This window comes from Variovorax sp. YR750, assembly GCF_900109805.1.
GTDB lineage: Bacteria > Pseudomonadota > Gammaproteobacteria > Burkholderiales > Burkholderiaceae_C > Variovorax > Variovorax gossypii.
Genome location: NZ_FOBJ01000007.1, coordinates 318,680 through 364,612, shown reverse-complemented (window position 1 = coordinate 364,612; position 45,933 = coordinate 318,680). Strand labels below are relative to the sequence as shown.

Sequence of the window (45,933 nt, the reverse complement as noted above, 5' to 3'; positions counted from 1 at the left end):
TACGGCGACCATGGCGGCGCCATCGGCTATCTCGTGGGCCAGGAGAACCGCGGCCTCGAGTACATGTTCATCATGATGAACTCGGCCCGCTACGCCGTGGGCATGCAGGGCATCGCGATCGCCGAGCGTGCCTACCAGCACGCTGTGGCCTACGCCAAGGAGCGTGTGCAGAGCCGCCCGGTGGACGGCTCCATCAACACCAGCGCGCCGATCGTTCATCACCCCGACGTCAAGCGCATGCTGATGACGATGCGCGCCTACACCGAAGGCTGCCGCGCGATGTCCAGCGTGGCCGCGGCCGCCTACGACGCCGCGCACCATCATCCCGATGCGGACGCGCGCAAGCAGAACCAGGCCTTCTACGAGTTCATGGTGCCGCTGGTGAAGGGCTACAGCACCGAGATGAGCCTGGAAGTGGCTTCGCTCGGCGTGCAGGTGCACGGCGGCATGGGCTTCATCGAGGAGACCGGCGCGGCGCAGTACTACCGCGATGCCAAGATCCTGACGATCTACGAAGGCACCACCGCCATCCAGGCCAACGACCTCGTGGGCCGCAAGACAGCGCGCGACGGTGGACAGACCGCGAAGGCGATCGCCGCGCAGATCGAGAAGACCGAGGCCGAGCTGGGCAAGAGCGACAACCCCGCCGCAGCCGCTGTGCTCAAGCGCTTGAAGGCCGCACGCGTCGCCTTCGTCGAAGTGGTTGATTTCGTGGCTGGCCAGACCAAGGCCTCCCCCAACGCCGTGTTCGCGGGCAGCGTGCCCTACCTGATGCTCGCGGGCAATCTCGTGGCCGGCTGGCAGCTGGCGCGCTCGCTGATCATTGCGCAGGACCTCGCCTCGCGCAGCTTCGACACCGACTTCATGCTGGCCAAGATCGCCACCGCGCGCTTCTATGCCGAGCACATCCTCAACAAGGTGCCGGGCATCCGCGACAGCATCGTCGACGGCGCGGAGAGCGTGACCGCGCTGGCGCTCGACGCGTTCTGATCGGCTGCTGAAGCACCGCCGCTGTCGCCCATCTGACGGGCGATGGCGGCCTCTCTCTCTTACTCTTACAAGACCGAATTCATTCCCGGAGACGACATGTCCAAGCTGCCCCCCGTCCTCGCGAACCTGCCGCTGCCGATCATCGGCTCGCCGCTGTTCATCATCAGCAACCCCAAGCTCGTGATTGCGCAATGCAAGGCGGGCGTGGTCGGCTCGATGCCGGCGCTCAACGCGCGCCCCGCCGCGCAGCTCGAGGACTGGCTCGCCGAGATCACCGAGGAACTCGCGGCCTACAACAAGGCCAACCCCGACAAGCCCGCGGCACCGTTTGCCATCAACCAGATCGTGCACAAGAGCAATGACCGGCTCGAGCACGACATGGAGATGGTCGTGAAGTACAAGGTGCCGATCGTCATAACCTCGCTGGGCGCGCGCACCGACGTGAACGACGCCGTGCACAGCTACGGCGGCGTGACGCTGCACGACATCATCAACAACAAGTTCGCGCAGAAGGCGATCGAGAAGGGCGCCGACGGCATCATCGCCGTGGCGGCCGGTGCTGGCGGCCATGCGGGCACGAAGAGCCCGTTCGCGCTGGTGCAGGAAATCCGCCAGTGGTTCGACGGCCCGATCGCGCTGTCGGGTTCCATCGCCACCGGCGGCGCGGTGCTGGCTGCGCAGGCCATGGGCGCCGACTTCGCCTACATCGGCACCGCCTTCATCGCGACCGAGGAAGCGCGCGCGAGCGACGACTACAAGCAGGCCATCGTCGACGGCACCTCCGACGACATCGTCTATTCGAGCCTCTTCACCGGCGTGCACGGCAACTACCTGGCACCCAGCATCGTCAAGGCCGGCATGGACCCGAACAACCTGCCCGAAGGCGACGTGAAGACCATGAACTTCGGCGGCGGCGAAGGCAGCAAGGCCAAGGCCTGGAAAGACATCTGGGGCTCGGGCCAGGGCATCGGCGCCGTGACCGAAGTGGCCACCGCCGGCGCCTTCATCGAGAAGCTCAAGCGCGAATACCAGGAGGCTAGGCAGCGGCTCGCGCTTTGACTGCCTTGACCAACGGCGCCGCGCCCGCTGCAGGCGTGCCGCCGTCATCTTCTGTGGGGCGCATGCCGCTGCTCGATGCGGCGAAGGGCATCGCCTGCGCGGTGATCGTCGGACACCATCTCTCGCGCTACGGCCCGATGCCGGCCGGCGCGTATGCGCTCGCGCCCGATCTCTTCGCCTGGTTGGCCGATGAGGGCCGGCTGGCGGTGCAGGTGTTCCTGGTGATCGCCGGTTTCCTGGCGGCCGCCAGCCTTGCGCCCGACGGCACGCTGCGTGTGGAGCGACCGGTGGCGCGCATCCTGCAGCGCTATGGGCGGCTGATCATGCCGTACCTCGCCGCGCTCACGGTGTGCGTGCTGGTCGCGGCGGTGGTGCGGCCGTGGCTCGACGAAGAGGTGGTGCCGGCGTCGCCGACCTTCGGTCAACTGGTTGCCCACGGCTTGCTGCTGCAGGACCTGTTGGGCTACGAGTCGCTTTCCACGGGCGTCTGGTATGTGGCCATCGACTTCCAGCTGTTCGCACTGGCGTTGCTGCTGGTGGGGCTGCCTTCGATGCTGCAGCGTGCCGGCGGTTCGGCGCCTCAGGGAGCCGGGGCGCGCTGGCTGCCGGTGGCGCTGGTGTCGGGGCTGGCGGTGACTTCGCTCGCGCTCTTCAATCGCAATGCCGGGCTGGACGACACCGCCTTCTACTTCTTCGGCACTTACGGCCTGGGCATGCTGGTGTTCTGGATCGGGCGCGCGACCCGGCCCAGCACGTGGCAGAGCGCGATCGCGCTGGTGGCGCTGGTGGGGGCGGGCGTGCTGGCCATCGACTGGCGCAGCCGCATCGCCACGGCGCTGGTCACGGCGCTGCTGATCGCCGTCGCCCAACGGCGGAACTGGCTTTCGCCGAAGCATTGGCCCGCGGTGGCGATGCCGCTTGTTCGGCTGGGGCGCATGTCGTACTCGCTGTTCCTGATCCACTTCCCAGTGCTGCTGGCCATGAATGCGGCGGTCGCGAATGCAGGGCCGCACGGGTCGTGGTTCGATGCATGCGGCCTGATCGCGACCTTCGGCCTTTCGGTGGTCGCGGCGGCGCTGCTCTATCGCTGGGTGGAAGCGCGCCCGGCCTCCTGGCGCGCGGTGTTCACGCTGTTCGCCGCGCTGCTGGTCAGCGGAATAGTCGTTTCTCATTAAGGGACGGGCGCGCCGGCGCAGGCGCACCGCCCAAATCTTCCTGAATCGGTTGCGTTCGAGCGCCGCAGCGTGCAGTCTGCTGGCTCGTCAGTTGCTCCCATCTCCGGTATGATTGTGGAAATTTCAGTAAATACTGAAAATTCACGAAACTAAGGAATGACCAAGCACTCGCCATCCCGATCGCCGCTGCGGGCTTTCGCGTCGCCTGACGTCGGCGGGGTGGTGCAGGGCGCCGCCGCGCTGGTCTGGCTGCCGCAGGCGGCGTTGCTGGCGATGGCGGTGCAGGGCCTGGCCTCGGGCCGCGGCTTCGAGGCCGTGATCTGGCCTGCCGGCGCGATCCTGTTGCTCGGGCTGCTTCGGGCGGGTTGCGAGGCCTGGGGAGCTCGGCGTACCTTCGCTCGCGCCCGGGCGCAGCTCACCGCGTTGCGTGCGCAAACGGCAGCGGCGCTGGCCGGCGGCTCTCCGCTCGACCGCGGCCGCGCGCCCTCCGGGCTTGCTGCCAGCGTGCTCGCCGAACAGGCCGAGGCGCTGGTCCCGTACCTCGTGCGCTATCAGCCGGCGCGCTGGCGTGCGACGGTGGTGCCCATCTTCATTCTCTGCGCAGTGGCAGCCTTCTCGTGGGTGGCTGCGCTGGTGCTGCTGGTGGCCGCTCCGCTCATTCCGCTCTTCATGGCCATCGTCGGCTGGCGCGCCAGGGCTGCGAGCGAGGCGCAGATGGTGGAGCTCGGCGGCATGAACGCCTTCCTGCTCGACCGGCTTCGCGGACTGGCGACGCTGCGCGCGCTCGGCGCGGTGGAGATCACCGCGCGCCGCCTGGGCGATGCGGCCCAGTCCCTGCGCCGCAGGACGATGGCCGTGCTGCGCATCGCCTTTCTCTCTTCTGCCGTGCTGGAGCTCTTCTCGGCACTCGGCGTGGCGCTTGTCGCCGTCTACGTCGGCTTCCACCTGCTGGGCTCGATCGGCTTCGGTGCCTGGGGGCGCACGCTGAGCCTGGGCGAGGGCCTGTTCGTGCTGCTGCTGGCACCGGCTTTCTTCGAGCCGCTGCGCGAGCTGTCCGCGGTCTGGCACGACCGGGCCGCTGGCGAAGCCGCACTGGAAGCACTCGACCGCCTGCAGTGCAACGAATTGCCCCTGCCCGGCGCAGGCGCCTCGCTGACGCGCGCCGCGACGGGCGTCCACGGCGGCCCGCCGGCAGTCGCCATTTACAACCTTCATTTCTCCTGGCCCGGCGAGCAGCATGAAGTGTTCGACGGCGGAGAGCTTCGCATCGCCCCCGGTGAGCACATCGCGCTGATGGGCCCGAGCGGCAGCGGCAAGACCGCCTTGCTGTCCCTGCTCGCGGGCCTGGTGCCCGCGACGCGCGGCGAGATCTCCATCGGCGGCGTGGCGCTCACCGAACATACGGTGGCGGCACTGCGCCAGCGCATGGGATGGATGGGGCAGGCTCCGCATGTCTTCGCGGGTTCGGTCGAATCCAACGTGGCGCTGGGACGCGCGGGCGTGAACACCCCGCAGGTCAACGAGGCAGTGCACTTCGCATCGCTCGAGGCCGTGGCCCAGGCACATCCTTCCACGTCGCTAGGCGAAGGGGGAGGCGGGCTGTCCGGCGGAGAAGCCGTGCGCCTCGCGCTTGCACGCATCGCGGTGCATCCGCAAGCCGACCTGCTGCTGGTGGACGAACCCACAGCTCACCTCGACACCGAAACCGCCGAGCGGGTCGCAGACGCGCTCGTGAAGCTCGCACATGGCAAGACCCTCATCGTCGCGACGCATGACCCCGTCCTTGCCTCGCGCATGGACCGCACCGTGAGCCTCGGCCGCACCGACGCGATGGAGAAGGCCGCATGAGCAGGACACGAGCCCCACGCGCCGCCACGAACTGGCGCGACCTGCGCCTCGTCCTGCGCCCATTCCTCGCCGAGCAACCGCGCCCGCTGCTGCTTGGCGGCCTGCTCGCCGCCATCACGGTGCTGGCGGGAATGGCGCTGCTGGGCCTCTCCGGCTGGTTCATCACGGCGACCGCGCTGGCCGGCCTGCATGCCGCAACCGCCTTCACTTTCGACGTGTTCATGCCGTCCGCCGGCATCCGCCTGCTCGCGCTCGGCCGCACGGCTTCGCGCTACGGCGAGCGGCTGGTGACTCACGACGCGACCTTCTCCGTGCTCGCCGCGCTGCGCGTGCGCCTGTTCCGGGGCTGGGCGAGGGCCGAGGCCGCGCGTGCGCTGCTGAAGCGCCCGGCACGCCTGCTGTTCCGCCTGACTTCCGACATCGACGCGCTGGAGTCGCTCTACCTCCGCCTGCTCGTGCCGGCCGCCGCTGCACTGGGCGCGGCGTTGCTTGCCGGCACGGTGCTCGGCTTCATGCACGTTGGCATGGGCCTCGTGCTGATGCTCTGGCTCGTGATCGCCGGCTGGGGTATCGCATTCGTCGTCGCGCGGCGCGCACGCCGGCCCGCGGTACGGCGCGCGCATGCCGTCGAAGCGCTGCGGGCACGCGCGGTCGATCTGGTCGCGGGCCAGACCGACCTGGTGATGGCCGGCCGAATCGACGCACAGCGCGAGGCGCTGATGACCGCCGACATGCATCTCGCCAAGGCCGATCTCGCGCTGAACAAGCTCGAAGCCGCTGCCGGCTTCACCTACGGCAGCGCGGGCACCCTGACCCTCGTCGGCGTGCTGCTGGCCGTCGGCTGGCTGGCGGGCGAGGGCGTCATCGGTGCTCCGGCGGCAGCGCTGGCGCTGCTGGTGGCGCTCACGGCGACGGAGCCCTTCGCTGCCCTGCGCCGCGGTGCGCTCGACGCGGGCCGCTCATGGCTGGCGGTACGGCGCCTCGCTCCACGGATGGCGCCGACCGCCGACGAGCACGTCGCGACGACGGATGCATCCGATGCGGCAACCGCGCTGCAACTCGACGGCATCACCGTGATCCACGACGGCAGCCGCACGCCAGTCCTGCGCGATCTGTCGCTGACCCTGAACGAAGGCGAGCGCGTTGCGCTGATCGGCGCGAGCGGCGCGGGCAAGTCGACGCTGCTTGCCGCCATTGCCGGCGAGATCACGCCGCGCTCCGGCAGGGTGCGCTCGCAGCCCGCCTGCCTGCTCACCCAGCGCACCGAACTCTTCCAGGACAGCCTGCGCGACAACCTTCGCCTTGCTGCCCCCGGCGCGACCGACGAGCAACTGCGCGCCGCGCTGCACGCCGCGGGGCTCGACGGCGACGTGAAAGCACTCGCCTCAGGCCTCGACACCCGGCTAGGCGAAGGAGGCCTCGGCCTCTCGGGCGGCCAGTCGCGCCGCCTCGCGCTGGCCCGCCTGCTGCTGCGCCCCGTGCCGCTCTGGCTGCTGGACGAACCCACCGAGGCCCTCGACGCCGCCGTCGCGCACGACGTGCTGCATCGCCTCGCCCGACACGCCGGATCGCGCACGCTGCTGATCGCCACCCATCTGCGCCGCGAAGCCGCGCTCGCCGACCGCCTCGTGTGCATGCGCGAAGGCCGCATCGTCGCCGACCTGCGGCGCGGCAGCGATGCCTTCGACGCCGCGCTGCGCGGCCTGCGACCCGACTGAACCAGGAAAGCCAGCAGCCAGCAAACAGGGAACACAAGGAAAAGGAAGAACCCATCATGGACTTAGACATCGTCGCGTTATCGCGCCTGCAGTTCGCCGTCACGGCGCTGTATCACTTCCTGTTCGTGCCGTTGACGCTCGGACTCTCGATCATCATCGCCATCATGGAGACGGTCTACGTCATGACCGGCCGCGTGATCTGGCGCGACATGACGAAATTCTGGGGCGTGCTCTTCGGCATCAACTTCGCGATGGGCGTCGCCACCGGCATCGTGATGGAGTTCCAGTTCGGCATGAACTGGAGCTACTACAGCCATTACGTCGGCGACATCTTCGGCGCACCGCTGGCCATCGAGGGGCTCATGGCCTTCTTCATGGAAGCCACCTTCGTCGGGCTGTTCTTCTTCGGCTGGGACAAGCTCTCCAAGGTGGGCCACCTGATCTCCACCTGGGCGGTGGCCATCGGCTCCAACTTCTCGGCGCTGTGGATCCTCATCGCCAACGGCTGGATGCAGAACCCCGTGGGCGCGGCCTTCAATCCGCAGACCATGCGCATGGAAGTGACCGACTTCGCCGCGGTGCTGACCAACCCCGTGGCGCAAGCCAAGTTCGTCCACACCGTGTCGGCGGGCTATGTGTGCGCTGCGGTGTTCGTGCTCGGCGTGTCTGCGTGGTACGTGCTCAAGGGCCGTCACCTCGAGCTCGCCAAGCGCTCGATGACGGTCGCGGCTTCGTTCGGCCTGGCCGCCGCGCTCTCGGTGGCAGTGCTCGGCGACGAGAGCGGCTATCTCTCAGGCGAACACCAGAAGATGAAGCTCGCCGCCATCGAAGCCATGTGGGAGACGCAGCCCGCGCCCGCCGCCTTCACCGTCGTCGGCTTCCCCGACCAGGAGGCGCGCGAGACGCACTACGCCATCCACATCCCGGCAGTGATGGGCCTGATCGGCACGCGTTCGCTCAACACCGTGATGCCGGGCATCGACGAACTCGTGAAGCGCGCCGAGGCCCGCATCCGCGAAGGCCTGAAGGCCTACGACGCGCTGCAGAAGATCCGCGAGGCCGGCGGCCCCGACAAGGTGACGCAGGGCGTGCGCGGCGACTTCGAGGACAACGGCATCAACATGGGCTACGCGCTGCTGCTCAAGCGCTACGTCGACGATCCGCGCAAGGCCACCGACGAGCAGATCGCCAAGGCCGCGTGGGACACCGTGCCGCAGGTGGCACCGCTCTTCTGGCTGTTCCGCGTGATGGTGGGCATCGGCGTGCTGCTGATCCTCCTGACCGGCACCTTCTTCGTGCTCTCCGCGCGCCGCAAGCTCGACAGCCACCGCTGGCTGCTGAAGCTCGCCGTGTTCGCGATCCCGCTGCCGTGGATCGCCATCGAATCGGGGTGGCTGGTGGCGGAGTTCGGCCGCCAGCCGTGGGTGATCGAAGGCGTGCTGCCGACCGCGGTGGCCGTGTCCAACCTCGGCGTGAAGACGCTGCTGCTCACGCTCGCGGGCTTCATCGCGATCTACACCGTGCTGCTGGTCATCGAGATGAAGCTGATGCTCAAGGCCATCCGCAAGGGGCCCCAGGCCGAGCACGCGCCCGACGAGGGCGACACGCTCTCGCACGTTCCGCCGGCCCACGCGGGCGCGGCCATTCCTTCGCCTTCCACCGGGAGCGCAGCATGATTCTCCACACACTTCTCGACTACGACACCCTGCGCTTCATCTGGTGGCTGCTGATCGGCGTGCTGCTGGTGGGCTTCGCCGTGACCGACGGCTTCGACCTGGGCAGCGGCATGCTGCTGCCGTTCGCCGCGCGCAACGACGTGGAGCGCCGCGTCGTCATCAACAGCGTCGGCCCGGTGTGGGAGGGCAACCAGGTCTGGCTGATCCTGGGCGGCGGCGCGATCTTCGCGGCCTGGCCGCAGCTTTACGCCGTGTCGTTCTCGGGCTTCTACCTGGCGATGTTCGTGATTCTCACGGCGCTGATCCTGCGGCCCGTGGCCTTCAAGTTCCGCAGCAAGCGCGAGTCGCCGAAGTGGCGTGCGCGCTGGGACTGGGTGCTGTTCTTCAGCGGCTTCGTGCCCGCGCTGATCTGCGGTGTGGCCGTGGGCAACGTGCTGCAGGGCGTGCCGTTCCGCTTCAACGCCGACATGCACATCTTCTACGACGGCAGCTTCTTCGGCCTGCTGAATCCGTTCGCCATCCTCTGCGGACTGGTGTCGGTGGCGATGCTGGTGATGCACGGCGCCGCGTGGCTGCTGCTGAAGACCGCCGGGCCGGTGGCCGAGCGTGCGCGCACCTACGGCATGGTCGCCGCCGTGCTCACCGTGGCGCTCTATGCGCTGGCAGGCGTGCTGCTTGCAACGAGCATCGGCGGGTTCCGCATCAGCAGCGTGATCGATGCGACGGGGCCGTCGAACCCGATGCTGAAGACGGTGGAGTTGCACGCCGGCGCGTGGACCGCCAACTACGCGACGCACCCATGGACGCTGGCGGCTCCGGCGGCCGGCTTCGTCGGTGCGCTCAGTGCGCTGCTCGGGCTAGCGCTGCGCCGCCCGGTGTTCGCGCTGCTGACGGCTGCGCTCGGCATCGCCGGAATCATCCTCAGCGTGGGCGCCTCGATGTTCCCGTTCATCCTGCCGTCGTCCATCGATCCGCGCGCCAGCCTCACGGTGTGGGACTCGTCCTCGAGCCACCTCACGCTGTTCATCATGCTGGTCGTCACGGCCGTCTTCATCCCGCTGATCGTGGCCTACACGAGCTGGGTCTACAAGGTGCTGTGGGGCAAGGTCGACGAACAGGCCATCCGCGACGAGAGCGGCCACGCCTACTGACAAACCAAAGGAGGAATCGAAGATGTGGTATTTCGCCTGGATCCTCGGCCTGCCGCTGGCGGCCGCATTCGCAGTGCTCAACGCCATGTGGTACGAGCTCATGGACGACGAGGCCGTTCGCAAGGCCAAGCTCGGGACGCCCGAGCCGTCATCGGGGCAGGAGCGGCTGTAGCCGCTCGGAAGAGGGCTGCCGACTTACTCGGCCGCCTTCTTCTTCGACGCCGTGCCGCCCGTGATGCGGTCCTTGAGCGTCAGCACCTTCGTCACGGTCGCGCCCATGCCCATGAGCTTCATGGCGGTCTCGGGCGCGAGCCGCTGCACGTCGTCGAACCATTTCATCAGCCGGTCGATCAGGTCGTGCATCTCGCGCATGCGTTCCTGTGCGTGGCGCTCGGCGTCGCTCGTGGGCGATTCGAGCAGGGCGTTGCGCAGCATCGAGAGCGTGGGTTCGATCTCGCGGCGGCGGCGCTCCTCTGCCAGCACTCGGAAGATTTCCCACACGTCGGAAGGCGCCTCGAAGTATTCGCGCCGGTCGCCCGGGTGGTGCCGCAGGTGCACCAGCCGCCAGGCCTGCAGTTCCTTCAGGCCCATGCTGACGTTGGAGCGCGAGAACTCGAGCAGCTCGGCGATCTCGTCGGCGTTGAGGGCGCGCTCCGAAAGGAAGATCAGCGCGTAGATCTGGCCGACCGTGCGGTTGATGCCCCACTTGCTGCCCATCTCCCCGAAATGGGCGACGAACTGGCGGTTGAGGGGCGGGAGATCGGAAGAGTTAGCCATGCGCCGGATTGTCGCGCGGATGGCTGTAATTCCGGAAAGTCCTGAAAACTCAATCCGGCTGCTGGCGTCGCCGGTACGAGCCCGGCGCACCGCCGGTCCAGGCCTTGAAGGCCCGCTGGAAGGCCGCGCTGTCCGCGAAGCCCAGTTCCTCGGCCAGCGCCGCGAGTGGCACGGTGCTGGTGTTGAGCCGCACGATGGCGAGGTCGCGCCGCAACTGGTCTTTCAGTGCCTGGAACGAGGTGCCCTCGGTCGCCAGGTGCCGCTGCAGCGTGCTGACCGACATGTGCAGCACGCCCGCCGTGGTCGCGAGGTCGGCCCATGCCGGGCGGTGCTGCTGCAGCACCGCGCGCACCCGGGCGCTCACCGCCTGCTCGGCCAGCCGGGGCAGGATCACGTTGGCGGGCGAGGCCGCGAGGAAGGTGCTCATCTCCTGCGCGTCGCGGTGCATCGGCGTGTCGAGCGCGCTGGCATCGAACCACACGGCCGACAGCGGCTGGTCGAACTGCAGCGGGCCCGGGAACACCTTGGCGTAGCCGTCGGCATAGGGCGGCGGCTCGAAGCCGAAGTCGAAGCGCCGGGCCACCAGCCGGCCGCCGTGCAGCCATGCGAACAGCCGCCAGTACACCCGCAGCATCAGCTCGTGCAGGAAGTTCTGGTGCTTCTCGGGCTGGATGTTCAGCTGCAGCCCGAAGCCGGCGAGAGGGCCTTCGCGCAGCAGCACCAGCGAGAGATCGTCCTGCAGCAGGCTGAAGGTGCGGGCCACGCGGCGCAACGCCACCTCGAAGGTGCGCGCGCCCAGCGTGGAGCGCGTCATCAGCGCGAAGCTGCCGCAGCGCAGGCGTCGCGTGAGGAAGCCCAGCGCCTCGTCGTCCATGCGTTCCATCAGCAGCGCGAAGAGGGCCACGTACTGCTCGGCCGTGACGCGGGCGCCGGCTTCGTCGAGCAGCGCCGGGGCGATGCCCGCGTCTTCCAGCGCCTTGCCGACGTCGACCAGCGCCTCGCCCGGTCGGGCGCGGATGCCCGACAGCATGCCGAGGACGAAGGCGATCGGGATGGTGACGGGCGGCTGCAGCATGTCTCTGTCGATTGACCTTTTCTGCCATGCGATCGAAGCGAAGTGCAATCGCCGGGCGGCGGCTGGATTTCTACCATGCGTCTGCACAAGAACGAGACGGAGACAAACCCATGTACCTGACCCAGGGCCTTCACCGGGCCGTGCAGCAGCGCCCCGACGCCATTGCCGTGCGCTTCGCCGGCCGCGCCCGGACTTTCCGAGACTTCGCCGAACGCGTGGCGCGCCTGGCCGGCGCGCTGCAGCGGCTGGGCATGCAGGCGGGCGACCGCGTTGCCATGCTGTCGCTCAACTCCGACCGCTATCTGGAGTACCAGATGGCCGTGCCCTGGGGCGGCGGCGTGCTCAACCCCTGCAACATCCGCTGGTCGGCCGCCGAGATCCTGTATTCGCTGGAAGACTCCGGCTCCGGCATCCTGCTGGTCGACGAGACCTTCCGGCCCGTGGTCGAGCAGATGCGAGGCCAGTCGAAGAGCCTGCGCGAAGTCGTCTACTGCGGCGACGGCCCGGTGCCCTCCGGCATGCACAGCTACGAGGGCTTGATCGACGCTGCGGCCCCGGTGCCCGACGCCGTGCGACGAGGCGAGGACCTGGCCGGGATCTTCTACACCGGCGGCACCACCGGCTTCCCCAAGGGCGTGATGCTGAGCCACACCAACATCTGCAGTTCGGCGCTCGCGGCGCAGGCCGAAGGGCTGGCGCCTGCCGATGGTTGCTACCTGCATGCCGCGCCGATGTTCCACCTGGCCGACATGGGCCTGGCCACGCCGCACTGGTTCACGGGCAACACCCACACCATCATTCCGATGTTCACCCCCGAGGGCGTGCTCGACGCGATCCAGCGCGACCGCGTGACCAGCCTGCTGCTGGTGCCCACCATGATCCAGATGCTGGTGGACCACCCCGCGATGCGGGAGCCGCGCGACCTGGGCAGCCTGAAGAACATCACCTACGGCGCATCGCCGATTTCCGAGGCGGTGCTCAACCGCGCGATGGAGGCTTTCCCGGGCGTGGGCTTCGTGCAGGCCTATGGCATGACGGAGCTGTCGCCCATCGCCACGCTCCTGCCCGCCGAACTGCACACCGCGGAGGGCCGCAAGCGCGGCAAGCTGCGCTCGGCCGGCCGTGCCGCCGTGTGCATGGAAGTGCGCGTGGTCGACGCGGACGACAACGAAGTGCCGCGCGGCACCGTCGGCGAGGTGGCGGTGCGCGGCCCCAACGTGATGCAGGGCTACTGGAACAAGCCCGAGCAGACGGCCGCCGCACTGCGCGACGGCTGGATGCATACCGGCGACGGCGCCTACATGGACGACGACGGCTTCATCTTCGTGGTCGATCGCATGAAGGACATGATCATCAGCGGCGGCGAAAACGTCTATTCGGCCGAGGTAGAGAACGCCATCAACCAGCATCCCGCGGTGGCCGCATGCGCGGTCATCGGCATCCCGAGCGACGAGTGGGGCGAGGCGGTGCATGCCGTGCTGGTGCTCAAGCCGGGGCAGGGCGTGCAGGCCGAGGCGCTGATTGCCCATTGCAAGACGCTGATCGCGGGCTACAAGTGCCCGCGCAGCGTGGCCATCGTCGATGCGCTGCCGCTCTCGGGTGCCGGCAAGGTGCTGAAGACCCGGCTGCGAGAGCCCTTCTGGCAGGGCCGGCAGCGAAGCGTGGCCTGAGCCCGTTCAATCTTTTCTTCGAACTTCCAAGGAGCCTTTCATGAGTCAAGACGTTCACGTGGTCGGGGTCGGCATGATCCCGTTCACCAAGCCGGGCGCGAACCAGCCCTATCCGCAGATGGCCGCGCATGCCACCAACGCCGCGCTGAAGGACGCCGGCATCGGCTACGAGCTGGTGCAGCAGGCCTACGTGGGCTACGTGTACGGCGACTCCACCGCCGGCCAGCGCGCGTTGTACGAGGTGGGCATGACCGGCATTCCGGTCGTCAACGTCAACAACAACTGCTCCACCGGCTCGACCGCGCTCTTCCTCGCGCGCCAGGCCGTGGCCAGCGGCGCGGCCGACTGCGTGCTGGCGCTGGGCTTCGAGCACATGAGCCCCGGCGCGCTCGGCGCGGTGTTCAACGACCGGCCCAGCCCCTTCGACCACTTCGAGAACATCACCGACGAGCTGGTCGGCAACGAGCAGGTGCCGCTCGCGCTGCGCTACTTCGGCGGCGCCGGGTTGGCGCACATGCAGCAGTACGGCACGCAGATGTCGACCTTCGCGAAGATCCGCGCCAAGGCCAGCCGGCATGCGTCGAACAACCCGGTGGCGCTGTTCCGCACCGTCGTCACCGAAGAGGAAGTGATGGCCGCGCCCGTCATGTGGCCCGGTGTGATGACGCGGCTGATGGCCTGCCCGCCCACCTGTGGTGCGGCGGCGGCCATCGTGTGCTCGCCGCGCTTCGCCGAGCGTCACGGGCTCGACCGCAGCGTGCGCATCAAGGCGCAGGCCATGACCACCGACCGTCCCATCACCTTCGAGAGCCGCGACATGCGCGAGGTGGTCGGCTTCAGCATGGCGCAGGAGGCCGCGCAGAAGGTGTACGACGCGGCCGGCGTCGGCCCGCAGGACGTGGACGTGGTCGAGCTGCACGACTGCTTCGCGCACAACGAGCTCATCAGCTACGAGGCGCTGGGCCTGTGCCCGGTGGGCGGTGCGGAGAAGTTCGTGGTGGACGGCGACAACACCTACGGCGGCAAGGTCGTCACCAATCCGTCGGGTGGTCTGCTGTCGAAGGGGCATCCGCTCGGTGCCACAGGGCTGGCCCAGTGCACGGAGCTGGTCCAGCAGCTTCGCGGCACGGCCGACAAGCGGCAGGTGGAGGGCGCGCGGCTCGCGCTGCAGCACAACCTCGGGCTGGGCGGAGCCTGCGTGGTGACGCTCTACGAACGCGTCTGAGAAAGGCCGGCAGATGATCGACAAGAAGTGGATCGGCCACGAGCTGCCCGCATCGGTGCTGCCCATCGAGCGCAGCCGGCTGCAGTTCTTCGCCAAGGCAATCGGCGAGACAGATCCCGTCTACACCGATGCCGCCGCCGCGCGCGATGCCGGCTACCCCGACCTGCCCGCGCCGCCGACGTTCCTGTTCGCGGCCGAGCTGGATTCGGGCGCCTCCGACCGGCTGCTGGCCGACCTTGGCATTCCGCTGTCGAAGCTGCTGCACGGCGAGCAGGGCTTCAGTTACCACAAGCCGGCCTGCGTGGGCGACATCGTGACGGTGCGCTCCACCATCACGGACATCTACGACAAGAAGAACGGCGCGCTCGAGTTCGTCGTGAAGACATCGCGCGCCACCAACCAGCGCGACGAGCTGGTCGCCGAGCTGCGCGCGGTGATCGTCTGCCGCCATTGACGAAGGAACCCGCACCGATGAACGCACCGACCTACAACGCCGTGAAGATCGGCGACGAGCTGCCCGCGCTGCAGCTGTCGCCCGTGAACCGCACCACGCTCGCGCTGTTTGCGGGCGCTTCGGGCGACCACAACCCCATCCACATCGACACCGACTTCGCTCGCAAGTCCGGCATGCCCGACGTGTTCGCGCAGGGCATGCTGGGCATGGCCTGGCTGGGCCGGCTGCTCACGCAGTGGGCGCCGCAGTCGCAGCTGCGCCGCTTCGACGTGCGCTTCCAGGGCATCACGCACCTGGGCCACGCGGTGCGCTGCGGCGGGCGCGTGATCGAGAAGCTCGAGCACGAAGGCGAGCGCTGCGTGCGCGTGGAAGTGCACAGCACCAATCAATACGGGCAGACGCGCATCGCCGGCGAGGCGCTGGTCGCGCTGCGCTGAATCACATCGACAATGAAAGAACAGAGACATGACACTCAAGCTCGACGGCAAGGTCGCCCTCATCACCGGTTCGGGCCGCGGCATCGGCCGGGCCATTGCGCTCAAGCTGGCTTCGGAGGGCGCGCGCATCGTCGTCAACGACCTTGACGCCGGGCCGGCGGAAGAAACGGTGCAGGAAATCCGTGCGGCCGGTGGCCAGGCCGTGGCCTGCACGGGCAGCGTGGCCGCGCCCGACTTCGCCGAGCGCTTCGTCGGCACGGCGGTGAGCGAATTCAAGGGCCTGGACATCGTCGTCAACAACGCCGGCTACACCTGGGACAGCGTGGTGCAGAAGATGACCGACGAGCAGTGGTACGCCATGATCGACGTGCACCTGACCGCGCCGTTCCGCATCCTGCGAGCGGCGCAGCCGGTGATCCGCGCGCTGTCGAAGGCCGAGACCGAGGCGGGCCGGCGCGTGGTGCGCAAGGTGGTCAACATCTCGTCGGTGGCGGGCCTCTTCGGCAATGCGGGGCAGGCGAACTACTCGGCGGGCAAGGCCGGCATCGTCGGCCTCACGCAGACGCTGGCCAAGGAGTGGGGCCGCATGAACGTCACCGTCAACTGCGTGGCCTTCGGCTTCATCCAGACACGGCTGACCGCGAGCACCGCCGAGGCATCCACCGCGAACATCGAGGGGAGAGAGATCAAGGTGGGCATCAACCCGGGCCTGCTGGCGATGATGGAGCAGTCGATTCCGCTGGGACGCGGCGGCACGCCCGAGGAGGCGGCCGGCGCGGTGTACCTGCTGTGCGCGCCGGAGTCGGACTACGTGAGCGGCCAGACGCTGATGTGCACCGGCGGCCTCACGGGGATCTGAGCATGAACATCAGCGAAGGCATCGCCTGGGGCGTGGAGGCGGATGTCGGCCGCATCGTGCTGAAGCGGCCCGAGCGCGCGAATGCCCTTGGCGTCGCAAGTGGTCGCGCCCTGGTGCAGGCCATCGATGAAGTGCTGGAACAGAGGCCGCGTGCCATCCTGTTGACCGGCGAGGGCAAGGTGTTCTGCGCCGGTGGCGCCATCGATGAGTTCGTGGCGGCCGGCGAGTCGCTGCCCGAGCTGGTCAACGAGATGCTGAACGGTCTGCATCCGGCATTGCTGCGCCTGTCGAACAATCCAGCCCCGTTGGTCGTTGCTGTGAACGGCGCGGTAGGTGGCGCGGGCGTAGGCCTCGCGCTGTGCGGCGACTTCGTGCTCGCGGCCGAATCGATGAAGCTGCGAACGGGTTACGCGGCCATTGGACTGTCGCCGGATGCCGGTGCTTCGTACTTTCTCGCGCGTCGGGTGGGGCCGGTGCGTGCGCAGCAACTGCTGATGCTCAGCGACGCCATCGACAGCCGGCGCTGCCTGGCGTGGGGTGCAGTCGACGAGCTCCATCCGGACGCCGAGCTCGCAGGCGCCGCCGAAGCACTCGCCACGCGGCTCGCTCAAGGTGCGAGCGGTTCGTTCGCGGCGATCAAGACCCTGTGCGCCGGCGCACCCGGCCGGCCTTTCGCGGAGCACCTGGCGCTGGAACACAAGCTGCTGCGCGAGCGCGCCGGTAGCGCGGATGCGCGCGAGGGAGTGGCCGCCTTCATGGCGAAGCGCGCTCCGCGCTTTACCGGAGCCTGAAGGCGCAGCCGGGTTCAGCTGTTGCGCTTGAACAGCTTCGCGATGCCCCACAGCGCCGCGCCGCCGGCCACCACCGCCAGCTTCGCGAACTTGGCCAGGAAGGCCGCGATGATCGCGAACAGGCCCAGCTTCTTCACCGCCGCGCCGGCCACCAGCGCTGCGAGGCCATAGGCGGCGACCTTGTCGGTGGACGAGTTGAAGTCGGCGTACTTCTTGCCGTCGTCGTACTGGATCGCGCCGAGCAGCTTGCTCGCGTCGGGCTTGTACTTGTCGAGGTCCTTCGCGTTGGTGATGAGGTTCAGGCTCAGGTAGCCCTCGCGGCCCAGCGCGTAGGTGTTGTAGTTGACGCCCTGGTTGCCGTCGGTGGCGCCCTTGCGCTTCGACAGTGCCGACCACACCAGGCGGTGCGAGGAGGCGTCGTACTGCGGCTTCTGCGCCCAGCCCGTCACCTCGATGGACGGGATGCCGCGCTTGGCGCGTTCCTCGTTCGCGGCCTCGGTTCCTTCCCTCAGGCTCTTGAGCAGGTCGTCGGCGTTCCAGTCCTTCGCGTCGTCGTCCTTGATGTAGCCCTCCTTCACGAACTTCACCACGGCCATCCAGTCGGCGTCGTCGGCGGGAAAGATCGCGCCGATGAAGGTGTCGTCGGTGCGGTTGCCCATGCTGCGCATGAGCTGCGCGGCGGCGGGCGTCGGCACCCACACGTAGCCGGCGGGCAGGTGCAGCTGGGCTTGGTCGCGCAGGGTGATGTCGACGGGGCCGACCTTTTACACGGCCTTGGCGGCCTTGAATGCGGCGTCCTGTTCGGCTTCGAGCGAGCTGGCCGTCGAGGCTTGGGCGGAAGGGGTTGACGGGGTGGTGCTCGGCGATGCGGCTTGGCTGGTTTGCGCCACGAAAGCGGCGCACGCGAGCAGCACGCCGGCCGTCAGGCGGGCGGTTTGAATACGCAAGTTCTCTCTCCTCGGTTGTTATCAGTCTGGTGAGCCGAGGGAGTTTAAAGAACTCAGGTGTCGCTCCACTTCCGCAGAAGGTTGTGATACGTGCCCGTGAGCGTGCGGCGGGCCGATTCGTCGGCGCCGCTCTGGTTGAGGCGCTGGATGGCGTTGTCCATGTCGAAGAGCAGCGCGCGGTCGCCGGCGTCGCGCACCAGGCTCTGCACCCAGAAGAAGCACGCGAGCCGCACGCCGCGCGTGATGGGCGTCACCTGGTGCAGACTGGTGGCGGGGTAGAGCACCATGTCGCCGGCCGAGAGCTTCACCGTCTGCATGCCGTGGGTGTCTTCCATCTGCAGCTCGCCGCCGTCGTAGCTGTCGGCTTCCGACAGGAAGATCGTGGCCGAGAGATCGGTGCGCAGCTTGCGGCCGGTGCGTGGGTCGATGCGCACGCCGCCATCCACGTGCAGGCCGAAGCGCATGCCTTCGCCGTAGCGGTTGAACATCGGCGGATACAGCAGGTTGGGCAGTGCCGCGCTGATGAAGGTCGGATGCCGCTCGAGTGCGCTCGCCACGATGGACTGGCATTCGAACGCGACCTGCGAGCCTTCGTCGATCTGCTGGTTGAACTTGACCGGCGCGCCCTGGTGGCCGGCGGTGATGCGGCCGTCCACCCAGGCGTCGCCCGCCGCTTCGAGGCGCGTGCGGATCGCCGCGAGCGCCTCGCGGTCGAGGATGCCGGGAATGCAGACCAGCATGGCGTGTCTTTCTCGAAGGCTTCCGAAGCCCGGTCAGAGCCGGTAGACGAACGACAGCGTCGCGGATCGGCCCGAGCCCGGCACCGCACGGCCGCCGTCCGAGGGAATCAGCGCGTCGTAGTAATGGCGGTTGGCCAGGTTGAACAGGTTCAGCCGGATGTCGTACTTCGGCTGATGGTAAGCCAGCATCGCATCGAGCCGCACGTAGCCGCCGACCTGCACGAGATCGGTGTTGTTGGCGAAGCGCTTCGCGCTGTAGGTGGTGCCGCCGCCGATCTCCCACTCGGGCGTGATCGCGTAGGTGGCCCACAGGCTGGCCGCGTCCTTCGGCGTGTTGGCGGGCACCTTGCCGAGCGTGCCCGGCGCGATGCCGTCGACGATGGTCGCGTCCAGGTGCGTGTAGGCGCCGAAGAGCTGCAGCTTGTCGGTGACGCGGCCCGCGACGCCGGCGCGCGCGCCGTTCACGCGCACCGTGCCCGTCGCGCTGTAGGTGCCGTCGCTGTTCTGCGAGCGCGCGTTGGTCTGCGTGATCTGGAAGGCCGCGGCCGTCAGCGAGAGGTTGCCGTCGTTGAAGTCCCACTTGCCGCCGAGCTCGTAGGCCTTGTTCTTCTGCGGCGGCAGCGGCTGCGTGGCGCCCGTGGTGGCCACGAGCTGTTCGAGCGAAGGGTTGAACGAGGTGCTGTACGACACGTAGTACGACTGCTCGGCCGTGGGCTGCCAGATCGCGCCGGCGCGCACGCTGGTGAAGTCGACGGTCTGGCTCTCGGTGGCGAGCGTGGTCGCTGTCGGAATGGTGTTGTAGATGCGTGCGCTGTAGTGGTCCTGCCGCACGCCGGCCACCAGCTTCCACTGCGGGCTCAGCTCGATGGTGTCGTTCACGTAGCCCGCCACGGTGGTCGCGTGCGCGGTAGCCAGGTTGCCGGGCAGCGAGGGCGCGGTGGCCGGCGTGTCGCCCTGGTAGGGCGCGAGCAGCGGAGAGCAGGTGGCATAGCCGCTGGTGCCGCCGGCCGGGTTCAGCGCCACGCCCGCGCAGGTGCCGTTGCGGTAGTAGGCCTGGTTGCTGTAGGTATCGTGGCCCAGTTCCAATCCTGCGAGCAGCGTGTGCTTGATGGAGCCGGTAGTGAACTTCGTGCTGAGCTCGGTCAGGTTGAACAGCGACTTGTCGCGGATCGTGCGGTCGTGGCTCTGCTGCCGCACCCACAGGCTGCTCAATGGCAGCGACGAGAACGCGGCCGCCGGCACGGTCGTGGTGCCGGTGGAAAACGGCGTGAACACGCCCTTGGCCGACAGCGTGCCGATGCTCTGCGGCGCGGTCTCGCGCGCGTCGGTCGTCACGTCGTTGTATTGCGTCTGGTTGCGGATCGAGGTGTCGGGCGTGAGTTTGTGCTGCACCACCGCGCTGAAGGCCTGGATGTCGGAGATCGTGCGGTCGTCGCTGAAGCCGTAGGCCGTGTCGCGGTCGACCTTCACCGGGTGGCCGTTGAGCGGCGGCAGGCCGTAGTCGGGCTGGTCGCGGTTGTGCTGCACCAGCGCCGAGAGCGTGACCTGCGTGGGCGTGTTGATGCCGAACTTCAGCGAGGCGTCGAGGCCGAAGTCCTTCAGCTTCGTCTGCTCGCGCGTGCTGGCGTCGCCCTGCTGGCCCATGGCCGCGATGCGGAAGGCCGAGGTTTCGGACATCGGGCGGTTGATGTCGATGGTCGAGCGAACGAGCCCGGTGGTGCTCGCCGACACCGAGACCTCGCCCGCGGGCGTGAGCGAAGGCTTCTTCGTGACCTGGTTGACCACGCCGCCGGTGGAGCCGCGCCCGAACAGCATCGACGACGGGCCCATCAGCACCTCGACCGATTCGAGCGCGAAGGTGTCGCGGTAGTACTGCGCGCGGTCGCGGGCGCCGTCGAGGTAGACGTCGGTGCGCGCCGAGAAGCCGTTGAGGTTGATGTTGGTGCCGATCTGCCCACCCTCGGCTCCGCCGATGGTCAGGCCCGGCACGTTGCGCAGCGCGCTCGCGAGCGAGGTCGCGCCCTGCGACTGCATCACGGCCTGGTTGATCACCGTGATGGACTGCGGCGCGTCGCGCAGGTCGGCCGGCAGGCGGTTGAGCGAGGACGCGTTGGCGCCGAAGCCGGTCTTGTCCTGCGTGCCCTGCACCTGCACTTCGCGCAGCGTGGAGGGGACGGAAGTGCCGGGGGCCTGGGAGGATGCAGCGGGCTGCGTTTGTTCTGGCTGTTGCTGGGCGAATGCCGCGGGGAGGGACGAAGCGCACAGCCCGATCAGGGCAAGTGCGATGGGCGTGCGGCGGCGCATCGGGCGGGTGGAACGGGTCATCGTGGAGCCTTCGGGGCTGCAAACAAAAGCAGCACGGGCCGGGATTCTGGCTGCGAATGACTCTTGTTTGTAGCTTTCCTCGGCCGGGTGTTTGGCCGGGGAGACAGCTCGCAGTCTTTACGTTCCAGGTCAGGTGGGGGACAGGTTGCCGTGAGCTGTCTCTCGCCAAGAATTGCGCAACTTGCCGCGTTGGTTGCCTGAAATCGACGCCCACTCCCTCTATTTGTCCTTTTTTGTAACGGCGCTGCGGCACACTGTCAGGCCGTTGATGGCACTGCAAGCAACTTATTTCGATGACGACGACCTCCACTTCGCTCCAGACTTCCGCAGAACACGTGCGCCAGGCGATCAGAGCCGCCACTACAGGCCTCATCGGTCGAGAGCAGCTGGCAGAGCTGATCGTTCTGTCCGCTGTGGCCCAGGAGCATCTGCTCGTGGTCGGGCCGCCCGGCACGGCAAAGAGCGCGGTGGTGCGGCGGGTGGCCCAGAGCCTGGGCGGCCGGTACTTCGAATACCTGCTTGGGCGCTTCACCGAACCGTCGGAGCTGTTCGGCCCGGTTGATCTGAACAAGCTGCGCGCCGGCACGGTCGAGACGGACGTGAGCGGCATGCTGCCCGAGGCCGATGTGGCCTTTCTCGACGAGGTGTTCCTGGGTTCCACCGCCATCCTCAATACGCTGCTTGGGGTGCTCAACGAGCGCCGATTCCGCCGCGGTCATACCCAGCTGCACTGCCCGCTGCGCGTGTGCGTCGGAGCAGCCAATGCGCTGCCCGACGACGAAGGTCTGGCGGCATTCGGCGACCGTTTCCTGCTGCACGTGTTCATCGAGCCGTTGCCAGACCACCAGCTCGAAGCCATGCTGAGCGGCGGCTGGAAGTCGGACCATGCACCTGTGGCCACCGGCGGTGCGCTGGCCGACCTCGATGTTCTGTGCCACCAGCTCAGGCAAGTCGATCTGGGCGGCGTGCAGCCGGCGCTGGCCAATGCCATCCGCAAGCTGCGCCAGGCGGGCGTGCAGCTGTCGGACCGGCGCATTGTCAAGTCGCAGCGCTTGCTGGCCGCTGCCGCCGTCCTGGCCGGCCGGCTTGAAACTACCGAGGCAGATCTTTGGCCTCTGTTGTATGTGCTGCCGACGCACGAAGCACAGCAGAGCGCGCGCGATGTGCTGCGGGACGCATTCGCCAATGCCACGCATCCTCATTTGCTGAGCGCAGTGGAAGAGGCCACGCTGCAGCCGCTGTCCCGCGCCGTGCGGTTGGCTGAGACCGCGCGAGCCTGCCTTGCTGCGGAGCCTTCGTCGGTACGCTCGCAAGCCGAGGGTGTGTTGCGCGAGATCGACGCCAACTTCAGCAGCGAACTGTTGCCCGAGACCCTGACCGAATTGCGTGCCCAGCTTGTCGACCGCCTGGCTGCCACTGCATGAGCGCCGTGGTGCCGCTCGAATGGCGTTGGCGTCCACGTGCCGAGCCGCTGCCCGCGCGTGCGGCCGTGGCTTGGGGCACAGCCGCGGGTGCGCTGCATGCGCGACTCTTGCAACTCGTGCCCGAACAGCAGGCCGGCCTGTCCGCAATGGCTGGGCCTGAGTTGCTGGTGGTCACGGGCGAGACCGATGCACTGCCTTGGGTCGATGGCATTGCCTATGCAGGGCCGGCCACCGATGCGCCCGGCTTGTGGCTGCCCACGATCGAAGAGCCCGGTCTTGCCCTGGACCTGATTGCGCGGAGCCTGCAGCGCGAGCATCCGAAGCGCCAGCCCCTGTTGCTGTGGTCCCGGCCGGCGTTCGTTCTTCCACTCGACAGGCTGCTGCCGCTGTCGCCCGCGCTGCTCGCGCGCATAGGTGCGCACTGGAGCGGTGGGCGCGCATGAACACGATCACCGAGCTCCCCGATGCGCTGAAGCCGTGGAGTCCCTGGCTCGACTGGTTCGCACCGGAGATGGCGGCCGAACTGGGCGCCCTGGTGCAGCGCATGCAGCCGCTGTTGGGCCGTTTCCGAGGCCGTACGCGTGGTGGCGCGCCCGAGCCTGAAGGACTCGACGACCTGCGCCGTCGCGGCCCCTATGAGCGCCTGCTCGCCACCGAGTGGCTGCTGGCTGACGAGCTGCCCGACGAGTTTCTGCGTCGCGCGGCTTCCAGCGAGCACCTGTTCCTGGCGCCGCGTCCCCGGGCACGCGAGGCGGAAAAGAGCATTGTCGCCATCTTCGACGCTGGGCCGCGGCAGTTCGGTGCCCCACGGCTCGGGCAGCTTGCACTCTGGATACTGCTTGCAAGGCGCGCGGCGCAGATCGGTGGCGTGTTCCAGTGGGGCGTGCTGCAGTTGCCGGGCGGACTGGACGGCTCGCACGACGCGAAACAGCTGCGTTCGTTGCTCAGGGCGCGCGACTTTGATGTAGCTACTCCCGCGCATGAAAGCGCTTGGCGCGAAGTACTGGCCGGACTGGACCAGGCGCCGGGAGAGAGCTGGCTTGTCGGTGCGGCGCCCGCGGAGCAGCCCGCGGACGAGCGCTGGACCAGCCATCGTGTATGCCTGCAGCGGGCCGTGCTCGGCGACGTGCTGGATGTTTCGCTGAGCGATAGCGGGGGGCCGCGTCGCGCGCAACTGCCTTTGCCGTCGGCGAAGGTAGGTGTTCCGCTTCTGCGTGGTGAATTCACGCAGAGGGCATCGACCATCTTGCATCGGCACCATCGCGGGCGCATTTCGTTGCAGCGGCCGCCGGTCATTTCGCCGTCCGGTACGCACGTCGCGGTGCAACTGCTCGACGAGCCGGGCATGCTGGTGTTCGCGGTGCCGCCAGCCGGGCAGCGCAAGGCGGCCAAGCCCAAGTACCAATACTGGGGCCAGATGCTCGTGCCATTGGCGGTCTTGCTTCTGGGCAAGCGCGCGGGGGCCCTTCTGAGCTACGAGCGTTCGATGTACTTCTGGCAGGTGCCCGGGCTCGGGAACTTCGTCGCCCCCGACACCCAGGAGTTCCGCGCACCACCGGGGTTGGCGGTCTGGCTGTCTTCCGCGTGGCTGCACGACAGGGAGCACCAGCGCGTCTGCATGATCGACCGCGACGGCAAGCTCGTGATCTGGAATGTGCAGCCGGGTGTCAGGCCAAACCCCGAGTCCGGAGCGCCGACCCTGGTCGAGAGCAAGGTTGTCGGCATGCTGCAATGGTCCGAGCTCGGCGTGGTTTATTTGGCCGTTCATGACAACCGATTGGTGCTTCAACGTCTGGGCGCGTCAGGCGGGCCGGCACCGATCCAGGTGATCGGCACTCGAGCCGACGAAACACGGGTGCTCTTTGCAAACGCCTGGCAGTGGCGCAACGGCGTGGGCGGCGTGGCGCTGCGCGTTGTGGCCAGGCCTCACGAGGTCTGGCGCATCCATCAGCCCGATCCGGCGTCCGCCGGCGGCCAGCATGGCCGATATCCCCAGAAATGGAAGACCTTCGAGGTGCGTGCATCGCGCGCCGAAGCGTTGATCGACGACAGCACGCGCGGTCGCTATGCGCTGCTGAGCCTGTCCCCGTCGCTCGACGGGCTGGATCTGCACGCGCAGGACGGTATCGAAACCATCTACAAGGCGCCCGAACGCATCGAGCGGATCAGCGTGTGCCCCGGTACTGGACTGGCCGTCATGCTGACCGTGCACAAGAAGATCATCGTCTACGCGGTACCCCAGCGGTCGCTGCGCGCGGTGCTGCATGGCGAAGGAGCGAGCAGCGATGCCACGCCTGCCTGAGATACCTTCAATGCCCGCCGCGCAAGTGCGCCATCCGTTGCTCAGGGGACGACAGTCGGTGGCCGGACTCTGGTTTCCTTCAGGCTGGTTCGACGAGGGCGTGCGCTCCCGCCGCATCGTCGATGCCTGGCATGTCGGCGCTCAGGCGTTTCGTTTCGTCGAGGGCGATCTGCTGCGCTTCGCTTTCCCGATTTCACTCGATTGCGACTCTGCGACCGGCTGGCCGCTGCGCAGGGAAGGGCAGGCGCTCTGTTCCGCCGAACTGGACCCCGCCGAGCGCGCCGGCTTGCCGTCGGCCGATGTCTGGCTGGTGCATGGCGGTGAGGTGCAGGTTCTGCGGCTCGCGGATGCAGAACCGCTCGATCCGTCGCTTTGGCTGACTCCCGGTCCGGTCCTGCTCGACACTTTCGATTGCCGCGAAACCTTGCCCGAACCCGTCGTGCTCGATGCCGACGGGCGCACGTTGCGCGAAGTGCTCGGCGACGCCGTGCCACCGGCCAGTGCGGCGCAGGCCGAGTTCCTCAAGGCAATGGCCGAACGTGCGCAGAGGGAGAAGGTCTTGAGGCAGGTTGATGCGGAGCAGAGCCTGAGCTCCGGCGGCAGCCATCATCGCGACGATGGAGCAGGGATCTCGATGCGCGCGGTGGCGTGGCTGGCCGGCATCGCTGCGGCGTTGTTTTTCGCGCGTGCGCTGTTCTACGGGTTGGAAGGCTCGTCGGCTACACGATCATCGGAGGCGCCCGTCAGAACCCATGTGGCGAGCTCGCAAGTCGACGCGTCTTCGCTGTGGATGTCGTTGATTGTGCTCGGACTGGTAGCGTTGCTGATCTGGTGGATGAGCCGCATCAACGCGCGCGGCATGAGGGGGGGCGCTGGGAGCGGGGGGCGCAGCAGGTCCGTGCCGACGCCGCGTCCGGTGGCACCGCCATCGAAGCCGCTCAAGCAACGCGGCGCCGCGCAGCCTGGCCTTTCGCGCTGGCGCGAGTGGATGACTCGTCTTGCGATCACGTCGCGACTGTCCCGCCTGCTGGGCCGCCAGCAGGCCGCCTACCTGAACCGAATGCTCAAGATGTTCGACGACGGCGATCTCGAGCAGGCGCTGCGCCATGCAATTCCGCTTGGCGGCGGCACGCAGTCGCTTGGACAGGCCTTCGGCCCGCTGGGACCGCGCGGCGACCTTTCGCTGAGCGGGGCGCTGGGGCAGACGACCAGCATCAACTTCGGCAACGAGTTCGAGACTCACCTGCGCCAGCTCTATCGCAAGACCTACGAGAAGCTGGATCGCGAAGGTCGCATCGACGAGGCAGTGTTCGTGCTGGCCGAGTTGCTGCAGGCGCGCCAGGAGGCGCTCGATTACCTCGAGAAGCACCAGCGCCATTCGCAGGCCGCCGAGCTCGCGCTGGCCTGGGACTGGCCGCCGGCAGTCATCGTTCGACTGCTGTGCCTGGCTGGCGACTGGCGCCGCGCGCTGGCCGTGGCTCGGCGCGACAACGCATTCGGCAGCGCTGTCGTGCAGATGCAGGAACGCTGGCCCGACGCGGCCAACCGCCTGCGCGACGAGTGGGGACAGGCGCTGGCACAGCAGGGAGAGTGGCTGAAGGCGGTCGACGCCGTATGGCCGGTAGCAGCGCTGCGCGAGCAGGCTGCGACCTGGCTATTGGCAGCGGAGGCTGCAGGGGGAAAGCTGGCGGCTCGCGCCCTGGTCCAGCGCGCTCTGCTGCTGCCCGACACCCTGCAAGCCTGTGCGGCACGGCTTCAATCGTTGCGCGACGATCCGCTGCTGTACGGCGAACGCGCGGCGCTGGCTGTCGCGCTGAACGCGGCATCGGAGCACACCAGTGCCTCGCGTGGGTTGGTGGCTGTGTTGATGCCCGCGTTGCTTGCCGATCAGTCTCAGGGCCTGGGGCGGCTGGACAAGAAGGCGCTGCAGTCGCTGATGCGGTTGAATGCGGACACGCTTCTGCAGGCTGATCTTCCGGGAGGCGAGTTGCCGGGCATCGAGGCCAAGCCGCTTGCCAGGCAATCGCCCGCGTTGAGATTCGAGGCACCTGCCGCGGGAGCGCACGAGGTGCTCGATGCCGTGCTGCTGGACGAAGGTCGTTACCTCGTAGCGATCGGCGAGGCTGGCGCGCTGATGACTGACGGCGCGGGACGCGTGCTGGCGCGTTTTGCCGTACCGGCTTATCGGCTGGTCGTGGCGCATAGCGGTCAGCTCGCGCTCGCGCTGGCGTCCCGCGACGGGCTATGGCGCGTGAGCCGGATCGACCTCGTGCAGCGACAGGTCAGCGACCTGGATTTGAGCGATATCGAACATTTCGCCGGTGAATTCGATGGAATTGGCTGGACGGTGGCGCGTGGGAGACGCGTTCAGGTCATCGACACGGGCAGATCCCTGCAAGACGTGCTCTGGCAGGCGAGCGACCTGCCAGGCGTGGTGACGGATCTGTCGGCTACGCGGAACGTGGAGCAATTCATCGTCGAGGACGATGTCCTGGGGCCGAGCTTGTGGCGCTACCAGTGCCCGCAACGTCGCCTGCTGAGCCGCGAACCGCTCGCGGTTTCGCCCAGTTCGATGTCGCGCCGGCTACTGCATCCGCAGTTGGGGAGTTTGATCCTGCGTGGCGAGTCGCAGGAGGACGGGCTGTTCGAACTGAGCTGGTTGGGCTTGAACGGAATGGGTGGGCAAGTCCGCTTCCTGACCACGGATCCTGGCGAGTTGCAGTCCTGGATCGACAGCGACTGGATCGTGCTGCGCCTGTTCGATGCGACGCGAGATGTGCTTTTCCGTCAGCTGCGAGGCGGGGCTGTCGGGGCATCGGTGTCCTGGCCCCCGGAGGCAGCGGTACGGGCGCGTGCCGTACCGAACGGCTGGCTGCTCTTCGACGATAAGGGCCGTGTGCTGCATCTCGATACCGAGCGCAGCACTATGGCGGGCTTCGCGATCCGCTGAGTCACTTCCAGGGCGTAGGCGCCGGCACCTCGCACACCGGCTCCACGTCGACGCTCTTGAAGTCCGCCGGCGAGACGATCTCCAGGTACTCCATGTCGGGCGAGTAGTCGAACAGAAAGTGCCGGATGCCCGGGCGCTGGTGCACCACGTCGCCGGCCTCGACCAGGGTTTCCTTGTCCTCGTACATGAAGCGAGCCCAGCCCTTGACCATGATCACGATCTGGAAGTCCGCCTCATGGCGGTGCCAGCCGGTGCCCGTTTCCGGTGCCATGTTGGCCTTGACCAGATGCGCGATCACCTTGCCGTTGGTGGCTTCGGCGACGCCCAGGTCGCGGTAGAGAAAAAAGTCACGCAAACCACCCGATACGAACTCTGTGTCGCCGGGCTTCACATGGGAGAACTGGGTGGCGGTACGGTCCAGCATGGGGCGCTCCTTCGCAGGTGGTTGGTGTTGCGGTGCAGCACGCATAAAGCGTTCCCGGGCCGGGCCCTCCGCGGCACCTCGCGCGCGAGCGAAGGGCCGTGGTTCAGCGGCTCGCGAAGCCGTCGGTCGCGCGCAGCAGCCGGTCGAGGATGCCGGGCTCCGAGTAGGCATGCCCCGCTCCCTCGATCAGGTGGAACTCCGCCTCGGGCCAGGCCTTGTGCAGCGCCCAGGCGTAGCGGGCGGGGCAGGGCATGTCGTAGCGGCCGTGCACGATCACGCCAGGAATGCCGTGCAGCCGGTGCGCGTCGCGCAGCAGCTGGCCTTCTTCGAGCCAGGCGTCGTGCACGAAGTAGTGGTTTTCCAGTCGCGCGAAGGCCAGTGCGAAATGGTCTTCGGCATGGGCCTCGGCGATCGCCGGGCTGGGCAGCAGGGTGATGGTCTCGGCCTCCCACACGCTCCAGGCGCGAGCCGCCTCGATGCGCGCCACCGGGTCGTCGCCGGTGAGCCGCTTGCGGTAGGCGGCGATCATGTCGCCGCGCTCGGCCTCGGGAATGGGGGCCTGGAACTTCTCCCACTTGTCGGGGAACATCTCCGACACGCCGAACTGGTAGTACCACTGCAACTCCGAACGGGTCACGGTGTAGATGCCGCGCAGCACCAGTTCGCTCACGCGCTCGGGGTGCTTCTGGGCGTAGGCGAGGGCGAGCGTGGAGCCCCACGAGCCGCCGAACACCAGCCATTTGTCGACGCCTGCGCGCTCGCGCAGGCGCTCGATGTCGGCGACCAGGTGCCAGGTCGTGTTGGCTTCCAGACCGGCATGCGGCAGCGAGCGGCCGCAGCCGCGCTGGTCGAACAACGTGAGGTCGTAGAGCGCGGGATCGAACAGCCGGCGGTGCTCCGGCGAGATGCCGCCGCCGGGGCCGCCGTGCAGGAACACGGCCGGCTTGGCGCCGGGCGTGCCGCAGCGCTCGTAGTAGATCTGGTGGCCGTCGCCCACGTCGAGCATGCCGCTTTCGTAGGGCTCGATCGGGGGATATGGCTGGCGCAGTTGGGGCATCGGTGCTTCCTCTGTCTGATCGTGACGGATCCCGAATCGTCGCATGGCGGGAAACATGCCTTGACGAGTCGCCGGGCCTTCCAGATACTCAACCACATGGTTCAGTCAGAAGCACAACCCGACGCCACTGTCCTCGACGCAGTCTTCGCCGCGCTCTCCGATTCCACGCGGCGCGCCGTGCTCGAAGCCCTGGGAGAACGCAGCCTCAGCGTGACCGAGCTGGCCGAGCCGCACGACATGTCCCTTACCGGCTTCATGAAGCACCTGCGCGTGCTGGAGGACGCAGGCCTCATCTCCCGCACGAAGGAGGGCCGCATCGTGCGCTGCGAGCTGTCGCCCCGGCCCATGCAGGAGGCCGCCGTGTGGTTGTCGCGGTACGAGAAGTTCTGGACCGGGCGCCTCGATGCACTGGCGCGCTTTCTCTATCACCAGGAGGAGACCGAATGGAAAACCCTTCCGCCCGCGGCACCGGGCGCCCCTCGCTCACCCTCAGGCGGCACTTCAGCGTCTCGCCCGACAAGGTCTGGCGCGCGTGGACCGACCCGCAAGCGCTGAAGCTCTGGTTCGGGCCCGAGGAAATCGTCTCGGTGCCGATCGCCGAAGTCGACCTGCGCGTGGGCGGCCGTTTTCGCGTGGCCATGCTGGCCGATGACGGCGAGACGCACGACGTGAGCGGCACGTACCTCGAAGTCGTGCCCGAGCGCAGGCTGGTCTTCAGTTGGGCCTGGCGCAGCACGCCGGAGCGCGAATCGCGGGTCACCCTGAGCATCGAGCCCGATGCCGAGGGCTGCGAACTGGTGCTTCTGCACGAGCAGTTCTTCGACGAAGCCGCGCGCGACGGCCACGCCCATGGCTGGACCGGCGCGCTCGTCAAGCTGGAGAGATGGCTGGGCGCTGCCTCTGCCTGAACGAATGAAGAACGCTCCACCCCCGGCTCGCGCCACGATGCGCGAATGGACCGGCCTGGCCGTCATAGCGCTGCCCTGCATGCTCTATTCGATGGACCTCACGGTACTGAACCTCGCGATCCCGTCGATCAGCGAAGAACTCAAGCCGACGGCCTCGCAGCTGCTGTGGATCGTCGACATCTACGGCTTCTTCGTGGCCGGCCTGCTGGTCACCATGGGCACGCTGGGCGACCGCATCGGCCGGCGCCGCCTGCTGCTGATCGGCGCGGCGGCATTCGGCGTCGCCTCGGTGCTCGCTGCGTTCTCGACCAGCGCCAACATGCTCATCGCCACGCGCGCCCTGCTCGGCGTGGCGGGCGCGACGCTCGCGCCGTCCACGCTCTCGCTGATCCGCAACATGTTTCTCGATCCGGGACAGCGCACCATCGCCATCGGCGTGTGGATCTCCAGCTATTCGGCCGGCGCCGTCATAGGCCCGGTGCTGGGCGGCGTGCTGCTGCAGTTCTTTCCGTGGGGCTCGGTGTTCCTGATCGGCGTGCCGGTGATGGTGCTGCTGCTGGTGCTCGGGCCGCTGCTGCTGCCCGAATACCGCGACCCCGACGCGGCCCGGCTCGATCTGGCCAGCGTGGCGCTCTCGCTGGGCGCGGTGCTTCCGGTGATCTACGGCGTGAAGCAGATCGCGGAGCACGGGCCGCACGTGGTGCCTGCGCTGTCGATCCTGCTGGGGCTGGCCCTGGGCTGGCTGTTCGTACGCCGGCAGAAGCGGCTGCCCGACCCGATGATCGACCTGCGCCTGTTCGGCCTGCCGGCCTTCAGCGTCTCGCTCGGCGCCTACATGCTGGCCTGCTTCGTGATGTTCGGCATCTTCCTCTACAACGCCCAGTACCTGCAGCTGGTGCTCGGCCTGTCGCCGCTGCATGCCGGGCTGTGGAGCATGCCCGGGGCGGGGGCCTTCATCGTCGGTTCCATGGTCGTGCCGGCGCTGGCGCGGCGCATGCGCCCGGCCTTCGTGATGGGCGGCGGGCTGGCCGTGGCGGCAGTGGGCTTCGGCATGCTGGCCGTGCTGCCCGCGCAGGACGGGCTGGCCTGGATGGTGTGCAGCGGGGTCGTCTCCTCGCTGGGACTGGCGCCGGTGTTCACGCTGGCGACCGACCTGGTGGTGGGCAGCGCGCCGCCGGAGCGGGCGGGCGTGGCCTCGGCGATCTCCGAGACCAGTTCGGAATTCGGCGGTGCGCTGGGCATCGCGATCCTCGGCGCCATCGGCGCGGCCATCTACCGCAACGCCATGGCCGATGCGGTGCCGGCCGGGCTGGCGGGCCTGCCCGAGGTGGAGGCCGCCCGCAGCACGCTGGGCGGCGCAGTCGCGCTCGCCGGCCAGCTCGGCGGGAGCGCGGGCGCCGAACTGGTCGACGCCGGCCGCGATGCCTTGCTGCGCGGCATGCGGCTCACCGCAGGGGTCTGCGCGGCGGTGCTGCTGTTCGTGGCGGGGCTGGTGGCGATCCGGCTGCGCGGCGCGGGCGGTGCCGGCGAGACGCAGCCGCCGGAGACCCCGGGTGCCGCCGCATTGCCGGAGCGTTGACGAAACCCCATACTGGGGCTTCCACGACGCGACCACCGGAGCCTTCCATGAGCAACGAACTGCGCAAGAAGCTGCATGACCTGGCCGAACTCTGCGACAACACGACCGATCCGCAGACCAGGGCCATCATCGAGGCGATCCGGCTCCAGACGGCGGTGCTGAACGAGCGGCTGTTCTCCATCGAGCTGCAGGTGGCGGCGCTGTCCAAGCGCCTCGAAAACACGACCGACTGAGGGGCGGCCGCTTTGTTGGGATAATCCCCGTCATGAGCGGCAACACCTTCGGAAATCTCTTCGCGGTCACCAATTTCGGCGAGTCGCATGGCCCGGCCATCGGCTGCGTCATCGACGGCTGCCCCCCGGGCATGGAACTCAGCGAGGCCGACATTCAGGGCGACCTGGACCGTCGCCGCCCCGGCACCAGCCGCCATGTCACCCAACGCAACGAGCCCGACGCGGTGCAGATCCTCTCGGGCGTGTACGAAGGCAAGACCACCGGCACCCCCATCGCCCTGCTGATCCAGAACACCGACCAGCGCAGCAAGGACTATGGGCAGATCGCCCAGCAGTTCCGCCCCGGCCACGCCGACTTCACCTACTGGAAGAAATACGGCATCCGCGATCCGCGCGGCGGCGGGCGCTCCTCGGCGCGGCTGACCGCGCCCATGGTCGCGGCCGGCGCGGTCGCCAAGAAATGGCTGGCCGAGAAGTACGGCATGGTCTTCCGCGGCTGCATGACGCAGATCGGCGAGATCGCCATTCCTTTCGAGAGCTGGGACCATGTGCCCAACAACCCCTTCTTCGCCCCCATCGCCGACGTGAGCGCGCTGGAAGACTACATGGACCGCCTGCGCAAGGCCGGCGATTCGTGCGGCGCGCGCCTGCGCGTCACCGCGACGAACGTGCCCGTGGGCCTGGGCGAACCGCTCTTCGACAAGCTCGATGCCGAGATCGCCTACGCCATGATGGGCATCAACGCAGTGAAGGCGGTGGAGATCGGCGCCGGCTTCGACAGCGTCACCCAGCGCGGCACCACGCACGGCGACTCGATCACGCCCACCGGCTTCGTCACCAACAATGCGGGCGGCGTCCTCGGCGGCATCAGCTCGGGGCAGGACCTCGAAGTGACCATCGCGATCAAGCCCACCAGCTCGATCATCAGCCCGCGCCAGTCCATCGACGTCAACAACAACCCCGTCGAGGTCGTCACAAAGGGCCGTCACGACCCGTGCGTGGGCATCCGCGCGACGCCCATCGCCGAAGCCATGCTGGCGCTGGTGGTGATCGAGCACGTGCTGCGCAACCGCGCCCAGTGCGGCGATGTGCCCCAAGGACCCCTGGGCAGCAAGACAGAAGCCGCGTCGCCGCAGGCGTCCTTCCTCTAGTGTCCGAGCCGCCACCAGTGGCCGCCGCAAGGCGCGGCCACCTGCTGGCGTTCGCTGGCCTGTCGGCCAGCTATTTCGCGCACATCGGTTTCTTCAACCCCTACCTGCCGCTCTGGCTCAAGGACCTGGGGCTGCCGATCTTCACCATCAGCCTGCTGGCGTCGGTGCAGTCGATCACGCGCGTGTTCGCGCCCTATGCGTGGGGAGCGCTCAGCGATCACACGGGACAGCGCGTCAAGCTGCTGCGCTTCAGCGCGGCGGTGGCGCTGGCAAGTTCCTTCGGGCTGTGGTGGAACGGCGGCGCATGGTGGCTCGCGCTGGTGCTGCTCGTGATGTTCACCCACACCAGCTCGATGATGTCGCTCACCGAGGCGGCAATGGCCCAGCTGGTGGCGGGCGACTGGGGCCGCTACGGGCGCATCCGGCTGTGCGGCTCCGCGGGCTTCCTGCTCACGGTGTTCGTCGCGGGCGAGTGGTTCGAGCGCTTCGGCATGAAGCACTTCCCGGCATGGGCCGCGGGCACGCTGGCCATCGTGCTCATCGCGACCATGAAGCTGCCCGACCTGCGCGAGCCGCCCGCCGCGCATGACGCGGTCAAGGAGCCCATCGGGCCGGTGCTGCGCAATCCGGCCGTGCGGTGGTTCTTCGCGGCGCTGTTCTTCCAGGTGATGTCGCACTTCTCGGTGTACGCCTTCTTCTCGCTGTATCTCGATTCGATCGGCTACGGCAAGAGCACCATCGGCCTGCTGTGGGCGCTGTCGGTGGTGGCGGAGATCGTGTGGTTCTTCCTGCAAGGGCGGCTTATCGGCCTGATGACGATGCCGCGCTGGATGCTGGTGTGCAGCATCGCCGGCGTCGCGCGGCTGGGGCTGACGGCGGGGCTGGGTGGCTGGATCGCGGCGCTCATCGTTGCGCAATGGCTGCATGCGCTGAGCTTCGCGGCGCATCACACGACCTGCATCGCGGTGGTGTCGCGCCGTTTTCCCGGTCATCTGCGCGGGCGAGGGCAGGCGCTGTTTACCGTTATCGGCTACGGCTTCGGTGGTGTGTTGGGCGTTTTGCTTGGCGGCGCTGTAGCGCAGGCCTTCGGCTATCGCACGATGTTTACAGCTGCCACCTTGTTGGCAGTGCTCGGCACCCTGTGTGCGTGGCGGGTGGTGAAATTGGATCGGATGGAGCGCGCGGCAAGGGTCTGAACCGACCTCCCGACAAAGTGTCATGGGCCTTACATGCCCACGTCACCGCGGATTTTTACGCTGCGCGCTCCGTAACCTTTTCTCCTAATTTCTCATGTCCGTTTCCGACGAATCGCGCGGCGCGAATACGCCGCGCATCTCTTCGCCTGCCCAATCGAACGCTGCCGAACAGAACAACGACAACAACAGCAGCAACAACACGGCACCGCGCCGCCAGGTGCTCAAGCTCGGCGCCTCGCTTCTGACGGTCGGCGGCAGCGGTGCCTTGCTCGCGGCATGCGGCGGCGGTGGTGGCGGCGGTACGCCTGTTCTCCCGCTTCCAGCCCCGGCGCCTGCGCCCGCACCGGCAGCAACGCCCGCTCCGCCGGCAGCCGCCGCCAAGATCTCGAGCTTCTCGATCGCCGTGATGCCCGACACCCAGTTCTACGCTCGCTACGCCACGGCGGCCGAGAGCGACCAGTACAACAAGCGCTTCGGCAGCGCGCCCTTCGCCGCGCAGACGAAGTGGATCGCCGACAACGCCAAGGGGCTGAACATCCCGTTCACCATCCACCTCGGCGACGTGGTCGACCAGGTCGGCAAGCCCGATCAATGGAAGGTGGCCGATGCCGCCATGAAGATCCTCGAGGACGCGAAGCTGCCCTACAGCGTGCTGGCCGGCAACCACGACGTGCTGAGCGACGTCGACTTCAGCGTCGACCCCGTGGGCGGCACCGATGCCAATCGCACTCCAGCGAATGAACCCTACATCCAGTGGTTCGGCACCGAGCGTGCGAAGAAGCAGGCCACCTTCGGCGCACGCGACACCAGCGGCTTCCACGAGTACCACGTGTTCGAAGCGCAGGGCCAGAAATTCATGGTGCTGTCGCTGTCGTGGCGCATTTCCGATGCGGGCATCGCCTGGGCTCGCCAGGTGATCGCGAAGAACCCGACGCTGCCGGTGATCCTGGTGAACCACCAGCTGCTCAACATCGCTCCCGACGGCACGAGCCCGCTCGAAACCGACTACGGCAAGATGCTGTGGGACAAGCTGATCCGCGACAACGACCAGATCTTCATGACGCTCAACGGCCATCACCATGGCGCAGCGCATCTCACGAAGATCAACGACTTCGGCCGCAAGGTCGAGGAGATGGTGGTCGACTACCAGATGGCCTACCAGGGCGGCAACGGCCTGATGCGCCTGTACGAGTTCGACCTGACGAACAAGAAGATCAAGGTGCTGTCGTTCTCGCCGTGGGTGCCGCAGAAGCCGGCGGCCACGCTCAACAGCTTCGACCAGGCCGTGCTCACCACGCCGAACGAGGCCTTCACCATCGACATGGACTTCGCCCAGCGCTTCTCCGGCTTCAACAAGAGCTTCGGCACCGGCAGCGCCACCATCGACGGTTCGCTGGTGGACAAGGCCCGCGCGATGATCCTGGCCAACTACAAGGAGCCCGCAACGCTCGTGCAGCGGCCGGCCACGAACTCGGACGACTACCCCAAGGTGGCGAACACGCTGGCGCACTGGCGCTTCTTCGGTGGCACGATCAACCAGCCGGTGCTGCCGGGCACGGTCATCGCGGACGTCACGGGCAACAACCCGCTGCACCGCGATGCGCTCAATCAGGGCGGCGTGGTGGGGGCCACCGACGGCGACGTCGTCTGGACCGACGACCGCCACTACCTCTCGGCCGCACCGGGCTCCGTGCGTTTCCTGAACACCAACAAGAACACGCCGCGCCTGAGCTACTTCCTCACCGAGGCTGCTGCGCCGATCAATGCACAGACGCTGGAGAACGGCTACACCATCGAGGCCTTCATCAAGATCGACAAGGGCTGGACCAGCGCAAACCAGGCGTGGATGAACATCATGACGCGCGACGGCAAGCGCGGTGATCTGGCCGGCTACTCGGGCGGCGACCCGGAATCGCCCCCGATGCTGTTCGCCATTTCGAGCCTGCGCGAAGTGCAATGGGAAGTGACTCCGAGCCCGGCCGGAACCCGCGCGCCCAAGGCTAACTGGTCGGGTGAGGTCATCGCCGATCGCTGGGTGCACGTCGCCATCGTGAACGACCCGGTGTCGCACGACACCACGATGTACGTCGAAGGCGCGCCGGTGCTGCGCAATGCGGCTGCCATCCCGGGCCTGGCCACGCTCTCGGCCACCTCGCCGTGGGTCGTGGGCGGCGGCTCGTGGGACGGCGCTCGCGCCGACGGCTTCTTTGGCAACATCGGCGAAGTGCGCGTCGTGGCAGCAGCTCTGACCCCGGCGCAGTGGCTCACGGCACGCAAGCCCGCGTGATCCTTCGGCCTTCCCGCTGCCCGTGAGGCGGGAAGGCCGGCTTGCCTGGTTCCTACTTCCTCTTGCCGGTCTTTCCCGCCTTCGCTGTCTTCACTGCCTTCGCCGCACCCTTGCCGTTCTCCTTCTCGAAGATCGCAAAGTACTCCGAAGCCAGCTTCCGCAACGACCTCCCGATGTTCGCGTAGTCGTACTCGTTGAGGTTCGCCAGCGACACGCGCCCCGACGCATGCTTGCCGCCGAAGCCTCGTCCCGGCAGCAGCACGATGCTGGTCTCCTCCGCGATGCGGAAGAGGGCTTCGTTCGGCTGCAGCCTGGTCACGATCCATTTGCCGAAGCGCTCGCCGTGCATCTGCGTGGCGATGTCCTGCAGGTCGAGCAGGTGGTAGTAGCTCACCGAGTTCGGATCGGCCTGCAGCGGCAGGCCGAGTTCGCGGTACAGCGCTTCCTTGCGGCGCGAGACGATGTGCTTCATCGATTTCTTGTACGCCTCAGGCTCGTCCATCAGGCAGAACAGCGAGAACATCACCATCTGCGCCTGCACCGGCGTCGAGAGTCCGGCCGTGTGGTTCAGCGCCACGGTGCGGCTGTCGGCCACCAGCCGGTCGATGAACTTCAGCTTGCGCGGCTCGGTGGTGATCGAGCTGTAGCGCGCATCGAGCTCCTTCAGCCTTGCTTCTGAAAGCTGCGCGATCTTGCGGTCGATGATGTTGTCCTCGTGCGTGGCCACCACGCCCATGCGCCAGCCGGTCGCGCCGAAATACTTGGAGAACGAATACACCAGGATCGTGTTGTGCGGGCAGATCGCGAACAGCGAGCGGAAGTCGTCCGCGAAGGTGCCGTACACGTCGTCGGTGAGGATGATGAGGTCGGGCCGCTGCTTCACGATGTCGGCGATGGCGGCCAGCACCTCGTCGCTCAGCTTCACCGACGGCGGGTTGCTCGGGTTGCACAGGAAGAAGGCCTTGACCTTCGGGTCGAGCAGCTTCTGCAGCTCCTTCTTCGTGAACTGCCAGTTGTTCTCCGAAGGCGCGTCGATCAGCGCCTCGATCAGCCGGTAGTCGTTGAGGTGCGGGATCTCGATGTACGGCGTGAAGATCGGCATGCCCAGCGCGATGGTGTCGCCGGCCTGCAGCAGGTGGTTCTCGCGCAGGCTGTTGAACAGGTAGGTCATGGCGGCGGTGCCGCCTTCCACCGCGTACATGTCGAAGGTTCCCACGAAGGGATGCGTGCCGATCATCTCCTTGTGGATGTACTTGCCCACGATGATCTCGCTCAGGCGCAGCATGCGGTCGGGCACCGGGTAGTTGCAGCCGAGGATGGCCTCGCACATCTCGTAGATGAAGTCGCCGGCCGAAAGACCCAGCTGGTCGCGCACGTACGACACGGCGGCCTCGATGAAGCGCACGCCCGGCTGGCCCTCGTGCGACTTGGTGAAGATCTCGAAGCGCGCCTCGATGCCCTCGCGCTGCGGGAAGCCGCCCACGCCGTCCATGTAGATGTAGGAGCGCTCGCTCTCGGTCATCGCGAAGAGGCCGAACTGGAAGAAGCCGTGGCGCGGCGTGGTCGCCAGGAAGTTCGGATTGCCGCGGCCCGCGTTGAGCATCAGCCGGTCGCTCTGGCGGGCCACCTGGATCAGTGCATCCTTGAGTTCGAAGGGGCTCAGGCCACCGAGTTTTTTCACGTCGCTGAAGTCCATGGAGTGCTCCTGTTTGAATGGACGAAAAAATAAGAAGGAACGAGGCAGCCGTGCGTGCCGCGTCTACACGAGCGCCACGATCAGCGGGCCGAGCAGCGTGAGGAACACGTTGGCCAGCGCATAGGTGATCGCGAAGGGCACGGTGGGAATCGAGTTCTCGGCCTTGTCGAGCACTTCGCCGAAAGCCGGGTTGGCGCTGCGGGAGCCGCTCAGCGCACCGGCGAAGACGGCCGTGTTGCCGTAGCGCAGCACATAGCGGCCGAACAGCATCGTCAGCAGCATCGGCACGATGGTGACGACCACGCCTACGCCGAAGATGGTCAGGCCCAGCTGCTTGATGGTCTGCACCGCCTGCAGGCCCGAGGACAGGCCGACCACCACGACGAAGCCGGCCAGGCCCAGGTCCTTCAGCAACTGCACCGCGCTCGGCGGCAGCGCGCCGAAGGTCTGGCGCTTGGCGCGGTACCAGCCGAAGAGCAGCCCCGAGAGCAGGGCGCCGCCGCCCGAACCCAGCGTGAGCGGGATGTTGCCGAGCTTCACGCTCAGCAGGCCGATCAGCAGGCCCACGACCAGGCCGGCCCCGAGGTAGACGAAGTCGGTCTTCGCACTCGGGACGATCACGTCGCCGACGATGGCGGCCACGCGCTTCACGTCCTGCTCGGCGCCGAAGATCGACACCATGTCGCCGGTCTGCACCACGGTGTCGGGCTTCATCGGCAGCACCTTGCCCATGCGGCTCAACTGCACCACGAAGATGCCGTGCCGCACGCCGCCGGCCGTGGCCTTGCGGATCTCGTCCACCGTCTTGCGGTCGAAGTCCTTGTTGGTCAGCACGATCTCGCGCTTGTGCATGGTGAGCTCCATGCCGTCGACCCCGTAGACCTCCTTGCCCAGCAGCGGCGCGCTGGCCACCACCGCGTCGCGACGGCCCACGGCGAGCACGATGTCGCCCTGGTGCAGCACGAGCTCGGGGCTCACTTCGACGAACTTGCCGTCGCGCTTCACGCGCTCGATGGTGATGGTGGTTGCCGGGTTGGCGTTCTCGATGTCGGCGATGGTGCGCTTCGGATCGGCCACGAGCTCATAGATGCGGCCGACCAGCGAGGGCGCAGCTTCTTCCTGGTCGGGGCCCAGCACCTTCACGCCGGCCTGCATCGCGGTCTCGGCCGCGATGGCGTCGTCGCGGATGGTGCGGCCCATGAACTTCGGCAGGATGTTGACGCACACGATGATCGCGCCGAAGGAGCCGAACACGTAGGTCACCGCATAGCCGATGGCCACGTTGGCCTGCAGCCGCGCGGTTTCCGCCGCCTCCAGCCCCAGCTTGGCGATCGCGTCGCCGGCCGTGCCGATGATGGCCGACTGCGTGAGGCCGCCCGCCGCCACGCCGGCCGCGAGGCCCTTGTCCAGCCCGCACAGCCTGGCCATGACGATCACCGTCGCGAGGCCGGTGGCCGCCATCACCGCGGCCAGGATGATCTCCTTCACCGACTGCCTGCCGAGCGAGCTGAAGAACTGCGGCCCGCTCTCGAAGCCCACCGCGTAGATGAAGAGGGCGAAGAGCACCGCCTTCACGCCGTTGTCGACCTGCACGCCGACCTGGCTCACCACCACCGCGACCAGCAGCGAGCCGGCCACGCCGCCGAGCTGGAACTTGCCGAACTTGATCTTGCCGATCCAGTAGCCGACGGCCAGCGAGAGAAAGAGCGCCATCTCGGGCGACTTCTTGAATATTTCGTGCAGCCATTCCATGGGTCAGGGTCCTTTCGGTTTGCCGATGTGCTTCAGGCTCATTTCGCCGCGTGCGCGACCAGCCCGGCCAGTGCCACGATGAGCGGACCCATCAGCGGCAGCACCACGTTCGAAATTGCATAGGTGATCGTGTAGCCCAGCAGCGGCGTGGCGTTGCCGGCCGCGTTCTGCACGGCGCTGAGCGCCGGCGTGCTGCACTGCTGGCCCGCGATGGCGCCCAGCAGCACGGGCGCCTCGAGCTTGAGCAGCCGATGGCCCACGAAGAGCGAGATGCTGGCCGGTACCACCGCGACCGCCACGCCGACCAGCGGCAGCGCGATGCCGAATTTCTTGACGAGCGCCAGCGCCTGCGGTCCCGAGGCGAGGCCGACGCAGGCGATGAAGGTGGCCAGGCCCAGGTCCTTCATCAGCGCCAGGGCTTCCGGCGGCACGCTGAGGCGATGCGGGTTCTTCGACTGGTACCAGCCGAAGATCAGCCCCGTGAGCAGCGCGCCGCCGCCGGTGCCCAGCGAGAACGGGATGCCGCCGAGCTTGACGCTGAAGCCGCCGATGAACACGCCCAGCAGGATGCCCATGGCCGCGTAGCTGATGTTGCTGCGGGTGGATTCGACGACGCGGTCGCCGATGAGAGGTACCGCCCGCGCCACGTCGAGCACCGGGCCGTAGAGCTTTAGCACGTCGCCGCGCTGCAGCTTCAGGTCGTGCAGCAGGGGCATGGCGTTGCCGTCGCGCTCGACGCCGACGATCTGCACGCCCGGCGGAAGCGGCGCGCCGAGTTCGTACAGCTCGCGACCGAACCATTCGCGCCGGTCGACCACCACCCCGGTGGTCTCGACCACCGCGTCGAAGGCCGTGGTGTTGGCGAACTCGCGGCCCAGCAGTTCGGCCACGTTCACCAGCACGCTGCGGCGTCCGATGGCGAGCACCTGGTCGAAGGCCTGCAGCCTGAGCGTGGGCTCCACGGTCAGGCTCTGGCCGCGTCGCATGACTTGCTCGATGCTGGCGTGCCCCTTGAAGATGGCTGTCAGTTCGCCCACCGTGCGGCCGCGGCCCACGGTGACGAGGAACACGCGCCCGATCATCTCGGGCGTGGCGGAAGCCGCGTCGGGCTCGTCACCCCCGCCGCCCATCGTCTTCCAGAGCCGGTCGGCTTCGGCGCGCAGGTCCACGCGCAGCAGCAGCGGAAAGACCTGGCTGGTGGCCACCACGATCGCGATCAGCCCGAAGACGTAGGTGATGGAGTAGGCCGTGACCACGTTGGCCTGCAGCTGCCGGATGTCGGCAAGCGGCAGCGCGAGCTTGGAGATGGCGTCGGTCGCGGTGCCCACCACCGCCGATTCGGTGGCCGCGCCGGCCATCAGGCCCGCGGCGGTGCCCTGGTCGAGCGAGAGGAAGAGGGTGGCGCCGAGCACGAGCGCCAGCACAGCCACCACTTCGACGAGACAAAGCAGCCCCAGCCGCAGCCCCTTGGCATCGAGGTTCGCGAAGAACTGCGGGCCGCCCGCGTAGCCGAGCGCGAAGATGAAAAGCATGAAGAACACGTTCTTCACGCTGTCGTCGAGATGGATGCCGAGTTGCCCGACGACGAGGGCCGCGATCAACGTGCCGCAGATGCCTCCGAGCTGGATCGGACCGAAGCGAATCTGGCCGATTGCGTAGCCGATGGCGAGCACCAGGAATAGCGCGATCTCCGGCTGGCTTTTGAGAATTGCAACCAGATCGTGAATCACGGGCCGATCCTTTTTCCGGAACAGACCTGCCGGACGGAGGCAACTTTATTTGCCCGGCAATTGACGCGGGCGTAATTCACGCAACCCCCATCCTGATGCCTTCGTATGCTGGTGGCTGCAACGCGCAGACTTTATGCTGATTCGAAGAGCCGTCTATTTTTCGCATTGGCTCTTACGATAAATCAACATTTAAAATAATTGTGAAATTGTGTGCTGGGAGGTGGGTGTGAAACTCATTCTTAAAACAATATTCGTATTGTTGAAATTCTTTTTAGGTAATTGGTCGTATAAATCGGCCGTGGCATCGCAATGACGCGGCGAGTCACGATCCAGACGCCAGCGGGAGATTCGCTGCAGTTCCGCCAGCTGGTAGGCCGCGAGGCGCTGAGCCAGCTGTACGCCTTCGACGTCGAGTTGCTGGGCAACAGCAACAACGTGGACCCCAAGACCCTGCTGGGCAAGGCCTCCACCGTGTCGGTGGAGACCGAAGGCGGTGTGCGCTACCTGGGCGGCATCGTCACGCGCTTCGGGCTGCAGCAGGAAGATGCGCGCCATTCCTTCTACCGGATGCGGCTTCGCCCCTGGCTGTGGCTGGCCACGCGGCGCAGCGACTTCCGCATCTTCCAGGGCAAGAGCGTGCCCGACATCGTGATGGAAGTGCTCGGGCGCTACGGCCACCCCATCGAGAAGAAGCTCACGCGCGGCGACTACCGGGTGTGGGACTACTGCGTGCAGTACCACGAGAGCGACTTCGACTTCGTCTCGCGCCTGTGCGAGCTCGAGGGCATCTACTACCACTTCAGGCACGAAGCGTCGCAGCACGTGCTCGTGTTCGCCGACGACATCGCCAACTCGCACGGCCCGCTGCCCGGAGGCGAGGAGGTGCGCTACCACCCGCTGGAGAAGTCCGGCATGGGCCAGCGCGAGCGCATCTACGCGTGGGAGATCGCCGAGGAAGTGCGCTCGGGCCACCATTACAACGACGACTACGACTTCGAGAAGCCCAAGGCCGAGCTGTCGCACCTGAGGCAGATGCCGCCCGGGCACGACCACGACGCCTACGAGAACTACGACTGGCCCGGCGGCTTCGTGCAGCACGGCGACGGCGAGGCCTATGCGCGCATCCGCAACGAGGAGCAGCTCAGCCAGCGCAACCGCATCACCGGCCGCTCCAACCTGCGCGAACTGGCCACCGGCCACACCCTGCGCCTCACCGGCCACCCCAAGGCCGACCAGAACCAGCAATACCTGCTCGTGGGCGTGAGCTACCACCTGCAGGAGAACCTGCAGGCCAGCGAGGGCGTGGAAGGCACCGAGGGCTCCGTGCAGCGCTTCGCCTTCGAGGCGCAGCCCACCAGCTACGCGTGGCGGCCGCTGCGCACCACGTCCAAGCCGCGTACGCGCGGGCCGCAGACCGCCATGGTGGTGGGCCCCTCGGGCGAGGAGATCTGGACCGACAAGTACGGGCGCATCAAGGTGCAGTTCCACTGGGACCGCCTCGGCCAGGAAAACGAGCACTCCAGCTGCTGGGTGCGCGTGTCCACCGCTTGGGCGGGTGCCACCTTCGGCATGACCAGCGTGCCGCGCATCGGCATGGAGGTGATCGTCGACTTCCTCAACGGCGACCCCGACTACCCGATCGTCACGGGCTGCGTGCACAACGCCGACACCATGCCGTCATGGGAGCTGCCCGGACAGAAGCACCTGTCGGGCATCAGGAGCCGCGAGCTCGGAGGCGGTCGCGGCAACCACCTTGTGCTGGACGACACTCAGGGCAAGATCCAGGCGCAGCTGCGAAGCGACCACCAGGCCAGCCAGCTGAGCGTGGGGCACATCGGGCGCATCGAGGACACGGCCGGGCGCAAGGAGCCGCGGGGGCAGGGGTTCGAGCTGCGCACCGACGGGCATGGAGTCGTCCGCTCGGGCAAGGGCCTGCTGGTCACCACCGAGGCGCGCCCGAATGCCCAGGCGCATTCCACCGACATGAGCGAGACGGTGGGCCGCCTGACGCAGGCGCGCGATCTGCACGAGGGCTTGAGCGGCGTGGCGCAAGGCGCACAGGCCCACGACGCCGGCGACCAGGACGAAGTCACCACGAGCCTCAAGGAGCAGAACGACGCCATCAAGGGGCAGGGCGGCAACCGCGAGCAGGGCGAGTTCCCCGAGTTCCAGGAGGCGCACATGACCCTGGCCAGCGCCAAGGGGCTGCAGACCGTGGCGCAGGGCTCGACGCACATCGTGAGCAACGAGCACAGCGCGCTCACCAGCGGCGGCCACACGAGCCTGAGCGCAGGCAAGAGCCTGCTTGTAAGCGTGCAGAACGCGATCCGCATGTTCGCCTCCAAGGCCGGCATGCGGCTCGTGGCGGCCGGTGCCGACATCGACATCAAGGCGCTGAAGGACAGCGTGAACGTGCTGGCCAAGCTCAACATCACGCAGACGGCCAACAAGATCACCATCCACGCGAAGGAAGAAGTGGTGATCAACGGCGGCTCGAGCTACAGCCGCTGGAGCTCCGGCGGGATCGAGCACGGCACTTCCGGCACCTGGCGCGAGCACGCGTCGGTGCACAGCCTCGTCGGGCCCGCCAACGAAGGCAAGCCCGCGCTGCCCAATCCGCCGCAGGTGCCGAAGGGACAGCTCGACCTGTACCACCAGTACATCAAGCCGACCGGAGAAAAGCGCCAGGGCGTGGCGCAAGGTGACTTCACCGTGGTCGATTCACAAGGCGGCACGCACGCGGGCACCTTCGACCGCAACGGTTTCGCGACCGTGTCGGGCCTGCCCATCGGCACCGCGAAGGTCACGTTCGGCAAGGACCCGCGCGACCCGTGGGACGAAGGCAGCTATTACGGCACGCCCGAGGACTGGAAGGCGAAGGCCGCGACAGGCGGGGCCGCCGAAGGCGCCGGAGGCGGCGTATCCGGGTTCTCGGGTCTGGCCAGCGGCTTCGCAGGCATGACCGGCATGACTGGCGCGGCCGGCGGTGCGGCAGGAGCGCTCGCCGGCGTCGCGGGCATGGGCAGCAAGGCTGCGAGCGCACTGGGCCAGGTCACGCAGGCGGCCGGCATCGCGCAGCAGGCAGTGGGTGCGGCGCAGGCCATCCAGCAGGGCGGCGCCAAGGCGCTGCTGGGCCAGGCGAGCCAGGCCGCGACCGGCATGGCGATCCAGGCAGCGGGGGCCAAGCTCGGGCCGATGGGCGTGCCGATCACCGGCGTGATGAGCGGCGTGGCTTCCGGTGGCATGAAGCAGGGCATTGCAACTGCTGCCGCCAATCCCGTGGCCACAGGCCGAACGCCTGGCTTCATGGGCTGACCCGCTCGCGGCGCGCCGCACTCACTTCATCAATCCGAAGCACAAGCTCTAAGAGAACAAGAAAAAGATGGCAGAACAGGAAGCAGGCGCGAAGCCGCAGGCGGCGGAGAGAGAACCGCAGACGGCGGTAGCGCCGCTGAACACGATCGTGAAGGAAGACGTTGCCGCGGCAAGCAAGGCGGTGGACGACTGGCTGCGCTCGTTCAGCGGAGGGTACGTGACGCTGGAGCGCCTGACGATGGTGCTGGGCAGCATCCCGATCGTCGGGAACATCATGGCGCTGGTGGATGTGTTCCTGGACATCATCAACATCGTGGAGAAGAAGGCCAAGGACGGGGTCGATGCGTTCCTGAACTGGGTGAGCCTGGGCATCAACCTGATCGGGCTGATTCCGATACCGCCAAGCATGGCGGCGGCGCGCATGAGCCTGCGGCCCACGCTGCACCTGGTGAAGCAGGAGCTGAAGACGGCGGCGTCGAACCTGGGCGAGGCGATCGTGACGACGCTGGTGGGGCACCTGAACGCCACCATCATGGGTGAGCTGGACAAGTTCATCGAGGGGGCGATCGAGAAGCTCGACGGCATTCTCAAGAGCTGCGCGGATCTTGCGGACAAGATCATCGACAACCTGGTGGACATCCTGCGCCGGGTGCTGGGGCAGAAGGACCTGTTCACGGTGGGCACGCCCGCGGCGGCGGAAACGAAGGTGCACGACCCGAAGACGCAGAGCACGTGGAGCCGGATGTGGGGTGCGGCGGTGCGGTATTCGAAGCAGTCGGCGAACTACGTGGCGAAGGCGGCGGCGAGCCAGCTGCCCGATGGTGTTGCCGGCAAGGTCAATGGCGTGATCACGCAGATGCTGGACTTCAAGCGGCTGCTGAGGGGGCAGCTGTCGAAGCTGGCGGACAAGGAGGCGCAGGCGAGCATCATGTGGCTGCTGCACAAGCTGCGGGATGCGTTGTTGAAGAAGAAGGGCAAGAGGGCGGCGATCGTGCCGCCGCAGGCGGGGGCC

At 67.6% G+C, this 45,933-nt stretch carries 35 protein-coding genes and 2 pseudogenes; 27 read left to right on the top strand and 10 right to left on the bottom strand.

Going from position 1 to position 45,933, the window contains the following annotated elements; translation table 11 throughout:
- From BMY35_RS17150 to cydX, 8 genes are all read left to right on the top strand, one after another.
- Positions 1-990, top strand: a 990-nt coding sequence (locus BMY35_RS17150) for an acyl-CoA dehydrogenase family protein (RefSeq protein WP_143080698.1), incomplete at its 5' end; no start/stop codon positions are given.
- Positions 991-1,086: 96 nt separating this feature from the next.
- A complete protein-coding gene (locus tag BMY35_RS17145; RefSeq protein ID WP_093201327.1) occupies positions 1,087-2,049 on the top strand; it encodes an NAD(P)H-dependent flavin oxidoreductase in 963 nt (320 codons plus the stop codon).
- A gap of 62 nt (positions 2,050-2,111) precedes the next feature.
- Complete coding sequence (locus BMY35_RS17140; RefSeq protein WP_093201324.1) at positions 2,112-3,224, top strand: acyltransferase family protein; 1,113 nt, start codon at positions 2,112-2,114, stop codon at positions 3,222-3,224.
- Positions 3,225-3,380: 156 nt separating this feature from the next.
- A complete protein-coding gene (cydD, locus tag BMY35_RS17135) occupies positions 3,381-5,072 on the top strand; it encodes a thiol reductant ABC exporter subunit CydD (protein ID WP_093201322.1) in 1,692 nt (563 codons plus the stop codon).
- Entirely contained in the window at positions 5,069-6,790 is a 1,722-nt protein-coding gene (gene cydC / locus BMY35_RS17130; protein ID WP_093201319.1) for a thiol reductant ABC exporter subunit CydC, read from the top strand. Before cydD ends, cydC begins: the two co-directional genes overlap by 4 nt.
- Positions 6,791-6,846: 56 nt before the next feature.
- Positions 6,847-8,466: a cytochrome ubiquinol oxidase subunit I gene (locus BMY35_RS17125; protein ID WP_093201317.1), complete on the top strand. Its 1,620-nt coding sequence runs from the start codon at positions 6,847-6,849 to the stop codon at positions 8,464-8,466.
- Positions 8,463-9,617 carry a cytochrome d ubiquinol oxidase subunit II gene (cydB, locus tag BMY35_RS17120; RefSeq protein ID WP_093201314.1) on the top strand — a complete coding sequence of 385 codons (1,155 nt, stop codon included), beginning with the start codon at positions 8,463-8,465 and terminating at the stop codon, positions 9,615-9,617. The genes BMY35_RS17125 and cydB overlap by 4 nt, the downstream gene beginning before the upstream one ends.
- 22 nt (positions 9,618-9,639) lie before the next feature.
- Positions 9,640-9,789: a cytochrome bd-I oxidase subunit CydX gene (gene cydX, locus BMY35_RS17115; RefSeq protein ID WP_093201312.1), complete on the top strand. Its 150-nt coding sequence runs from the start codon at positions 9,640-9,642 to the stop codon at positions 9,787-9,789.
- A gap of 23 nt (positions 9,790-9,812) precedes the next feature.
- On the opposite strand, the gene BMY35_RS17110 is transcribed toward cydX, so the two are convergent.
- A complete protein-coding gene (locus tag BMY35_RS17110; RefSeq protein ID WP_093201309.1) occupies positions 9,813-10,394 on the bottom strand; it encodes a GbsR/MarR family transcriptional regulator in 582 nt (193 codons plus the stop codon).
- A 49-nt stretch (positions 10,395-10,443) separates the two neighbouring features.
- Entirely contained in the window at positions 10,444-11,469 is a 1,026-nt protein-coding gene (locus tag BMY35_RS17105; protein WP_093201307.1) for an AraC family transcriptional regulator, read from the bottom strand.
- A gap of 110 nt (positions 11,470-11,579) precedes the next feature.
- Here BMY35_RS17105 and BMY35_RS17100 point away from each other — a divergent pair, with 110 nt between their 5' ends.
- The 6 genes from BMY35_RS17100 to BMY35_RS17075 are packed head-to-tail and all read left to right on the top strand — an operon-like array spanning position 11,580 to position 16,905.
- Positions 11,580-13,139 (top strand): long-chain-fatty-acid--CoA ligase, encoded by a 1,560-nt coding sequence (locus BMY35_RS17100; protein WP_093201304.1) that lies wholly within the window; start codon positions 11,580-11,582, stop codon positions 13,137-13,139.
- 40 nt (positions 13,140-13,179) lie between these two features.
- On the top strand, positions 13,180-14,364 hold the full coding sequence (locus BMY35_RS17095) for a lipid-transfer protein (RefSeq protein ID WP_093201302.1): 1,185 nt from the start codon (positions 13,180-13,182) through the stop codon (positions 14,362-14,364).
- A gap of 13 nt (positions 14,365-14,377) precedes the next feature.
- Entirely contained in the window at positions 14,378-14,818 is a 441-nt protein-coding gene (locus tag BMY35_RS17090; RefSeq protein WP_093201299.1) for a MaoC family dehydratase N-terminal domain-containing protein, read from the top strand.
- 17 nt (positions 14,819-14,835) lie between these two features.
- The gene (locus tag BMY35_RS17085; protein WP_093201297.1) at positions 14,836-15,255 is read left to right on the top strand and encodes a MaoC family dehydratase; all 420 of its coding nucleotides are present in this window, start codon (positions 14,836-14,838) and stop codon (positions 15,253-15,255) included.
- A gap of 28 nt (positions 15,256-15,283) precedes the next feature.
- Positions 15,284-16,114, top strand: coding sequence for an SDR family NAD(P)-dependent oxidoreductase (locus BMY35_RS17080; RefSeq protein ID WP_093201294.1), 831 nt, complete (start codon positions 15,284-15,286; stop codon positions 16,112-16,114).
- Between the two features lie 2 nt (positions 16,115-16,116).
- The gene (locus BMY35_RS17075; RefSeq protein ID WP_093201291.1) at positions 16,117-16,905 is read left to right on the top strand and encodes an enoyl-CoA hydratase-related protein; all 789 of its coding nucleotides are present in this window, start codon (positions 16,117-16,119) and stop codon (positions 16,903-16,905) included.
- A gap of 14 nt (positions 16,906-16,919) precedes the next feature.
- On the opposite strand, the pseudogene BMY35_RS17070 reads toward BMY35_RS17075, so the two are convergent.
- The 3 genes and pseudogenes from BMY35_RS17070 to BMY35_RS17060 form a co-directional block, all read right to left on the bottom strand.
- A pseudogene (locus BMY35_RS17070) lies at positions 16,920-17,819 on the bottom strand (DUF2167 domain-containing protein).
- Between the two features lie 86 nt (positions 17,820-17,905).
- Positions 17,906-18,592 (bottom strand): Fe2+-dependent dioxygenase, encoded by a 687-nt coding sequence (locus BMY35_RS17065; protein WP_093201289.1) that lies wholly within the window; start codon positions 18,590-18,592, stop codon positions 17,906-17,908.
- A 33-nt stretch (positions 18,593-18,625) separates the two neighbouring features.
- Positions 18,626-20,917, bottom strand: a complete 2,292-nt coding sequence (locus BMY35_RS17060) for a TonB-dependent receptor (RefSeq protein WP_093201286.1) — start codon at positions 20,915-20,917, stop codon at positions 18,626-18,628.
- A gap of 293 nt (positions 20,918-21,210) precedes the next feature.
- On the opposite strand from BMY35_RS17060, the gene BMY35_RS17055 reads away from it, so the two are divergent.
- Genes BMY35_RS17055 through BMY35_RS17040 form a run of 4 tightly spaced genes read left to right on the top strand, consistent with a single transcriptional unit; the run spans position 21,211 to position 27,593 of the window.
- Positions 21,211-22,341 carry an AAA family ATPase gene (locus BMY35_RS17055; protein WP_093201284.1) on the top strand — a complete coding sequence of 377 codons (1,131 nt, stop codon included), beginning with the start codon at positions 21,211-21,213 and terminating at the stop codon, positions 22,339-22,341.
- Positions 22,338-22,784, top strand: a complete 447-nt coding sequence (locus BMY35_RS17050; RefSeq protein ID WP_093201281.1) for a bpX5 domain-containing protein — start codon at positions 22,338-22,340, stop codon at positions 22,782-22,784. Before BMY35_RS17055 ends, BMY35_RS17050 begins: the two co-directional genes overlap by 4 nt.
- Positions 22,781-24,643: a hypothetical protein gene (locus BMY35_RS17045; RefSeq protein ID WP_093201279.1), complete on the top strand. Its 1,863-nt coding sequence runs from the start codon at positions 22,781-22,783 to the stop codon at positions 24,641-24,643. Before BMY35_RS17050 ends, BMY35_RS17045 begins: the two co-directional genes overlap by 4 nt.
- A gap of 10 nt (positions 24,644-24,653) precedes the next feature.
- A complete protein-coding gene (locus BMY35_RS17040; protein ID WP_143080697.1) occupies positions 24,654-27,593 on the top strand; it encodes a bpX6 domain-containing protein in 2,940 nt (979 codons plus the stop codon).
- Between the two features lies 1 nt (position 27,594).
- Here the strand turns inward: BMY35_RS17040 and BMY35_RS17035 are convergent, their stop codons facing one another.
- Positions 27,595-28,017: a cupin domain-containing protein gene (locus BMY35_RS17035; protein ID WP_093201273.1), complete on the bottom strand. Its 423-nt coding sequence runs from the start codon at positions 28,015-28,017 to the stop codon at positions 27,595-27,597.
- Positions 28,018-28,120: 103 nt separating this feature from the next.
- Positions 28,121-29,074, bottom strand: coding sequence for a prolyl aminopeptidase (gene pip / locus BMY35_RS17030; protein WP_093201271.1), 954 nt, complete (start codon positions 29,072-29,074; stop codon positions 28,121-28,123).
- Between the two features lie 96 nt (positions 29,075-29,170).
- Here pip and BMY35_RS17025 point away from each other — a divergent pair, with 96 nt between their 5' ends.
- The 7 genes from BMY35_RS17025 (at position 29,171) to BMY35_RS16995 (ending at position 36,428) form a co-directional block, all read left to right on the top strand.
- On the top strand, positions 29,171-29,629 hold the full coding sequence (locus BMY35_RS17025; RefSeq protein WP_093201376.1) for an ArsR/SmtB family transcription factor: 459 nt from the start codon (positions 29,171-29,173) through the stop codon (positions 29,627-29,629).
- The gene (locus tag BMY35_RS17020; protein WP_093201269.1) at positions 29,518-29,982 is read left to right on the top strand and encodes an SRPBCC family protein; all 465 of its coding nucleotides are present in this window, start codon (positions 29,518-29,520) and stop codon (positions 29,980-29,982) included. Before BMY35_RS17025 ends, BMY35_RS17020 begins: the two co-directional genes overlap by 112 nt.
- 4 nt (positions 29,983-29,986) lie before the next feature.
- The gene (locus BMY35_RS17015; RefSeq protein WP_093201266.1) at positions 29,987-31,561 is read left to right on the top strand and encodes an MFS transporter; all 1,575 of its coding nucleotides are present in this window, start codon (positions 29,987-29,989) and stop codon (positions 31,559-31,561) included.
- Positions 31,562-31,608: 47 nt separating this feature from the next.
- Positions 31,609-31,794 carry a hypothetical protein gene (locus tag BMY35_RS17010; protein WP_093201264.1) on the top strand — a complete coding sequence of 62 codons (186 nt, stop codon included), beginning with the start codon at positions 31,609-31,611 and terminating at the stop codon, positions 31,792-31,794.
- Positions 31,795-31,826: 32 nt separating this feature from the next.
- The gene (gene aroC / locus BMY35_RS17005) at positions 31,827-32,945 is read left to right on the top strand and encodes a chorismate synthase (protein ID WP_093201261.1); all 1,119 of its coding nucleotides are present in this window, start codon (positions 31,827-31,829) and stop codon (positions 32,943-32,945) included.
- A 17-nt stretch (positions 32,946-32,962) separates the two neighbouring features.
- On the top strand, positions 32,963-34,141 hold the full coding sequence (locus tag BMY35_RS17000) for an MFS transporter (RefSeq protein WP_256228663.1): 1,179 nt from the start codon (positions 32,963-32,965) through the stop codon (positions 34,139-34,141).
- Between the two features lie 94 nt (positions 34,142-34,235).
- Positions 34,236-36,428, top strand: coding sequence for a LamG-like jellyroll fold domain-containing protein (locus BMY35_RS16995; protein ID WP_093201256.1), 2,193 nt, complete (start codon positions 34,236-34,238; stop codon positions 36,426-36,428).
- A 52-nt stretch (positions 36,429-36,480) separates the two neighbouring features.
- Here BMY35_RS16995 and BMY35_RS16990 read toward each other — a convergent pair whose 3' ends face one another.
- From BMY35_RS16990 to aspT (BMY35_RS16980), 3 genes are all read right to left on the bottom strand, one after another.
- Entirely contained in the window at positions 36,481-38,124 is a 1,644-nt protein-coding gene (locus tag BMY35_RS16990) for a bifunctional aspartate transaminase/aspartate 4-decarboxylase (protein ID WP_093201253.1), read from the bottom strand.
- 63 nt (positions 38,125-38,187) lie between these two features.
- Positions 38,188-39,876, bottom strand: coding sequence for an aspartate-alanine antiporter (aspT, locus tag BMY35_RS16985; RefSeq protein ID WP_093201251.1), 1,689 nt, complete (start codon positions 39,874-39,876; stop codon positions 38,188-38,190).
- A 38-nt stretch (positions 39,877-39,914) separates the two neighbouring features.
- Positions 39,915-41,606: an aspartate-alanine antiporter gene (gene aspT / locus BMY35_RS16980; RefSeq protein ID WP_093201248.1), complete on the bottom strand. Its 1,692-nt coding sequence runs from the start codon at positions 41,604-41,606 to the stop codon at positions 39,915-39,917.
- Positions 41,607-41,915: 309 nt separating this feature from the next.
- Here aspT (BMY35_RS16980) and BMY35_RS16975 point away from each other — a divergent pair, with 309 nt between their 5' ends.
- Entirely contained in the window at positions 41,916-44,921 is a 3,006-nt protein-coding gene (locus BMY35_RS16975) for a type VI secretion system Vgr family protein (RefSeq protein WP_093201246.1), read from the top strand.
- A 67-nt stretch (positions 44,922-44,988) separates the two neighbouring features.
- A pseudogene (locus tag BMY35_RS16970) lies at positions 44,989-45,933 on the top strand (type IV secretion protein Rhs); the annotation flags it as partial.

Coding starts and splice junctions, on each gene's coding strand:
- BMY35_RS17145 (WP_093201327.1), top strand. CDS start 1,087: ATGTCCAAGCTGCCCCCCGTCCTCGCGAACCTGCCGCTGCCGATCATC.
- BMY35_RS17140 (WP_093201324.1), top strand. CDS start 2,112: ATGCCGCTGCTCGATGCGGCGAAGGGCATCGCCTGCGCGGTGATCGTC.
- cydD (WP_093201322.1), top strand. CDS start 3,381: ATGACCAAGCACTCGCCATCCCGATCGCCGCTGCGGGCTTTCGCGTCG.
- cydC (WP_093201319.1), top strand. CDS start 5,069: ATGAGCAGGACACGAGCCCCACGCGCCGCCACGAACTGGCGCGACCTG.
- BMY35_RS17125 (WP_093201317.1), top strand. CDS start 6,847: ATGGACTTAGACATCGTCGCGTTATCGCGCCTGCAGTTCGCCGTCACG.
- cydB (WP_093201314.1), top strand. CDS start 8,463: ATGATTCTCCACACACTTCTCGACTACGACACCCTGCGCTTCATCTGG.
- cydX (WP_093201312.1), top strand. CDS start 9,640: ATGTGGTATTTCGCCTGGATCCTCGGCCTGCCGCTGGCGGCCGCATTC.
- BMY35_RS17110 (WP_093201309.1), bottom strand. CDS start 10,394: ATGGCTAACTCTTCCGATCTCCCGCCCCTCAACCGCCAGTTCGTCGCC.
- BMY35_RS17105 (WP_093201307.1), bottom strand. CDS start 11,469: ATGCTGCAGCCGCCCGTCACCATCCCGATCGCCTTCGTCCTCGGCATG.
- BMY35_RS17100 (WP_093201304.1), top strand. CDS start 11,580: ATGTACCTGACCCAGGGCCTTCACCGGGCCGTGCAGCAGCGCCCCGAC.
- BMY35_RS17095 (WP_093201302.1), top strand. CDS start 13,180: ATGAGTCAAGACGTTCACGTGGTCGGGGTCGGCATGATCCCGTTCACC.
- BMY35_RS17090 (WP_093201299.1), top strand. CDS start 14,378: ATGATCGACAAGAAGTGGATCGGCCACGAGCTGCCCGCATCGGTGCTG.
- BMY35_RS17085 (WP_093201297.1), top strand. CDS start 14,836: ATGAACGCACCGACCTACAACGCCGTGAAGATCGGCGACGAGCTGCCC.
- BMY35_RS17080 (WP_093201294.1), top strand. CDS start 15,284: ATGACACTCAAGCTCGACGGCAAGGTCGCCCTCATCACCGGTTCGGGC.
- BMY35_RS17075 (WP_093201291.1), top strand. CDS start 16,117: ATGAACATCAGCGAAGGCATCGCCTGGGGCGTGGAGGCGGATGTCGGC.
- BMY35_RS17065 (WP_093201289.1), bottom strand. CDS start 18,592: ATGCTGGTCTGCATTCCCGGCATCCTCGACCGCGAGGCGCTCGCGGCG.
- BMY35_RS17060 (WP_093201286.1), bottom strand. CDS start 20,917: ATGACCCGTTCCACCCGCCCGATGCGCCGCCGCACGCCCATCGCACTT.
- BMY35_RS17055 (WP_093201284.1), top strand. CDS start 21,211: ATGACGACGACCTCCACTTCGCTCCAGACTTCCGCAGAACACGTGCGC.
- BMY35_RS17050 (WP_093201281.1), top strand. CDS start 22,338: ATGAGCGCCGTGGTGCCGCTCGAATGGCGTTGGCGTCCACGTGCCGAG.
- BMY35_RS17045 (WP_093201279.1), top strand. CDS start 22,781: ATGAACACGATCACCGAGCTCCCCGATGCGCTGAAGCCGTGGAGTCCC.
- BMY35_RS17040 (WP_143080697.1), top strand. CDS start 24,654: ATGCCCGCCGCGCAAGTGCGCCATCCGTTGCTCAGGGGACGACAGTCG.
- BMY35_RS17035 (WP_093201273.1), bottom strand. CDS start 28,017: ATGCTGGACCGTACCGCCACCCAGTTCTCCCATGTGAAGCCCGGCGAC.
- pip (WP_093201271.1), bottom strand. CDS start 29,074: ATGCCCCAACTGCGCCAGCCATATCCCCCGATCGAGCCCTACGAAAGC.
- BMY35_RS17025 (WP_093201376.1), top strand. CDS start 29,171: ATGGTTCAGTCAGAAGCACAACCCGACGCCACTGTCCTCGACGCAGTC.
- BMY35_RS17020 (WP_093201269.1), top strand. CDS start 29,518: ATGGAAAACCCTTCCGCCCGCGGCACCGGGCGCCCCTCGCTCACCCTC.
- BMY35_RS17015 (WP_093201266.1), top strand. CDS start 29,987: ATGAAGAACGCTCCACCCCCGGCTCGCGCCACGATGCGCGAATGGACC.
- BMY35_RS17010 (WP_093201264.1), top strand. CDS start 31,609: ATGAGCAACGAACTGCGCAAGAAGCTGCATGACCTGGCCGAACTCTGC.
- aroC (WP_093201261.1), top strand. CDS start 31,827: ATGAGCGGCAACACCTTCGGAAATCTCTTCGCGGTCACCAATTTCGGC.
- BMY35_RS16995 (WP_093201256.1), top strand. CDS start 34,236: ATGTCCGTTTCCGACGAATCGCGCGGCGCGAATACGCCGCGCATCTCT.
- BMY35_RS16990 (WP_093201253.1), bottom strand. CDS start 38,124: ATGGACTTCAGCGACGTGAAAAAACTCGGTGGCCTGAGCCCCTTCGAA.
- aspT (WP_093201251.1), bottom strand. CDS start 39,876: ATGGAATGGCTGCACGAAATATTCAAGAAGTCGCCCGAGATGGCGCTC.
- BMY35_RS16975 (WP_093201246.1), top strand. CDS start 41,916: ATGACGCGGCGAGTCACGATCCAGACGCCAGCGGGAGATTCGCTGCAG.